The sequence below is a fragment of the Kitasatospora sp. NPDC059795 genome (assembly GCF_042732175.1).
GTDB lineage: Bacteria > Actinomycetota > Actinomycetes > Streptomycetales > Streptomycetaceae > Kitasatospora.
Genome location: NZ_JBHWID010000002.1, coordinates 586,175 through 642,527 on the forward strand (window position 1 = coordinate 586,175; position 56,353 = coordinate 642,527).

The 56,353-nt window shown below is 72.6% G+C and carries 51 protein-coding genes (2 of these 51 cut by a window edge); 29 read left to right on the forward strand and 22 right to left on the reverse strand.

The window, feature by feature from the left end; genetic code table 11:
- From atpA to ACFV4P_RS06610, 6 genes are all read left to right on the forward strand, one after another.
- Positions 1-37, forward strand: the 3' portion of a protein-coding gene (atpA, locus tag ACFV4P_RS06585; RefSeq protein WP_073814230.1) for a F0F1 ATP synthase subunit alpha. It extends 1,538 nt beyond the left edge of the window; 37 of the gene's 1,575 nt are visible here — the last part of the coding sequence; its start codon lies beyond the left edge, outside the window; the stop codon is at positions 35-37.
- A gap of 32 nt (positions 38-69) precedes the next feature.
- Positions 70-984 (forward strand): F0F1 ATP synthase subunit gamma, encoded by a 915-nt coding sequence (locus tag ACFV4P_RS06590; RefSeq protein ID WP_380467973.1) that lies wholly within the window; start codon positions 70-72, stop codon positions 982-984.
- Positions 985-986: 2 nt separating this feature from the next.
- A complete protein-coding gene (gene atpD, locus ACFV4P_RS06595) occupies positions 987-2,432 on the forward strand; it encodes a F0F1 ATP synthase subunit beta (RefSeq protein WP_380467975.1) in 1,446 nt (481 codons plus the stop codon).
- A 220-nt stretch (positions 2,433-2,652) separates the two neighbouring features.
- On the forward strand, positions 2,653-3,036 hold the full coding sequence (locus ACFV4P_RS06600; protein ID WP_380467977.1) for a F0F1 ATP synthase subunit epsilon: 384 nt from the start codon (positions 2,653-2,655) through the stop codon (positions 3,034-3,036).
- Positions 3,037-3,163: 127 nt separating this feature from the next.
- Positions 3,164-3,664, forward strand: coding sequence for a DUF2550 domain-containing protein (locus tag ACFV4P_RS06605; RefSeq protein WP_073814222.1), 501 nt, complete (start codon positions 3,164-3,166; stop codon positions 3,662-3,664).
- A 67-nt stretch (positions 3,665-3,731) separates the two neighbouring features.
- Positions 3,732-4,304 carry a cob(I)yrinic acid a,c-diamide adenosyltransferase gene (locus tag ACFV4P_RS06610; RefSeq protein ID WP_380467980.1) on the forward strand — a complete coding sequence of 191 codons (573 nt, stop codon included), beginning with the start codon at positions 3,732-3,734 and terminating at the stop codon, positions 4,302-4,304.
- A 7-nt stretch (positions 4,305-4,311) separates the two neighbouring features.
- Here the strand turns inward: ACFV4P_RS06610 and ACFV4P_RS06615 are convergent, their stop codons facing one another.
- Positions 4,312-4,842 (reverse strand): hypothetical protein, encoded by a 531-nt coding sequence (locus ACFV4P_RS06615; protein ID WP_380467982.1) that lies wholly within the window; start codon positions 4,840-4,842, stop codon positions 4,312-4,314.
- Positions 4,843-4,965: 123 nt separating this feature from the next.
- Between ACFV4P_RS06615 and ACFV4P_RS06620 the strand changes: the two genes are divergently transcribed.
- From ACFV4P_RS06620 to ACFV4P_RS06635, 4 genes are all read left to right on the forward strand, one after another.
- On the forward strand, positions 4,966-6,159 hold the full coding sequence (locus ACFV4P_RS06620) for a sensor histidine kinase (protein WP_380467984.1): 1,194 nt from the start codon (positions 4,966-4,968) through the stop codon (positions 6,157-6,159).
- Positions 6,156-6,806, forward strand: coding sequence for a response regulator (locus ACFV4P_RS06625; RefSeq protein WP_380467986.1), 651 nt, complete (start codon positions 6,156-6,158; stop codon positions 6,804-6,806). The genes ACFV4P_RS06620 and ACFV4P_RS06625 overlap by 4 nt, the downstream gene beginning before the upstream one ends.
- 496 nt (positions 6,807-7,302) lie before the next feature.
- Positions 7,303-7,638, forward strand: a complete 336-nt coding sequence (locus ACFV4P_RS06630) for an STAS domain-containing protein (protein WP_073814212.1) — start codon at positions 7,303-7,305, stop codon at positions 7,636-7,638.
- A gap of 110 nt (positions 7,639-7,748) precedes the next feature.
- Positions 7,749-9,986 carry an ATP-binding protein gene (locus tag ACFV4P_RS06635; protein WP_380467988.1) on the forward strand — a complete coding sequence of 746 codons (2,238 nt, stop codon included), beginning with the start codon at positions 7,749-7,751 and terminating at the stop codon, positions 9,984-9,986.
- Between the two features lie 281 nt (positions 9,987-10,267).
- Here the strand turns inward: ACFV4P_RS06635 and ACFV4P_RS06640 are convergent, their stop codons facing one another.
- From ACFV4P_RS06640 to nucS, 3 genes are all read right to left on the reverse strand, one after another.
- A complete protein-coding gene (locus ACFV4P_RS06640) occupies positions 10,268-11,458 on the reverse strand; it encodes a nucleotidyl transferase AbiEii/AbiGii toxin family protein (RefSeq protein ID WP_380467990.1) in 1,191 nt (396 codons plus the stop codon).
- Between the two features lie 13 nt (positions 11,459-11,471).
- Positions 11,472-12,119, reverse strand: a complete 648-nt coding sequence (locus ACFV4P_RS06645) for a hypothetical protein (protein ID WP_380467992.1) — start codon at positions 12,117-12,119, stop codon at positions 11,472-11,474.
- 61 nt (positions 12,120-12,180) lie between these two features.
- A complete protein-coding gene (gene nucS / locus ACFV4P_RS06650) occupies positions 12,181-12,840 on the reverse strand; it encodes an endonuclease NucS (RefSeq protein ID WP_380467994.1) in 660 nt (219 codons plus the stop codon).
- Positions 12,841-13,409: 569 nt separating this feature from the next.
- Between nucS and ACFV4P_RS06655 the strand changes: the two genes are divergently transcribed.
- Positions 13,410-13,802 (forward strand): SCO5389 family protein, encoded by a 393-nt coding sequence (locus ACFV4P_RS06655; RefSeq protein ID WP_380467996.1) that lies wholly within the window; start codon positions 13,410-13,412, stop codon positions 13,800-13,802.
- 158 nt (positions 13,803-13,960) lie between these two features.
- Here ACFV4P_RS06655 and ACFV4P_RS06660 read toward each other — a convergent pair whose 3' ends face one another.
- A complete protein-coding gene (locus tag ACFV4P_RS06660; protein ID WP_380468178.1) occupies positions 13,961-15,085 on the reverse strand; it encodes an LLM class flavin-dependent oxidoreductase in 1,125 nt (374 codons plus the stop codon).
- A gap of 411 nt (positions 15,086-15,496) precedes the next feature.
- Here ACFV4P_RS06660 and ACFV4P_RS06665 point away from each other — a divergent pair, with 411 nt between their 5' ends.
- On the forward strand, positions 15,497-15,811 hold the full coding sequence (locus ACFV4P_RS06665) for an ATP/GTP-binding protein (RefSeq protein WP_073814200.1): 315 nt from the start codon (positions 15,497-15,499) through the stop codon (positions 15,809-15,811).
- A 7-nt stretch (positions 15,812-15,818) separates the two neighbouring features.
- Here the strand turns inward: ACFV4P_RS06665 and ACFV4P_RS06670 are convergent, their stop codons facing one another.
- Together ACFV4P_RS06670 and ACFV4P_RS06675 are read right to left on the reverse strand one after the other, a co-directional pair.
- Complete coding sequence (locus ACFV4P_RS06670) at positions 15,819-16,586, reverse strand: ABC transporter permease subunit (protein ID WP_380467998.1); 768 nt, start codon at positions 16,584-16,586, stop codon at positions 15,819-15,821.
- Position 16,587: 1 nt separating this feature from the next.
- The gene (locus ACFV4P_RS06675; protein WP_380468000.1) at positions 16,588-17,571 is read right to left on the reverse strand and encodes an ABC transporter ATP-binding protein; all 984 of its coding nucleotides are present in this window, start codon (positions 17,569-17,571) and stop codon (positions 16,588-16,590) included.
- Positions 17,572-17,667: 96 nt separating this feature from the next.
- On the opposite strand from ACFV4P_RS06675, the gene ACFV4P_RS06680 reads away from it, so the two are divergent.
- Positions 17,668-18,471, forward strand: coding sequence for an alpha/beta fold hydrolase (locus ACFV4P_RS06680; protein WP_380468002.1), 804 nt, complete (start codon positions 17,668-17,670; stop codon positions 18,469-18,471).
- Positions 18,472-18,553: 82 nt separating this feature from the next.
- On the opposite strand, the gene ACFV4P_RS06685 is transcribed toward ACFV4P_RS06680, so the two are convergent.
- From ACFV4P_RS06685 to mce, 3 genes are all read right to left on the reverse strand, one after another.
- Positions 18,554-19,483 (reverse strand): cellulose-binding protein, encoded by a 930-nt coding sequence (locus tag ACFV4P_RS06685; RefSeq protein WP_014138112.1) that lies wholly within the window; start codon positions 19,481-19,483, stop codon positions 18,554-18,556.
- Between the two features lie 108 nt (positions 19,484-19,591).
- Positions 19,592-24,451, reverse strand: coding sequence for a hypothetical protein (locus ACFV4P_RS06690; RefSeq protein WP_380468004.1), 4,860 nt, complete (start codon positions 24,449-24,451; stop codon positions 19,592-19,594).
- A 388-nt stretch (positions 24,452-24,839) separates the two neighbouring features.
- On the reverse strand, positions 24,840-25,274 hold the full coding sequence (mce, locus tag ACFV4P_RS06695) for a methylmalonyl-CoA epimerase (RefSeq protein ID WP_073814190.1): 435 nt from the start codon (positions 25,272-25,274) through the stop codon (positions 24,840-24,842).
- Positions 25,275-25,539: 265 nt separating this feature from the next.
- On the opposite strand from mce, the gene ACFV4P_RS06700 reads away from it, so the two are divergent.
- Both ACFV4P_RS06700 and meaB read left to right on the forward strand, forming a co-directional pair.
- On the forward strand, positions 25,540-26,730 hold the full coding sequence (locus tag ACFV4P_RS06700; RefSeq protein WP_380468006.1) for an acetyl-CoA C-acetyltransferase: 1,191 nt from the start codon (positions 25,540-25,542) through the stop codon (positions 26,728-26,730).
- A gap of 77 nt (positions 26,731-26,807) precedes the next feature.
- Entirely contained in the window at positions 26,808-27,761 is a 954-nt protein-coding gene (gene meaB, locus ACFV4P_RS06705; RefSeq protein WP_380468008.1) for a methylmalonyl Co-A mutase-associated GTPase MeaB, read from the forward strand.
- A gap of 9 nt (positions 27,762-27,770) precedes the next feature.
- Here meaB and ACFV4P_RS06710 read toward each other — a convergent pair whose 3' ends face one another.
- Entirely contained in the window at positions 27,771-28,286 is a 516-nt protein-coding gene (locus tag ACFV4P_RS06710) for a MarR family winged helix-turn-helix transcriptional regulator (protein ID WP_380468010.1), read from the reverse strand.
- A gap of 192 nt (positions 28,287-28,478) precedes the next feature.
- On the opposite strand from ACFV4P_RS06710, the gene ACFV4P_RS06715 reads away from it, so the two are divergent.
- The 6 genes from ACFV4P_RS06715 to ACFV4P_RS06740 are packed head-to-tail and all read left to right on the forward strand — an operon-like array spanning position 28,479 to position 33,508.
- Positions 28,479-29,471 (forward strand): MBL fold metallo-hydrolase, encoded by a 993-nt coding sequence (locus ACFV4P_RS06715; protein ID WP_380468012.1) that lies wholly within the window; start codon positions 28,479-28,481, stop codon positions 29,469-29,471.
- A 37-nt stretch (positions 29,472-29,508) separates the two neighbouring features.
- Positions 29,509-30,969, forward strand: coding sequence for an ATP-binding protein (locus ACFV4P_RS06720; protein ID WP_380468014.1), 1,461 nt, complete (start codon positions 29,509-29,511; stop codon positions 30,967-30,969).
- Positions 30,966-31,385: a roadblock/LC7 domain-containing protein gene (locus ACFV4P_RS06725; protein WP_073814181.1), complete on the forward strand. Its 420-nt coding sequence runs from the start codon at positions 30,966-30,968 to the stop codon at positions 31,383-31,385. The genes ACFV4P_RS06720 and ACFV4P_RS06725 overlap by 4 nt, the downstream gene beginning before the upstream one ends.
- Positions 31,382-31,741, forward strand: coding sequence for a DUF742 domain-containing protein (locus ACFV4P_RS06730; RefSeq protein ID WP_073814179.1), 360 nt, complete (start codon positions 31,382-31,384; stop codon positions 31,739-31,741). The genes ACFV4P_RS06725 and ACFV4P_RS06730 overlap by 4 nt, the downstream gene beginning before the upstream one ends.
- The gene (locus ACFV4P_RS06735) at positions 31,719-32,336 is read left to right on the forward strand and encodes an ATP/GTP-binding protein (protein ID WP_380468016.1); all 618 of its coding nucleotides are present in this window, start codon (positions 31,719-31,721) and stop codon (positions 32,334-32,336) included. The genes ACFV4P_RS06730 and ACFV4P_RS06735 overlap by 23 nt, the downstream gene beginning before the upstream one ends.
- Positions 32,333-33,508: a cytochrome P450 gene (locus ACFV4P_RS06740; RefSeq protein ID WP_380468018.1), complete on the forward strand. Its 1,176-nt coding sequence runs from the start codon at positions 32,333-32,335 to the stop codon at positions 33,506-33,508. Before ACFV4P_RS06735 ends, ACFV4P_RS06740 begins: the two co-directional genes overlap by 4 nt.
- A 58-nt stretch (positions 33,509-33,566) precedes the next feature.
- Here the strand turns inward: ACFV4P_RS06740 and ACFV4P_RS06745 are convergent, their stop codons facing one another.
- From ACFV4P_RS06745 to ACFV4P_RS06760, 4 genes are all read right to left on the reverse strand, one after another.
- Positions 33,567-34,355 (reverse strand): AIM24 family protein, encoded by a 789-nt coding sequence (locus ACFV4P_RS06745; RefSeq protein WP_073814173.1) that lies wholly within the window; start codon positions 34,353-34,355, stop codon positions 33,567-33,569.
- Positions 34,355-35,005: an AIM24 family protein gene (locus ACFV4P_RS06750; RefSeq protein ID WP_380468020.1), complete on the reverse strand. Its 651-nt coding sequence runs from the start codon at positions 35,003-35,005 to the stop codon at positions 34,355-34,357. The genes ACFV4P_RS06745 and ACFV4P_RS06750 overlap by 1 nt, the downstream gene beginning before the upstream one ends.
- Positions 35,005-35,643, reverse strand: coding sequence for an AIM24 family protein (locus ACFV4P_RS06755; protein ID WP_380468022.1), 639 nt, complete (start codon positions 35,641-35,643; stop codon positions 35,005-35,007). The genes ACFV4P_RS06750 and ACFV4P_RS06755 overlap by 1 nt, the downstream gene beginning before the upstream one ends.
- A gap of 82 nt (positions 35,644-35,725) precedes the next feature.
- Positions 35,726-36,499 carry a DUF2127 domain-containing protein gene (locus ACFV4P_RS06760; RefSeq protein ID WP_380468180.1) on the reverse strand — a complete coding sequence of 258 codons (774 nt, stop codon included), beginning with the start codon at positions 36,497-36,499 and terminating at the stop codon, positions 35,726-35,728.
- Positions 36,500-36,608: 109 nt separating this feature from the next.
- Here ACFV4P_RS06760 and ACFV4P_RS06765 point away from each other — a divergent pair, with 109 nt between their 5' ends.
- A complete protein-coding gene (locus tag ACFV4P_RS06765; RefSeq protein ID WP_380468024.1) occupies positions 36,609-36,986 on the forward strand; it encodes a DUF3817 domain-containing protein in 378 nt (125 codons plus the stop codon).
- An 80-nt stretch (positions 36,987-37,066) separates the two neighbouring features.
- On the opposite strand, the gene ACFV4P_RS06770 is transcribed toward ACFV4P_RS06765, so the two are convergent.
- Positions 37,067-38,731: a M4 family metallopeptidase gene (locus ACFV4P_RS06770; protein ID WP_380468026.1), complete on the reverse strand. Its 1,665-nt coding sequence runs from the start codon at positions 38,729-38,731 to the stop codon at positions 37,067-37,069.
- Between the two features lie 432 nt (positions 38,732-39,163).
- On the opposite strand from ACFV4P_RS06770, the gene ACFV4P_RS06775 reads away from it, so the two are divergent.
- From ACFV4P_RS06775 to ACFV4P_RS06785, 3 genes are all read left to right on the forward strand, one after another.
- The gene (locus ACFV4P_RS06775; protein ID WP_380468028.1) at positions 39,164-39,703 is read left to right on the forward strand and encodes a MarR family winged helix-turn-helix transcriptional regulator; all 540 of its coding nucleotides are present in this window, start codon (positions 39,164-39,166) and stop codon (positions 39,701-39,703) included.
- 20 nt (positions 39,704-39,723) lie between these two features.
- A complete protein-coding gene (locus ACFV4P_RS06780; protein ID WP_380468031.1) occupies positions 39,724-40,056 on the forward strand; it encodes a DUF3817 domain-containing protein in 333 nt (110 codons plus the stop codon).
- 174 nt (positions 40,057-40,230) lie between these two features.
- Positions 40,231-41,916, forward strand: a complete 1,686-nt coding sequence (locus tag ACFV4P_RS06785; protein WP_380468033.1) for a methylmalonyl-CoA mutase — start codon at positions 40,231-40,233, stop codon at positions 41,914-41,916.
- Between the two features lie 178 nt (positions 41,917-42,094).
- Here the strand turns inward: ACFV4P_RS06785 and ACFV4P_RS06790 are convergent, their stop codons facing one another.
- Positions 42,095-42,760 (reverse strand): TetR/AcrR family transcriptional regulator, encoded by a 666-nt coding sequence (locus ACFV4P_RS06790; RefSeq protein WP_380468035.1) that lies wholly within the window; start codon positions 42,758-42,760, stop codon positions 42,095-42,097.
- A gap of 340 nt (positions 42,761-43,100) precedes the next feature.
- Here ACFV4P_RS06790 and ACFV4P_RS06795 point away from each other — a divergent pair, with 340 nt between their 5' ends.
- The 4 genes from ACFV4P_RS06795 to ACFV4P_RS06810 all read left to right on the forward strand — a co-directional run bounded on the left by ACFV4P_RS06795 (position 43,101) and on the right by ACFV4P_RS06810 (position 47,240).
- Positions 43,101-44,078: a tetratricopeptide repeat protein gene (locus ACFV4P_RS06795; protein WP_380468037.1), complete on the forward strand. Its 978-nt coding sequence runs from the start codon at positions 43,101-43,103 to the stop codon at positions 44,076-44,078.
- A 565-nt stretch (positions 44,079-44,643) separates the two neighbouring features.
- Positions 44,644-45,276 (forward strand): DUF6230 family protein, encoded by a 633-nt coding sequence (locus tag ACFV4P_RS06800; RefSeq protein ID WP_380468039.1) that lies wholly within the window; start codon positions 44,644-44,646, stop codon positions 45,274-45,276.
- Positions 45,277-45,420: 144 nt separating this feature from the next.
- Positions 45,421-46,002: a DUF6114 domain-containing protein gene (locus ACFV4P_RS06805; protein ID WP_380468041.1), complete on the forward strand. Its 582-nt coding sequence runs from the start codon at positions 45,421-45,423 to the stop codon at positions 46,000-46,002.
- Positions 45,999-47,240 (forward strand): hypothetical protein, encoded by a 1,242-nt coding sequence (locus ACFV4P_RS06810; RefSeq protein WP_380468043.1) that lies wholly within the window; start codon positions 45,999-46,001, stop codon positions 47,238-47,240. The genes ACFV4P_RS06805 and ACFV4P_RS06810 overlap by 4 nt, the downstream gene beginning before the upstream one ends.
- Before the next feature lie 84 nt (positions 47,241-47,324).
- Here the strand turns inward: ACFV4P_RS06810 and pyk are convergent, their stop codons facing one another.
- The 5 genes from pyk to ACFV4P_RS06835 all read right to left on the reverse strand — a co-directional run.
- The gene (gene pyk, locus ACFV4P_RS06815) at positions 47,325-48,755 is read right to left on the reverse strand and encodes a pyruvate kinase (protein ID WP_380468045.1); all 1,431 of its coding nucleotides are present in this window, start codon (positions 48,753-48,755) and stop codon (positions 47,325-47,327) included.
- Between the two features lie 112 nt (positions 48,756-48,867).
- A complete protein-coding gene (locus ACFV4P_RS06820) occupies positions 48,868-50,076 on the reverse strand; it encodes an acetate kinase (RefSeq protein ID WP_380468047.1) in 1,209 nt (402 codons plus the stop codon).
- Positions 50,073-52,202 (reverse strand): phosphate acetyltransferase, encoded by a 2,130-nt coding sequence (pta, locus tag ACFV4P_RS06825; protein WP_380468049.1) that lies wholly within the window; start codon positions 52,200-52,202, stop codon positions 50,073-50,075. The genes ACFV4P_RS06820 and pta overlap by 4 nt, the downstream gene beginning before the upstream one ends.
- Positions 52,203-52,327: 125 nt before the next feature.
- Positions 52,328-54,781: a 1,4-alpha-glucan branching protein GlgB gene (gene glgB / locus ACFV4P_RS06830; RefSeq protein ID WP_380468051.1), complete on the reverse strand. Its 2,454-nt coding sequence runs from the start codon at positions 54,779-54,781 to the stop codon at positions 52,328-52,330.
- Between the two features lie 93 nt (positions 54,782-54,874).
- Positions 54,875-56,353, reverse strand: partial view of a maltokinase gene (locus tag ACFV4P_RS06835; protein ID WP_380468053.1) — the 3' portion only. It continues 9 nt past the right edge of the window; 1,479 of the gene's 1,488 nt are visible here — the last part of the coding sequence; its start codon lies beyond the right edge, outside the window; its stop codon occupies positions 54,875-54,877.

Here is a 56,353-nt window from a genome sequence, read left to right on the forward strand (position 1 = left end):
CACCGCGGACGGCAAGCTGCTGTCTGAGCAGGCCTGAGTCCGGTAGCGAGGGAAAGGACGTAACGACCCATGGGAGCACAGCTTCGGGTCTACAAGCGCCGCATCCGCTCCGTCACCGCGACGAAGAAGATCACCAAGGCGATGGAGATGATCTCCGCGTCGCGCATCGTCAAGGCGCAGCGCGCGGTGGCCGCCTCCACTCCGTACGCCGATGAGCTCACCCGTGCGGTGACCGCGGTGGCCACCCGGTCCAACGCGAAGCACCCGCTGACCACCGAGAACCCGAACGCCACCCGTGCCGCCGTGCTGTTGATCACGGCGGACCGCGGTCTGGCGGGCGGCTACTCGACCAACGCCATCAAGCAGTCCCTGGCGCTCAGCGCCAGGCTCCGCGAAGAGGGCAAGGACGTGGTCACGTACATCGTCGGCCGCAAGGGCGTCGGGTACTACGGGTTCCGCAACCTGACGGTCGCCAACTCGTGGACGGGCTTCTCGGACAAGCCGACCTACGGGGACGCGAAGGCCGTCGCGGCGGACCTCATCGAGGCCTTCACCGCGGAGACCGGTGGCGTGGACGAGCTGCACCTGGTGTCGACCGAGTTCGTGTCGATGCTGACGCAGACCGCCGTGGACAAGCGCCTGCTGCCGCTGAAGCTCGACGAGGTCGAGCTCAGCGACAAGTCGGCGGCGAAGAACGAGATCTTCCCGCTCTACGACTTCGAGCCGTCGGCGGAGGGCGTCCTCGACGCCCTGCTGCCGCGGTACGTCGAGAGCCGGATCTACAACGCGCTGCTGCAGTCGGCCGCTTCCGAGCACGCCGCCCGCCGCCGCGCGATGAAGAGCGCGACGGACAATGCCGGCGAGCTCATCAAGTCGCTCACGCGGCTTGCCAACTCGGCCCGTCAGGCCGAGATCACCCAGGAAATCAGCGAGATCGTCGGCGGCGCCAACGCCCTCGCCGACGCTAGCCGCGGGAGCGAATGAGTATGACCACCACTGTTGAGCCGACCACGGCGACGGGCCGCGTCGCGCGGGTCATCGGCCCGGTCGTCGACGTGGAGTTCCCCGTCGACGCGATTCCGGACATGTTCAACGCCCTTCGCGTCGAGGTGGACAACCCCGACGGCACGGGCAAGAAGACCCTGACCCTTGAGGTCGCCCAGCACCTCGGCGACGGCGTGATCCGCGGCATCTCGATGCAGCCGACCGACGGCCTGGTCCGTGGCGCGCAGGTCACCGACACCGGTGCGGCGATCTCCGTCCCGGTCGGCCAGATCACCAAGGGCAAGGTCTTCAACGCCCTCGGTGAGGTGCTGAACGTCGACAAGGCCGAGTTCGAGGCCTCCGTCGAGGTCAAGTGGCCGATCCACCGCAAGGCCCCGAACTTCTCCGAGCTCGAGTCGAAGACCGAGATGTTCGAGACCGGCATCAAGGTCATCGACCTGCTCACCCCGTACGTGCAGGGTGGCAAGATCGGTCTGTTCGGTGGCGCCGGTGTCGGCAAGACCGTTCTGATCCAGGAGATGATCTACCGCGTCGCCGAGAACTTCGGTGGTGTGTCGGTGTTCGCCGGTGTCGGTGAGCGCACCCGTGAGGGCAACGACCTCATCGACGAGATGGTCGACTCGGGCGTTCTGGACAAGACCGCGCTGGTTTTCGGCCAGATGGACGAGCCGCCGGGCACCCGTCTGCGCGTCGCGCTCTCCGCGCTGACCATGGCGGAGTACTTCCGCGACGTCGAGAAGCAGGACGTGCTCCTCTTCATCGACAACATCTTCCGGTTCACCCAGGCCGGTTCCGAGGTGTCGACCCTGCTCGGCCGTATGCCCTCCGCGGTGGGCTACCAGCCGAACCTGGCCGACGAGATGGGCCTCCTGCAGGAGCGCATCACCTCGACCCGCGGTCACTCGATCACCTCGATGCAGGCGATCTACGTCCCCGCGGACGACCTGACCGACCCGGCGCCGGCCACCACCTTCGCCCACCTGGACGCGACCACCGTTCTGTCGCGTCCGATCTCGGAGAAGGGCATCTACCCGGCCGTCGACCCGCTGGACTCCACGTCCCGCATCCTCGACCCGCGGTACATCGCGCAGACCCACTACGACACGGCCATCCGTATCAAGGGGATCCTGCAGAAGTACAAGGACCTGCAGGACATCATCGCGATCCTCGGTATCGACGAGCTGTCCGAGGAAGACAAGATCACGGTGCAGCGTGCCCGCCGCATCGAGCGCTTCCTCTCGCAGAACACCTACGTGGCGAAGCAGTTCACCGGTGTCGACGGTTCGACCGTGCCGCTGTCGGAGACCATCGAGGCCTTCAACTCCATCGCGGACGGCAAGTACGACCACATCCCGGAGCAGGCCTTCTTCATGTGCGGTGGCATCGACGACCTCGAGCGCAACGCCGCCGAGCTGCTGAAGAAGTAACCGCAGACCGGTCGCACGGCAGACCCAACCGTTGAGGGGTGGTTCCCGGCTCTCGTCGGGGGCCACCCCTCAACGCTGGATCTGCTGTGATCCCGGTCATTTACGGGCCCTTGGTTTCGTTCCGGGGGCGCGAGACCGTTATTCTTACCGAAACTGCCGAGATCGACGCCCGCCCGTTCGCCCGGGTGGCCGAGGCCCGGCAAGAGCCAAGGAGCCCACGTTGGCTGAGCTGCACGTCGAGCTGGTCGCAGCCGACCGCAAGGTGTGGTCCGGTGCGGCCACCATCGTTGTTGCCCGTACGGCCTCCGGCGACACCGGCATCATGCCGGGTCACACCCCGGTGCTGAGCGTGCTGGAGACCGGTCCGGTCACCATCCGCACCGCCTCCGAGGGCACGATCATCGCCGCGGTGCACGGTGGCTTCATCTCGTTCGCCGACAACAAGCTGTCGATCCTCGCCGAGATCGCCGAGCTGGCCGACGAGATCGACGTCGCCCGCGCCGAGCGCGCGCTGGAGAACGCCAAGGCCGACGCCGACTCGCACGCCGAGCGTCGCGCCGAGGTCCGACTGGTCGCCGCCGGCGGCCTGAAGGCGCATCACTGAGCCTGGTTTCAGCGACGGTCCCGGGGACGCCTGGTGCGTGTCCTCGGGACTGTCGTATCAGTTGGTAGGAATGGGCGGCCGCGCAAGGCCGTCAACGGGGATGAAGGCAGCGAGGAGGTAGGTGAGCGTGGTCCTCGCCCTTGTGGTGTGCGCGTCGGTGGTGGTCCTCGCCATCGCGGGCCTGGTCGGATTCGCGGTACGCCGCCGCCTCATCCAGCGGGTGGGCGGCACCTTCGACTGCTCCTACCGCTTGAAAATGCCTGTGGACGCCTCCACGCAGCCGGATCTCGACGAGAACGGCCAGCCCACCTCGGCCCCGGTCCCCCAGACCGATGGCAAGGGGTGGGTTTTTGGTATCGGCCGCTACAGCGGGGACTCCATCGAGTGGTTCCGGGTGTTCTCGTACGCGCCCCGGCCGCGACGGGTCCTGCCGCGCACCGAGATCGAGGTGCTGGGCCGCCGCTACCCGCAGGGGCAGGAGGAACTCGCGCTGCTCTCCGGCTCGGTGGTGCTGCGCTGCCTGCACCGGGGCGCGCCGCTGGAGCTCGCGATGAGCGACGACGCGCTGACCGGTTTCCTGGCCTGGCTGGAGGCCGCCCCGCCCGGGCAGAGGGTCAACGTCGCCTGATTTCCCGCCAGTCGGGCGTGACGCGGCTCGCGTCCACCGGCTGCGACGTGCGCGCTAGGCTGCGGGCATGGTGAACCTGACGCGCATCTACACCCGGACCGGGGACGACGGCACGACCGCGCTCGGCGACATGAGCCGGACCACCAAGACCGACCCGCGGCTGATCGCGTACGCCGACACCAACGAGGCCAACGCGGCGATCGGTGTGGCGCTGGCCGCCGGGGCGCTGGACGGCGAGCTGGTGCCGGTGCTGACCCGGATCCAGAACGACCTGTTCGACGTGGGCGCGGACCTGGCGACGCCGATCGTGGAGAACCCCCAGTACCCGCCGCTGCGGGTCGAGCAGACCTACATCGACCGGCTGGAGGGGGACTGCGACCGGTTCCTGGAGCAGCTGGAGAAGCTCCGCAGCTTCATCCTGCCCGGCGGCACCCCCGGCGCCGCGTACCTGCACCTGGCGTGCACCGTGGTGCGGCGGGCCGAGCGGGCCACCTGGGCGGCGATCGAGACGCACGGCGACGACATCAACCCGCTGACCGCGAAGTACCTGAACCGGCTGTCCGACCTGCTGTTCATCCTGGCGCGGGTGGCGAACAAGGAGCGCGGCGACGTGCTCTGGGTGCCCGGCGAGAACCGCTGACCCGCCGTCACTTCTGCCGTTTCGGGAAGAGCGTGTAACTGGCGGCCACCACCAGGTTGATGCCGACCACCAGGGCCATGCGCGGGTACCAGTCGTCGAGCGCCGCGGTGCGCGCGGCGTCGCCGACCAGCCACTGGACGGCGGCGACCAGCGCCACCGTGACGGCCGAGGCCAGCAGCGTCAGCAGGAACACGCCCCACTCGTAACGGGCCCGCGGCGCACCGTACTTGGGCGCGCCGGCGGGCTTGGGGCCGCCCGCCAGCCGGTGCGCGGCGTGGGCGTCGGCCCAGCGGACCATGCGGTGGCCGTAGGCGATCGAGAAGCCGACGTACGCGGCGGCCAGGCCGTGCGACCAGTCGGCAGTGGCGCCGCCGCGCAGATCGGCGACGGTGGCGCCGAGGATCACCAGATCGACCACCGGCAGCAGCGCCAGCAGCGCCAGACCGGTGCGGCGCAGGCGCAGCGCGTAGCGGGCCAGCAGCCCCGCCGCCAGCACCACCCAGAAGCCGGCCTCGCCGGCCACGATCAGGGAAACCATGCTTCGATCCTCCCCGCGTACGGGCACGGCGTCATCGTCCGCCCAGCGGACAGGGACGTCAGCCGTTCGTCGGACGGCGGGTCGTCCGACCGGTCGTTCCGGCGGGGCGGAAGGAGTGCTGGGATGGGCCGGGTGAGACTCTCCGAGCACCGACAGGACCAGGCCATCGCCGCGGCCGGGCTGCTCGGCGGGCTGCTGCTGATCGTGGTCGGCGCGTACGACCGGCGGCCCGGGCTGTCGGCGTGGGTGTCGGTGCTGCCGCTGGTCGCGATGGCCGGGCTCACGCTGCTGCGCCGCCGGCGCACCGTGCTGGCGGTCAGCGTCGGCGGGGTGGTGTTCGGCCTCGGCCTGTACCTCGGTTCGGTGCTGGCGACGCTGCTGCTGTACACCGACCTGCTGTACGCGGCCGTGCTGTACGGCCCGCCGCGGATGAGCCGGGTCCTGCAGCTGTCGGGCGCCGCCACCACCGTGGTGCTGACCGGCCTGGCCTGGCAGTTCGCCTCGCTGCCGGAGGCCTTGCTGGTCGCCGTGTTCTGCGGGCTGATCTTCCTCTCCCCGGTGTGGACGGCCGACCTGCTGCGCCGGCACCGGGACGCCGCGGAGGCGGAGCGGCTGCGGGCCGAACAGACCACGCTGCTCGCCGAGATGGACCGGCGCGGCGCGGTGGTCGCCGAACGGTCGCGGATGGCCCGCGAACTGCACGACGTGATCGCCAACCACCTGTCGGCGATCGCGATCCACGCCACCGGCGCGCAGTCGGTGGCCCGCCGGCAGGAGCGCGCGGCGGACGAGCCGCTGGTGGAGGCGCTCGCGGTGATCCGGGAGAACAGCGTGCAGGGCCTCGCCGAGATGCGCCGGATGATCGGGCTGCTGCGCGAGGCCACCCCCGAAGAGCCCTACGCCGCACCGCGGTTGGCGGCCGTCGACGTGCTGCTGGAACAGGCCGTCGCGGCCGGGCGGTCGGCCGGGCTGCGGTTCGGGGCGGAACAGCTCGGCGAGCCGGGCGAGTTGCCCGCGCCGGTCGAACTCGCCGCGTACCGGATCGTCCAGGAGTCGCTGACCAACGCCGTCAAGCACGCCGCGCCCGGTCCGGTCCGGCTGCGCATCCGGTACGGCGAGCGGGAGTTGGAGATCACCGTGGAGTCCCCGTACCGGGAGGGCGAGGGCCGGGCGGTGCCCGGCGCGAAGGCCGGGCTGGTCGGCATGGGGGAGCGGGCCCAGCTGCTCGGCGGCGAGTTCGACGCCGGGCCGACGGACGGACACACGTGGCGGGTGCGGGCAGTGCTGCCGCGGACGACGAGCGGGGAGCGGGAATGATCCGGGTAGTGGTGGCGGAGGACCAGGCGGCCGTCCGGGCCGCGCTGGTGATGATCCTGCGGGCCGAGGACGACCTGACGGTCGTCGGCGAGGCCGCGGACGGCGAGGAAGCCGTCCGGATGGCGCTGGAGCTGCGGCCCGACGTCGTGCTGATGGACGTGCAGATGCCCCGGCTGGACGGCGTCGCCGCGACCCGGCGGGTGGTGGAGGCCGGGGCCGCGCAGGTTCTCGTCCTGACCACCTTCGACCTGGACGCGTACGTGTGGGGCGCGCTGCGGGCCGGCGCGGCCGGGTTCCTGCTGAAGGACCTGGAGGCCGAGACGCTGGTCGAGGGCATCCGCACGGTCGCCCGCGGCGACGGGATGCTCGCGCCGTCCGTCACCCGGCGGCTGATCTCCTCCTTCGCCCGGTCCGAGGCATCGGCGGTGGAGCCGGACGCGCTGGACGCGCTGACGCCCAAGGAGCGCGAGGTGTTCGGCTGCCTCGGCGCGGGCCTGTCCAACGCGGAGATCGCGCACCGGCTCGGAACGGCGGAGGCCACCACCAAGACGCACGTCAGCCGGATCCTCGCGAAGCTCGGACTGCGCAGCCGGGTGCAGGCGGCGATCCTCGCGCAGGAATGGGGAGTGACCGTTCCCGGGCAGTAGTGACGGTTCCTGCCGTTTCGGGGGGAGGGGCGCAGATCACACCGGTTCCGGTGCAGATCACACTGCCGGAACGCACCACGGGGCGCGTGCTCCTACTAGAGTCCGGCGCAGAGCGATGTGGCTCCCGTCGGGCGGTCCGTGCTGCCCCGGCACGGCGAGCTGCTCGGCGTGCCCACGGGAGGACCAGATGACCGCACGATGAAGCCCCGCACCCTCCGGGTGAGTTTGCTCACGGAGCACCGCGCAGACGGGTGATTTGGGCGGTAATCGAGCGTAGGTACCAGGTGTACCTGCGTATATTCCCTCGGACGGGTGAAGTTGAGGGACAGTCCGCCGGGTGACAGCAACCTGCGGAACTGGTTGGCCGTCAGATTCAGGAAAGGACCGGTGCACAACCGGACCTGAAACGCAGCGCGATCGGTCCCTGGGGTACGGGACGGGCGGCAGGCGCAACGCGGCGGGCGAACAACGGCACACGGCCGAGGAGGAGGACAGCGTGCGCATCACCGGCGACCACACCGGACTGGCCATCGAAGGGCGGCTCGACGTGCGCAGCGCCGCCGACGCCAGGGCGTTGCTGCACGCGGCGGTCGACGGCGGCGAGGGCGACCTCGTCCTCGACCTCGGGCGGCTCGAATTCTGGGACGCGACCGGGCTCGGCGTCATCATGGGCACCCACCGGCGGGCCGGGCGGGTCGGACGACGGCTGGTCCTGCGGAACGTGCCGGTGCAGCTGCAGCGGCTGCTGGTGGCGACCCGGCTGCACCGCATCCTGGCGGTCGAGGGAGCGGTTCAGGACCCGGTGGGGACGACGCTCCCCATGCTGGGCTAGGTTCTGCACTCCCCGTCCTCCCGCCCGCCCTTGTCCACCCGGTGTGTTGACCCGGTTCGGTCATGTGGGACAGTCTCCGGTCAGGTGTCCGAATGGCGGGGAGCAGTGACGTGGGACAGCCGAGTGGGATACGTCCGCGGGGCGGCGAACTGGTCAGCGGTGAGCGGCTGGTGGTGGTCGGGGGACCGGAGGGGTCGGAGGCTCGGCACTGCCCGGACGAGTGGCTGCCCGAGCCGCGGCGGATCCGCGGACTGGTGCAGGCGCGGCCGGAGTTGGGGCCGACGGCCGCGGTGGGACCGCTCGCGTTGGGGGCCGGGCCCGGGGACCTGCCGCTGCTGGACCGGGACGGCGACATCGCGGCGGTGCTCGGGCAGCTCCGCGAGGGCCGCTCGGTGCGGCTGGTCGGGCAGGCCGGTTCGGGCCGCTCCGCGTTGCTCGCGGCCGTCGCCGAGGTGGCGGGGGAGCTGGCGCCCGACGGCGTGGTGCGGCTGAGCGGCTACCGCCGGACGCCCGCCGACCTGTTGCAGGACCTGTTCGCGGCGACGCACCAGGCGCCGGACTTCCGTCCCGATCGGGAGCAGCTGGTCGAGCTGCTGGCCGGGGTCGCCGCGGTGGTGGTGATCGACGACGTGGAGCTGTCCGGCGACGAGCTGGAGGGCCTGCTGGCGTTGGCGCCCGAGTGCGCGTTCCTGGTCTCCACCGCGCCGGACGCGCCGCTGTCGGCCCCCGGTTCGCGGCTGCGGGACCACCTGGTGGCGGGCCTGTCCCGGCCGGCGTCCCTGACGCTCGCGGCGCGACTGGCGGGACGTCAGCTGGACGAGGGCGAGCGGGCCTGGGCGGTGGACCTGTGGTTCGAGTCGGAGGGCCTGCCGCTGCGCTTCGTCCGGGCGGCGGCGCTGCTGCGGCAGCGGGACGTCACAGTGGACGCGCTGGTCGCCGCGCAGGAGGACCGGCGGAGCGTCTTCGGTTTCGCTCAGGAGTACGAACTCCCGGGCGATCCGGCCGAGTTGGAGGCCGAGCTGCGGGCCGGGGTGCCGCTGCCGTCGGTGGGCGAGAGCGCCTCGCCGGCCCGGCTGCTGATGCAGGGACTGAGCGAGCCGGCCCGGCGGGTGCTGCGGCTGGCGCTGGCGCTGGACGGCGAGTGCCCGACCGCGCCGCACCTGCCCGCGCTGATCGACGTCGGCCTCGGAGAGAGCGCGCTGCAGGAACTGGTGGACAACGGCCTGGCGGTGTCAGTGGGCGGCCACCACCGGCTCACCGAGGGCGTGCTGGTCGCGCTGCTCCCCGAACTGGAGTCCGACACGCAGGGCGAACCCGCGCCGTTCGCCCCCGGCGGGGTCGCGCACGGTGCGGCCGAGCACCTGTCCTGGTGGGTCGGGCACGCGTCGGTGACGACCCGGCAGGTCGCCGCCGAGGCCGGGGTGATCCTCGCGGTGCTGCGCGCCGAACGGGACGCCGACCGACCCGAGCAGGTGCTGCGGCTGGCCCGGGCCGCCGCACCCGCGCTGGCCCTCTCGCTGCGCTGGGGCGCCTGGGAGCAGGCCCTGCAACTCGGCCTGGAGGCCGCCCGGATGCTCGGGGCGACCGCCGAACAGGCCTGGTTCCACCACGAGTTGGGCGTTCTCGCGCTGTGCGTCGGCAGCTCCCGGCGGGCCGTCGGCGAGTTGGAGGCGGCGCTCGCGCTGCGGGCCGCCGGCGGCGACCAGCGCGGCGGGACGGCGGCGCGGCGGATGCTCGACCTGATCCGGCTGGAGGAGACCGCGGCGCTCACCGCCGGGGCCGACGACACCCAGCCGATGCGCGGGCGGCGCACCATCCGGGCGATCGCCCAGGTGCCGGCCCGGCTGCGCAAGCGGGCGCCCGCCGGGGCGCGGAAGACCGTGCTGGCGGCGAGCGCGGCGGTGATGGCGCTCGGCGTGCTCGGCACCGCGATCGGCGTGGCCGTCAGCAGCGAGGACACCCCCGCGGGCAAGCAGCCCGGGATGTCCGCCGACGACACCGTGCCGGAGCCGGACGCCACCACCAGCCCCCGGCCGAGCACCAGCCCGCGACCGTCGACGAGCGACAGCGCGACGCCGTCCGACAGCCCGTCGGAGTCGGCGAGCGACAGCCCGTCCAGCACCCACCGGCCGAGCGGCAGCCCGAGCAGCACGAAGCCGGGCACGACGCCCAGCTCCACCAAGTCCACGCCGGCACAGTCGAGTTCGGCACCGCAGCCGAGCAAGTCGACCGGTCAGTCGTCGAGCCCCCCGCCGTCCAACAGCCAGACGCCGAGCTCCCCGCCGCCGACCGGCCCGGACCCGTCGACCAGCCCGCCCGTCGCCGGCCAGCCAGGCCCCGGACGTTGAACCGGAGTCGGAGCCGGCAGCCGCCCGGTCGGCTGCCGGTGTCGATGCGGATCGACGGGCCGAAGCGCGGGCCGAGGGCGCGGGCCGAGGGCGAGGCAGGCATCCGGTAGTCGCCCTGGTTTTCGCACTGGCCCGGGCCGGTGCCGGGCGAGGCCGTCCACGCTGACGGCTCCCCTCGGTGGGGGCCGTGCGGCCCTCTGCCGTTCAGGGATTCCGGCAGCGTGGGCACACCTCACCGAATCGGCGCCCCGGGCAGGCGAATCCGCTGGAAGGGTGGCGGGTCAGGAGCGGAGCCAGGCGTCGACGGTCTCCGCGGACAGCCGCCCGCCCGCGGCCCGGTCGGCGTACCAGGACCAGGCCGGGCAGTCGAGCATGGCCGCGCCGAGGTGCTCGGGGGCGGCGGGGCCGAGGGCCTCGGCGGTGAGGCGGTGGGCCAGCTGGAGCGGTGCCTGGCGGGCGGCCAGCCAGGCCTGGGCGGCGGCGAAGCCCTGGTCGGCGTGCAGGCGGCGGACGGGTCCGAGCCAGCCTTCGCGCCACCAGGCGGCGCGATCGGCGTCGGGGACTTCCGCGAAGGTCGGCGCGAGGGCCTCGGCCAGGCGGCGGGCGTGGTCGGACTCCTCACCGGCCAGCTGCGGGTACTCGGCGGCGAAGTTCGACCAGTCGGTCTCGGTGGGGACGCTCTCCGGGCCCACCGGTTCCTCGGCGTAGTGGGCCTCGCCGGTGACGAAGACGTCCCGCAGCACCTGGTAGCGCAGGCCGGTCGAGCGGGCCAGCAGGGCCGCGTCGTACAGGTCCTTGCCCTGCGGGTAGCGGTCGGTGGCGAGCCACAGCAGCTTCCAGGCGAGCGAGAGTTCACGCCCGGCGACGTTCAGCACGGTGCCGGGTGCGAGTTCCAGGGGCTCGGCGGGGACGGGCAGTTCCTCGTTGAAGACGAAGTCGAGCTGCACCGTGCCGCCGGGCAGGCCGTCGGCCTCCCAGCCGAGCAGCAGGCGGCGGCCGGGGGCCCGCTCGTACGTCCAGATGTCCTCGGTGACGCTCCGGCCGGGCGGGAAGCGGACGGGCCCGGTGGTGCGGTTGACGGCGCCCACGATGTCGTCGAACAGGTTCTCGGTGCGTGGGTCGTCGAGCGTCCAGTCGGCGGGGGTGACGACGAAGTCCACGTCGCCGGGTTCGCGGGCGGCGTCGCCGAACCAGGCCTTCAGCACCACGGAGCCGCGCAGCACCAGGTGGTCGGCCCGGCCGGAGGCGGCGACGGCGGCCAGGGCGGCGTCCATCGCGGTGCGGCGGGCCGCGTACCAGGCGGCGGAGAGGCCGGGGTCGGTGAATCGCGGCTCGCCCGCCCGGTAGGCGTCGTCGAACTGCTTCAGGGCCGGGTCGAAGATCTCGGGCTGGCTGGCCCGCGGGTCGTCGACGGGCCGGAACGTGCGCGGCCGGGCGCGACGGTCCTCGGGCAGCAGGCGGTGGTCGGGCACGGGGCCTCCTCGGTCAGGGGGTGGTCGGGGCGTCGTCGAGCCAGCCGGAGTCCAGGGCGAGCGCCGAGTCGTGGACCACGTACTCGCGGGTGACCTTCAGCGGGGGGAAGCCGGCGGCGGTCAGCGCGGCGGTGAGGTCGTCGAGGCGGGCGCCGGCGGAGGCCAGGCCGAGGCGGTGGCAGCGCTGGGTGACGAAGTACTGGCGGTGGCCGTCGGGTTCGGTGCGGCGGGCGTTCCAGGAGACGTGCGCATGGTGGCCGTCGGCGGCCCGGGCCAGCGCGTCGCGGGGGACGCCGGGGGCCAGGCGGACCTTCACGTGGTGTTCGAAGTAGCAGGCGGCGTCGGCGAGTTCTGCCTCCGCGTCGGTGCCGGGGACGCCCGGCGTCCAGGGCGCCGCCTCGATCTTCACCCGGACCGGGGTGAACCCGGCGGCCCGCAGCCGGGCCGCCTCGGCGGCGGCGCGGCGGTGCTGGGCGGCCAGGGTGCCGTCGCTCTGCCAGGACAGCATCGGCTGCGACGGGTGCCGGCCGCGGGCCAGCAGGATGTGGGTGAACTCCAGGCCGTGCGCGGCCGCCCAGCGGGCCAGCGCGTCGACCTCGGCCGGGGCCAGGGTGAGATGGGTCTCGTACCGGCCGACCGGGTCGGCGCTTCGAACGGGCATGCGGGGGATTGTCGCAGCGCGGTGCGGGCGGCGGCCACCGCAATCGGCCGCCGCGGGGGGCTCAGAACAGCTTGAGCTTGTCGTCGTCGATGCCGCGCAGCTCGTCGTAGTCGAGGACGACGCAGCCGATGCCGCGGTCGGTGGCCAGCACGCGGGCCTGGGGCTTGATCTCCTGGGCGGCGAAGATGCCCTTGACCGGGGCGAGCAGCGGATCGCGGTTGAGCAGGTCGAGGTAGCGGGTGAGCTGCTCGACGCCGTCGATCTCGCCGCGGCGCTTGATCTCGATGGCGACGGTCGCGCCGTCGGAGTCGCGGCAGAGGATGTCGACCGGGCCGATCGCGGTCGGGTACTCGCGGCGGATCAGCGACCAGCCGGCGCCGAGCACCTCCATGCGGTCCGCGAGGAGCTCCTGCAGGTGCGCCTCGACGCCGTCCTTCACCAGGCCGGGGTCGACGCCGAGCTCGTGGCTGGAGTCGTGGTGGACGTCCTCCAGGGTGATGATCAGCTTCTCGCCGGCCTTGTTGGTGACCGTCCACACCCCCTCGGTCTCCTTCAGGGAGCACGGCGGGGACATCCAGTTCAGCGGCTTGTAGGCCCGGTCGTCGGCGTGGATGCTGACGCTCCCGTCGGCCTTCACGATCACCAGGCGCACGGCGGAGGGCAGATGTGCAGCGAGGCGGCCCGCGTAGTCCACGGTGCACTTGGCGATTACAAGACGCATGGGGACAAGCCTACGGCCCGCCGGGAGTGCCGCTGTCCCTGTTCGATTCCGGAGGCGCGGGGAGACGCGGGGAGGGGCGCAGGGAGGGGGCGCGTGGACGGGGCGTGCGGCCGAGGGAGGTGCGCCGGCGTGCAGTGGGTCGAGGGGGCGTGATTCCCGAGACAGGCGGCCGTCGGAAGGCGGGCCCGGGGGCCGTTTGAAGCGAGTGCCCGCAGAGCGGGTGTGGGCGGGCCGGGAGGGGCGAACCATGGTGCTCGCAAGGCCACAGAGGTGGGCCGGGCCGGCTCGGCGCGAAGGGTCGGTGCACAACTGATTCCGGCCAATCTGGGCCCCGGCGGAGCGATTCGGGTGGCAATCCCCGGATTCTCCAGCCGGGCCCGGGAAGGACTGACACGCTGGTCTGAACCCCTGGCCAGGACCTCGACGACGCGACGCGACCCCCCAGACCGTCGCGCCGCCGGCACTCGAACATCGCGCGCGGTTCACCGCACGTCCGTCCAATGCACCCTCAGCACACCGGTACGACCGCCCCGTCGAATCCGCCGGGGCGGACCGTGAGAGGAGAACCCATGTCGCTCGACGTCTCACCGGCCCTGTTGGAGAAGGCCGAACGAGGCGAGGTCGACGAGCGGGAGTTCGTCGACTGTGTCCGCACCTCGCTGCCCTACGCCTGGGACATGATCAGCTCCCTGGTCACCCAACTCGAGGTCGACGGGACCGACTTCGCCGACAACGAAGTCCCCCCGCCGAGCGAGCAGGAACGCGGACAGCTGCTCCGGGCGATGGCCAGTGACGCCATCCGCGGAGCCCTGCAGCGCCACTTCGGCGTCCAGCTGGCCTTCCAGAACTGCCACCGGGTCGCGGTCTTCGCCCCCGGCCCCGACACCGCCGAGCGGCACGCCCGCTTCACCTCGGTCCGTGCCCAACTCCTCAACCAGTCGCCCGAGTTGCGCGACTGCTGAGACCCGACACGCCCGAGCGCGGGTCGCCCCGGGCCCAGGGCCTGTCCGGCCGATCTTGCCGGGCGCGCGAAGCCGGATCATCCCGGCCGGACGCGCGCTGATCCGACAAGATCGACCGGGCGGACCCTGGCCGGACGGGGCGGCCCGCGGGCGCATGCTCAGCGCAGCTGCGGCAGCACCTCGGCGCCGATCCGGTCCAGGTTGTGCAGCGTCGCCGCGGTGTCCCCGGACCCCTCGGCGAGCAGCGCGAAACGCCGGATGCCGGTGCCCTCCGCGGTCGCCAGCAGCCGGTCCGCGCACTGCCGGGGCGTGCCCACCGCGTGCAGGTCGCACAGCAGCTCGGTGTACGCCCGCGGATCGCGCATCGACCGCTCCCGGCCGTCCACCGTGCGGTGCGCTCCCAGCCCGTACGCGAAGAAGTCCGGCATCGTCCGCAGCAGGTCGGCCCGGGCCGCCCCCGCCCGGTCGTCGACCTGCACCACGCCCGCCGCCACGTGCTCCCGCTCCACCCGGGCCAGCTGCTCCTCGCCGCGCCCCGCGGCCCGCCAGGCCGCCCGGTAGGCGGCCAGCATCTCCCGCTTGTCCTCGTCGCCCGAGTGCATGCCCAGTAGCATCGGCAGGCCCCGCTCGGCGGCCGTCCGCACCCCGGCCGGCGAGGTGCACGCCATCACCACCGGCGGGCCCGACTGCGCCTGCTGGGACGGCTCCTGACGCTGTCTCGGAATCACCGCGGCCGCCGCGGGCGGCGTCCCGTCCAGGCCCAGCCAGCCCGTCAGGTCGGCCCGCCGGGGCTCCACGGCCCGCGGCACCACCGCCACCTCCGGGAAGTCGAATTGCGGCCCCGAGCCGCCCACCCGGGCCCCGTGCAGCCAGCTCAGCAGCAGGTCCAGGCGCTCCGGGAAGCCCTGCTCGTACGCCTCCAGGCCGCCGCCGAACACCGCCAGGTCGATCCACGGCCCGCCGCGGCCCACGCCGAGGGTGAACCGGCCGCCGGAGGTCAGGTGCAGCAGCGCCGCCTGCTCGCCCAGCGCCACCGGGTGCCGGGTGCTCAGCACGCTCACCGCGGTGCCCACGCCGATCCGCCGGGTGCGGCCCAGCAGTATCCCGGCCAGCGTCGCCGCGTCCGGGCAGACCCCGTACGGCACGAAATGGTGCTCGGCCAGCCACACCGCGTCCAGGCCCACCCGCTCGGCGGTCAGCGCCGCCGAGACGGTCCGCTCCAGCGCCTCGCCGTGGCTCTGGCCGGGGAACTGTGCGGACAGCAGGAACGCGCCGACCCGGATCGCGTCCGTGTCGGCGCCCGGCGCCGGGGCAGGCTGCGTGGCCGGGGCCACCCCTCGGGCGGTCGTTCGCCGCTCGGCGGAGCGGGCGTGCGGGCGGGCGGTGGTCTTCGTCATGGGGCGTGTCTCCTCGGTGCGCGCGCAGGGTTCGCGGGCCCCGCCGTGTCACCTCGTGAGTAACCCATGTCATGTGCCAATGGCACGCCGAACCCTCAATTTGCCCAAGGGAAGGGTGGATTACCGTCGAATCGCTGGAGCCTGGCGGGGATACATGCTAGTGGCGCGGGAGTGACGGGTGTGACGTGTGTGACTCCCGGGCACAGCGGGCGGGAACCGGTCCGGCCACCGCCGTCCCCCGGCGGCGCGGCGGACCGTACCCTGGAGGGACAACGCGCCGGAACGAGGGGTAGTCACGTGTCACCGCGCCGCAACCGGATCCAGAAGTCCGAGGACCGTGAGAGCGCCGCGCCCATGGGCGGCTCGCTGCGTCGGGTGGAGTCGTACCGGGGCGAGGACTGGGTCGTGCAGACCGTGGCCGGCACCGCCGGGCGGCACTACCGCTGCCCCGGCTGCGACCAGGAGATCCCGCCCGGCGTCGGCCACGTGGTGGCCTGGCCGGACCACGGCAGCGGGGTGGACGACCGGCGGCACTGGCACCGGGCGTGCTGGGGCGCACGCGAGCGCCGCGGCTCCAACCTGCTGCGGGGCCGCGGCGCTCCGAGGTACTGACGGCCGGTCAGGCGTCGCGGTGCTTCAGCACCAGGTAGCCGCCGATCAGCGCGGCCGCCGCCCACGCCGCGCAGATCGCCAGGCCCGTCCACGGCCCGTACGGGTGGTCCCCGGTCGGCACCACCTGGAGCGCCGCCGAGCCGGCCCGGTCCGGGAAGTAGCGGACCACGTTCTTCACCACCGGGACGATCGACAGGATCGGCGAGACCAGGAAGAAGAACGGGATCAGGATGCCCAGCGACAGCACCTGGTTGCGCAGCATCATGGTGACGCCGATCGAGAACAGGCACAGCAGCGTCAGGTAGCAGCCCGCGCCGAACACCGCCCGCAGCACGTTGGGTTGCCCGAGATCGGTGTTGTACCGGCCGAGCGCCACCTGCCCGACGAAGAACGCGACGAACACCGTCACCAGCGAGACCGCCAGCGCCAGCACGCCCAGCACCGCGGTCTTCGCGCCCATCAGGACGCCGCGCTGCGGGACGGCCGCCAGCGACACCCGGATCATGCCGCTGGCGTACTCGTTGCCGACCGCCAGCACGCCGAACACGACGATCGCCAGCTCGCCGAGCGCGATCCCGGAGAGCGAGGTGTTCGTCGCGTCGAACGGGTTCCGGTCGTGCTCGGTGAACTGGGCGAAGTTCAGCCTGGTCAGCAGCGAGATCGCGAAGCCCATCGCGACCACGATCAGGAAGGTGGTCACCAGCGTCCACACGGTGGAGCGGATGCTGCGGACCTTGGTCCACTCGGACTGCAGGACAGCGGGGAACGCGGCCATCTCAGCTCTCCTTTCCGGCCTGGCGGGTGTCCCAGCCGGAGCCCCAGGCGGGCTGCGGGGCCGGGGTCGCGGCGGCGCCGGGGATGTCGGTGCGGTACTCCACGGAGTCCGCGGTCATCTGCATGAACGCGTCCTCCAGCGACGCCTGTTGGGGGCTCAGCTCGTGCAGCGTGACGCCGTGCGCGGCGGCCAGGTCGCCGAGCAGCACCGGGTCCCCGTCGGTCACCTCCCAGGACCCGTCCGGGCCCGGACGGGGGGACAGGCCGGCGCCGCGCAGCGCGTCCAGCAGCTGCTCCGGCTGCGGGGTGCGCAGCCGCACCGAGGAGCGCGAGTTCCGGCGGATGAACTCGGCCATCGGCAGGTCCGCCAGCAGCCGGCCGCGGCCGATCACCACCAGGTGGTCCGCGGTCAGCGCCATCTCGCTCATCAGGTGCGAGGAGACGAACACCGTGCGGCCCTCGGCGGCCAGCGACTTCATCAGCCGCCGGATCCACACGATGCCCTCGGGGTCGAGGCCGTTCACCGGCTCGTCGAACATCAGGATCTTCGGGTCGCCGAGCAGCGCCGCGGCGATGCCCAGACGCTGGCCCATGCCCAGCGAGAACCCCCGGGCGCGCTTCCTCGCGACGGCCGTCAGGCCCACCAGGTCGAGCACCTGGTCCACCCGCTCGCGCGGGATCCGGTTGGACTGCGCCATCCACAGCAGGTGGTCGTAGGCGGTCCGCCCCGGGTGCGCGCCCTTCGCCTCCAGCAGCGCGCCGATCTCCCGCAGCGGGTCCTGGACGTCGGCGTAGCGGCGGCCGTCGATGGTCACCTCGCCGGCGGTCGGCCGGTCCAGGTCGAGGATCATCCGCATGGTCGTGGACTTGCCCGCGCCGTTCGGGCCGAGGAAGCCGGTGACCACGCCCTCCGGGATCCGGAAGCTCAGATCGTCCACGGCCAACTTGTCGCCGTAACGCTTCGTCAGGTGGTGCAACTCGATCATGTGCCACTCCCTTGGTCTGCGGCCAGGGTAGGACAAAAGCCCTGGAATCGGACGAACGCCGTCCGGGGCGCGGCCCCGGGGGCCTACGGTGGAGCCATGACCTCCCCCAGCGCGCCGACCGTCCGCGAGAACGGCACCGGCACCCCGCTCGTCCTCCTGCACGCCTTCCCGCTCTCCGCGCGCATGTGGGAAGGACAACTGGAACGTGTACCCGGCCCGGCCGGGGACGACGCACGGGTGGTCGCACCGGACCAGCGCGGCTTCGGCGCCGCCCCGCTCGGCGACGGGCCGCCCTCGCTGGACGCCGCCGCCGACGACCTGGCCGAGCTGCTGGACCGGCTCGGAATCGAACAGGCTGTGGTGGGCGGCCTGTCCATGGGCGGCTACGTGGCGATGGCCTTCGCCCGCCGCCACCCCGAACGGCTGGCCGGCCTGATCCTCGCCGACACCAAGGCCACCACCGACACCGACACCGCCCGCGCCAACCGCGAACGCATCGCCGCCACCGTCCTCGAACGCCGCAGCACCGACCTGCTGATCGAGGAGAACATCGCCGAGAACCTGCTCGCCCCCGGCACCGACCCCGAACTCACCGACAGCGTCCGGCAGATGATCGCCGAGGCCGACCCGGCCGCGGTCGCCTGGGCGCAGCGCGCGATGGCCGACCGGCCCGACTCGCTGGAGGCGCTGGCCGCACTGGAGGTGCCCGCCGCCGTCATCGTCGGCGAACTCGACACCGTCACCCCGCTCGACGAGGCCCGGATGATGGCCGAGGCGCTGCACGACGCCGAACTGACCGTCATCCCGGCCGTCGGCCACCTCTCCTCGCTGGAGGCCCCCGAGACCTTCAACGCCGCCGTCCGGGCCTTCCTCAAGCGCCTGAAGCAGCACGGCTCCTGACACGCCGGAAGGGCCCGGAGCGGCAAGCTCCGGGCCCTTCCGTGCTGTTCTCAGCGGGCGGCTGCCCCGACCGGGGCCGCCGTCAGCGCGACTGCTGCGCCGGGACGCCCAGCGAGTCGTCGGTCGGCAGCGACGCCGCGGCGACCGCCGCACCCGTCAGGGTGGCCAGCATCTCGCGGACGTTGGTCAGCTGCGCGTTGATCGAGTCGCGGCGGTTGGTGAGCGCCGCCAGCTCGCGCTCCGACTCGCTGCGGACCCGGTCGGCCTTCGCGTTGGCGTCGGCCACGATGTCCTCGGCCTGGCGCTGCGCGGTCTCGATGGTCTGCCGGGAACGGCGCTCCGCGTCGGTGCGCAGCTTCTCCGCCTCCAGGCGCAGCTGCTCGGCACGGTGCTCGATCTCGGCGAGGCGCTTCTCGGCCTTGGCCTGACGGGCCGCCAGGTCGCGCTCGGACTGCTCCCGGCGCTTGGCCAGGTTGGTCTCGAACTCCAGCGCGGCCTGCGCGGCCTTGGTGCGGGTCTCCTCGAAGAGGGCGTCCGCCTCCTCGCGCTTGTTCTGCGCGTCCTTGTTGGCCTCGGCACGCAGCTGCGCCGCGTCCGACTTGGCCTTGTCGACGATCCGCAGGCCCTCGTCCTCCGCCTTGGCCTTGCGGTCCTTGGCGTAGTTCTCGGCCTCGGTGCGGACCTGCTGCGCCGCGGCCTCGGCCAGCTCGCGGTGCTGCTCGGCGGCGCGGTGCGCCTCGTCGCGCAGGTCCTTCGCCTCCTCCTCGGCGAGGCGGAGGATCTTCTCGACGCGGGCGCCGAGACCGGCGTAGGAGGGCTCCGCCTCGGTGACCGCGGCCTGCGCGGTCTGGGTCTCCAGGTGGAGTTCCTCGATGCGCTTCTCCAGCGCGCTGATCCGGGAAAGCGCGCTGTCTCGGTCGGCCACCAGCTTGGCGATCCGCTCGTCGACCTGGGCGCGCTCGTACCCACGGCGTACCAGGTCGAAGCCGTGCGGGGAGTGACTGTCGCTCATGGGATTTCTGGGCTTCCTGTCGTCAAACCGCTGAGATGGTTGAGGGAATCCTGACACGGTACCGGAGTGTCAACGACGAAACGCCGTTGGCTGACGGACAATGTCCGCTCAATCGGGTGGCGCGCCCCCGGAGCGATTGCCGCCCGATCGCGGAGAGCCCACCCCGGCACCGGCCTTGGGTCCTCCGTCCTTCTTACTGCCCCCGTTGCTGTGAGCGGCCGGCGCCGGGGCCTCGAACGCCTCCAACGCCGACAGCACGTCCTGGACCCGAGAAATCTCGGTGTTGATGTCCTTTCGGCGGCGCACCAACTCGTCCAACTCCCGCTGGCCCTCGTCGGTCACGCGCTTCGCCTCGGCCTTTGCCTCCGCGAGCAGCCGCTCCGCCTCCTCGGCGGCCAGCCGCAGCTGCTCCTCGGCGTCCGAACCGGCCCGCCGGATCCGCTTCTCCGACTCCTCGTCGGCGCGCTTGAGCCGGGTCGCGGCCTCGTCGGCCGCCGCTTCGAGCTGCTCCTCGGACTCCATCTCGGCGGCCTTCAGCTTGGCCTCCGACTTGATGATCAGCGCCTCGGCGCGGGTCGTGGAGTCGGCGAGCTTGTTCTCCGCCTCCTTCAGCAGACCCTCGGCCTTGCGCACCGCCGAGATCCGCACCCGGCCGGCCTCCGCCGACGCCTCCGACGTCAGCTCCGCCGCCCGCGACTCGGCCGCGGCGATCAGCTCCGCCGCCCGCTCCTCGGCCTCCGCGACCTGCGCCTGCGCCTGCTCCTCGGCCTCGGTCAGCTGCTCCTGGGCGGCCGTCACCAGCGCGTCCACCCGCTCGCCGGCGGACTTCATCGCCTGCGCGTTCTCCTTGCGGGCCCGCTCGTGCAGCGCCTCGATCTCGGAGTCGGTGCGTTCGCGCAGCTCCTCCGCCCGCTCGCGGATCGCGTTGGAGTCCCGGCGGGCCTCCTTCAGCAGCGCGTCCGCGTCCGAACGGGCCCGCTCCACCTCGGCCCTGCCCTGCGCCTCGGCGGTCGCGGCCAGCCGCTCGGCCTCCTTGCGGGCCGCCGTGACCAGCGCGTCGGCCTGCTCCTCGGCCGCCGCGGCCGCCGCCAGCGCTTCCGACTGGGCCTGCTCGGCGAGCTGCTCGGCGTCCGCGAACGCCTTCTCCAGCACCGACTTGGCCTGCTCGCGGGTCGAACGGTCGTACGCCTCGGCGGCCTCCCGCAGCTCCGCGTCGAAGGACTGCGCGCGGGAACGGATGCCCGCGTCGAACTCCTCCGCCAGGGTGCGGGTCGCCAGCGCGTACTCCTCGGCGTCCGCCCGCAGCGCCGCGGCCCGCTCCTCGGCGTCCGCCAGCGCGGCCGTCGCCAGCTCGTCCGCCTCGGCCAGCACGCGCTGCGCCCCGGCCTCCGCGGCGGACCGCTGCTGCTCGGCGAACTCCGCTGCGGCGGCGTGCAGTTCGGCGGCCTCGCGGTCCGCGAGGGCGCGCAGCTCGGCCACCTCCCGCTCGGTGGCGGCGCGCAGCTCGGCAGTCTCGCGGTCCGCGACGGCGCGCAGCTCCGCGGTCTCCCGGTCGGCGACGGCCCGCAGCTCGGCGGTCTCGCGCTCGGCGACGGCGCGGAGCTCGGCGACCTCCTGCTCGGTGGTCTCGCGGAGTTCGGCGGTCTCCCGTTCGGCGGTGGAGCGGAGTTTGCGGTCGAATGCGGTGGCGGTCGCCCGGGTGTCGTGGTCGAACGCGATGGCGGCGTTGCGGAGCTCGGTGGTCTCCCGCTCGGCGGTGGCGCGCAGCTCCTGGTCGAACACCGTTGCGGCGTCCCGGAGTTCGGCGGTCTCGCGGTCGGCGACGGCCCGCAGCTCGGTGGTCTCGCGGTCCGCGAGGGCGCGCAGCTCGGCTGCGTCCTGCTCGGCGGCCTCGCGCAGGCCGGCGGCCTCCTGCTCGGCGGCGGCCCGCAGGTCGGCGATCTGCCGGGTCGCCGTCTCGTGCAGGCCCGCGACCGACTGCCGGACCTCGGCGGCGTCCTGCTCGGCCGTCTCGACCAGCTCGGCGGCCAGCGCCTCGGCCTGCGCCCGCAGCTCCTCGGCGGTCCGTTCGGTGTTCGCGCGCAGTTCCGCCGTCTCGCGGTCGGCGACCGCGCGGAGCTCGGCCACCTCCTGCTCGGCGGTGGCGCGCAGCTCCCGGTCGAACGCGGCTGCGGCGTCCCGGAGTTCGGCGGTCTCGCGGTCCGCGACGGCGCGGAGCTCGGCGACCTCCTGCTCGGTGGCGTCGCGGAGTTCGACGGTGTCCTGTTCCGCGAGGGCGCGCAGTTCGCGGTCGAACGTGGCTGCGGCGTCGCGGAGTTCGGCGGTCTCGCGGTCCGCAGCGGCCCGCAGTTCGGCGGTCTCGCGGTCCGCGAGGGCGCGCAGTTCGGCGGTCTCGCGGTCGGCGGCGTTGCGGAGCTCGGTGGTCTCCCGCTCGGCAGCGGCCCGCAGTTCGGTGGTCTCCCGCTCCGCGAGGGCGCGCAGTTCGGCCGTCTCCTGCTCGGCGGTGGCGCGCAGTTCGCGGTCGAAGGTCTCGGCGTCCTCGCGCAGCCGCTCGGCCTCGGCGCGGTCGGCGGTGGCCTCGGCGGCCAGCGTTTCGGCGTCGGTGCGGGCGGTGGAGAGCTGTTGGTCGGCCTCGGCGCGGACCCGCTGGGCGTCCTGCGCGGCGGCCTTGCGGACGGCCGCGGCCTCGCCGTCGGCGGCCTCCCGGATCGCGGTGGCCTCGGCGAGCTTCTCGGCGGTCAGCGCCTGGTCGCGCTCCAGGTCGCCACGGGCGGCCTCGCGGGCGGCGACGGCCTCCTCGCGCAGCGCCTGCGCGGCGGCCTCGGCCTGCTCGGCGACCGTACGGGCGGCCTCCTCGGCGGCCTCGCGCACGCCCAGGCCGGCCTCCTCGGCCTGCTCGCGGTGGAGTTCGGCCCACTGGGCGGCGTCGGCGCGGACGGCCTCGGCGGCCGCCTCGGCCTCCGCGTGGACGGTCTCCGCGTCGGCGTCGGCCAGTTCGCGGGTCTCGGCGGCGTCGCGTTCGGCGGCGGCCCGCTGCTCCTCGGCGGCGGTCTTCGCGGCGGCCAGCAGTTCGTCGCGGGCCTGCGCGGCGGAGGAGGTGAGCTTCTCGGCCTCGGTGCGGGCCCGGGTCAGGGTCTGCTCGGCGCGGCCCTGGACGGCGGAGGCCTGCTCGCGGGTCGCGGTGCGCAGCCGTTCGACCTCTTCGGCGGCGCCGGCGCGCAGGGCGTCCGCGTCGGTCTTGGCGCCGGTGAGGAGTTCCTCGGCCTGTTTGGCGGACTCCTCGATCTGCACGGCGGCCTGGCGGCGGGCCTCGGCGCGGACCCGTTCGGCCTCGGCCTCGGCGGCGGAGCGCTGCTCCTCGGCCTGTTCGCGGGCCCGGGCGGCCTCGGCCTGCATCCGCTCCAGCTGCTCGCGGATCGAGGCGGCGTCCTCCATGGCGGCGTTCTGCGCCTGCTCGACGGCCTCGCGGGCCTGCTCCAGCAGCGTGCCGGCCTCGGACTTGGCGTGCTCGATCAGCCGTTCGGCCTCGGCGGCGGCCTCGCCGCGGGTGGCCTCGGCGTCGACGGCGGCGCGGGCGAGGACCTCTTCGGCCTGCTTGGCGCCCCGGGCGAGGCGCAGCGCGGCGTCCTTGGCGCCCTCGGCGCGGCCCTCCTCGGCGGCCTCGGCGCGCAGCCGTTCGGCGTCGGCGGCGGCCTGTTCGCGCAGCTCGGAGGCCTTGCGCTCGGCGGCGGCCCAGTGCTCGGCGATCTCCTTCTCGGCGTCGGAGCGCAGCTCGGTGGCGACCGACTCGGCGGCGCCGCGCAGGCGTTCGCTCTCCTCGGAGGCGGCGGCCTTGGCGGCGTCCGCCTGGGCCTGGGCGGTGGAGGCGGCGGCCTTGATCAGCTCGGCCTCGCGGGTGGCGGCGGCCACCATCTTGGCGATCTCGGCCCGGGCGGTCTGCGAGCGTTGTTCGCTGGCCGCGTCGCCGTCGGCGACCTTGCGCTCGGCCTCGGCGGCGGCCTCGGACTGGAGGCGTTCGGCGGCGGCGAGCGCCTCCTGGTGCATCCGGGCGGCCTCGGTGCGGGCCCGCTCGGCCTCGGCGAGGGCCTCGGCGCGCAGCCGCTCTATTTCGGCCTGGGCGCCGACCAGGGCGGCCTCGGCGCGCTCCTGGTCGGCACGGGCCTGCTGCTTGAGGGCGGTGATCTCGGCCTCGGCGGCGCCGAGCTTCTGCTCGGCGGCGGAGTGCGCCTCGGCCAGCTGCTGCTGGGCGGCGCTGGCGGCGGCGACGCGTTGTTCCTCGGCCTGGGCGCCGGTCTGCTGGGCCTGCTCGGAGGCGGCGCGCAGCAGGCGTTCGGCGTCGGACTGGGCGCGCAGCAGGGCTTCCTCGGCGCGGGCCCGGGCCTCGCCGCGGGCGGCGTCCACGTCGGCGGCGGTCTGCGCGCGGGCCTGGTCGGCGAGGGCGGTGGCCTCCGCGCGGACGGCGGCCATCATCCGGTCGGCCTCGGCGCGGGCCTCCTGGAGCAGGCGCTGCGCCTCCTGCTCGGTCCCGGCGCGGGTCTGCTCCGCCCAGTTGACGTTCTCGTTGACGTGGCGTTCGGCGGCGGCGCGGAACTCGGCGAGTTCCTCCTCCAGCCGGCGGCGCCGGGTGTTGAACTCGGCCTCCAGCTGGGCGGTGCGCTCGGCGGCCTCGGCCATCATCCGCTGGGTCGCGGCCTGGGACTCGCGCACCTGCCGTTCGGCGTCCGCGCGCAGCGCCTCGGCCTGCATCTCGGCGTTGCGCAGGAGCTGTTCGGCCTGGCCGGAGACGGAGTCGAAGGCGCGCGGCTGCGCCAGCTGCCGACGGGCCTCGTGGAGCTTGGCCCGCAGCACCTCCACCTGGTAGGCGAGGTCGTCGGCGTGCTCGATGGTCTTGTCCCGCTCTTTGCGGGCCTTCTCCAGCTCGGCCTCGAACTTGGAGAGGTGATCCTCAACGCGGTCGTAGCCCCGCACTCCGCGGTCCCGCCCATCTCCTGATCGCGTCCTCGACCGGCTCCGTGTGCCGCCCCCGGGCAAGTGCCGGGGCCGGACCGGTCGGTCCTTGCCTTCGCTCCGCCGTCCGGGTGGACTCCTGAGCGATCTGGTGCCTCTGGAGAATGGTGACAGATCCGAACGGCGACCGTTCGGCCGTGCCCGCGTCGTGGACTCCCCTGCGGTGCGCGGACCGGAGGTACCTGCGCACCTGGGCATTGTAGTGGGAGCCGTGCCGGGGGGAATGGGGGCGAGGTCCTTTTCGGAAGTTACCGACCGGTTCGTTACTGCTTGTTCGCCCCCGGCCAGACCCCGTACGGGCCCGGCCGGACCTCGTACCGGCCCCGACCGGGGCCCGTACGGCCTGCGGTCAGTGCTCGCCGGGCTGCGCGGAGGTGACCAGCTCGGTCAGCACGCCGCCGCAGTCCTTCGGGTGCAGGAAGGTGATCCGCGAGCCCATCGAGCCGCGCCGGGGCTCGTCGTACAGCACCCGCACGCCCTTGCCCTTGATCGCCTCGGCGTCGCCGTCGACGTCCGCGGTGCCGAAGGCGATGTGGTGCACCCCCTCGCCGTTCTTGGCCAGCCACTTGGCGACCGTGGAGTCCTCCCGGGTGGGCTCCAGCAGCTGCAGGTAGGACGCCCCGCCGTCCCCGGTGTCGTTGATCTTCAGCATGGCCTCGCGGACGCCCTGCTCCTCGTTGACCTCGGAGTGGAACACCTCGAAGCCGTAGGTGTTCCGGTAGAACTCGACGGTCCGGTCCAGGTCGAAGCAGGCGATGCCGATGTGGTCGATGCGGGTCAGCACAGGAGTCCTCCGGGGGACGAGGGCCAGTACGGGTCGGGAACGGCACCCAGTGCAGCGCATCGCGTGGAGCGGGCGCCAGCGGCGCGGCTTGCGAGTCTGCTCACATCGGTCGTCCACGGGTGGAACTTCCCGGAACTGGCACGGTGTTCACTGGTAGGTGCCAGTAGCGCTGATCACATCCTCGCGGCGGTGACGCGGCGGTGACCGATCAGTACATTGACCGCATCCCCATACCCTCTGGTCCGACGCGCGAAGGGGCTCGTCCATGACTACTTCTGTGATCGTCGCAGGTGCGCGCACACCGATGGGCCGCCTGCTCGGCTCGCTCAAGGGCTTCTCCGCCGCCGAGCTGGGCGGCGTCGCGATCAAGGCGGCGCTGGAACGGGCCGGTGTCTCCGGCGAGCAGGTCCAGTACGTGATCATGGGCCAGGTGCTGCAGGCCGGCGCCGGCCAGATCCCGGCCCGCCAGGCCGCCGTGCAGGCCGGCATCCCGCTGAACGTCCCGGCGCTCACCATCAACAAGGTGTGCCTGTCCGGTCTGGACGCCATCGCGCTGGCCGACCAGCTGATCCGGGCCGGCGAGTTCGAGATCGTGGTGGCCGGCGGCCAGGAGTCGATGACCAACGCCCCGCACCTGCTGCCGAAGTCCCGCGAGGGCTACAAGTACGGCGCGATCGAGATGCTCGACTCGATGGCCCACGACGGCCTGACCGACGCCTACGAGAACATCCCGATGGGCGAGTCCACCGAGAAGCACAACACCCGCCTGGGCATCGTCCGCGAGGTGCAGGACGCCATCGCCGCCGCCTCCCACCAGCGCGCCGCCAAGGCCCAGGCCGACGGAGTGTTCGAGGCCGAGATCGCCCCCGTCGCGATTCCGCAGCGCAAGGGCGACCCGGTGCTGTTCAGCCTGGACGAGGGCATCCGCGCCGACACCACCGTCGAGGGCCTGGCCAAGCTGCGCCCGGCCTTCGCCAAGGACGGCACGATCACGGCCGGCACCTCCTCGCAGATCTCCGACGGCGCCGCCGCGGTCGTGGTGATGAGCAAGGCCAAGGCCGAGGAGCTGGGCCTGACCTGGATCGCCGAGATCGGAGCGCACGGCAACGTCGCGGGCCCGGACAACTCGCTGCAGTCGCAGCCGTCCAACGCGATCAAGCACGCCCTCGCCAAGGAGAGCCTGGAGGTCGCCGACCTCGACCTGATCGAGATCAACGAGGCGTTCGCCGCCGTCGCCCACCAGTCGATGAAGGACCTGGGCGTCAGCGACGAGATCGTCAACGTCAACGGCGGCGCGATCGCGCTCGGCCACCCGATCGGCATGTCCGGCGCCCGCGTGGTGCTGCACCTGGCGCTGGAGCTGCAGCGCCGCGGCGGCGGCGTCGGCGCGGCCGCGCTGTGCGGCGGCGGCGGCCAGGGCGACGCCCTGATCGTCAAGGTCCCCGCGCAGGGCTGACCGAACGTCAAGTCCCCGTGAAGCGGAAGGCGCCGCTTCACGGGGATCCCGTCTTTTGTGCTGCGAGGAGCAACCCGATGGCCGATGTGGCGACGCTGGTCGAGCAGGCCCGGCAGGGCCGCCCCCGGGCGGTGGCCCGGCTGATCACCCTGGTGGAGAACGCCGCCCCCGAGCTGCGCGAGGTGATGGCCGCGCTGGCCCCGTACAGCGGGCGGGCGTACACGGTGGGCCTGACCGGCTCGCCCGGGGTGGGCAAGTCCACCTCCACCTCCGCGCTGGTGACCGCCTACCGCAAGCTCGGCAAGCGGGTCGGGGTGCTCGCCGTCGACCCGTCCTCGCCGTTCTCCGGCGGGGCGCTGCTCGGCGACCGGGTGCGGATGCAGGAGCACGCCACCGACCCGGAGGTGTTCATCCGCTCGATGGCCACCCGCGGCCACCTCGGCGGCCTGTCCTGGGCCGCCCCGCAGGCGCTGCGGGTGCTGGACGGGGCGGGCTGCGACGTGATCCTGGTGGAGACCGTCGGCGTCGGCCAGTCCGAGGTGGAGATCGCCGCGCAGGCGGACACCTCGGTGGTGCTGCTCGCCCCCGGCATGGGCGACGGCATCCAGGCCGCCAAGGCGGGCATCCTGGAGATCGGCGACGTGTTCGTCGTCAACAAGGCCGACCGGGACGGCGCGGACGCCACCGCCCGCGAGCTCAACCACATGCTCGGCCTGGGCGAGTCCCGGCAGCCCGGCGACTGGCGGCCGCCGATCGTGAAGACCGTCGCCGCCCGCGGCGAGGGCGTGGACGAACTGGTCGACGCGCTGGAGAAGCACCACGGCTGGCTGGCCGAGACCGGCGAACTCGCCGTCCGCCGCCGGCGCCGGGCCGCCCAGGAGGTCGAGGCGATCACGCTCGCGGCGCTGCGGGCCCGGATCGGCGACCTGCGCGGCGACCGCCACCTGGACGCGCTGGCCGGCCAGGTCGCCGAGGGCGCCCTCGACCCGTACACCGCCGCCGACCGGCTGGTCGCCGAACTCACCGGCTGAGCGAGGGCCTCAGCTCCGGCCGCGCAGCGCCCGCAGGTGCTCGGCGATCGGCGCGAGGGCGGCGTACATCGCGTCCAGTTGCTCGTCGGTGAGGCGGTCGACGAAGTGCTCGCGGACGCTGCGCACATGGTCGGGCGCGACCTTGCGCAGCGTCTCCCAGCCGCGTTCGGTCAGGTGCGCGTAGAGGCCCCGGCGGTCGCCGGGGCACTCCTGGCGCAGCACCAGGCCGGCCGTCTCCATCCGGGTGATCTGGTGGGAGAGACGGCTCTTGGACTGCATGGTGGAGGTGGCCAGGTCGGTCATCCGCATCCGGTGTTCGGGGGACTCGGAGAGCACCACGAGGATCTCGTAGTCGTTGATGGCGAGGTTGTGCGCCTGCAGTTCCCGGCTCAGCTGGTGTTCGAGCAGCTTCCCGACCTCCAGGTGGGCGCGCCAGAACCGCTGCTCACGCGCGTCGAGCCAGGGCGCGTCCTCCTCCGCGGGGGAGTGGGGGACCGCCGGCGCTTCGGTCACAGGAGTATCCATGCGTCCAGTGTAGCGGATGTTGTTCAATGTTGTACAAATTCACAACTGCCGCCGACGTAAGCACGGATGCCGGCGGCGTCGACTTGATTCGCATCCGCACCACCGCCTCCCTGCCCGGCCGGATTGAAAAGGGCATGCCCAATTTCCGGCCCGCAGTCGGACGGTGACGGCATGTTAGGCATAATCGCGCCCATGACGACGCGGAGCGCGAACTTCCATTCGATAGCCGACGGCGTGTACGCCTGGCAGCCCCAGCAACGCGGATGGGGCCTGGCCAACTGCGGCCTGGTCGCGTCCGACAGCACCGCGCTGTGGATCGACACCCCGTACGACCGCACGCTGGCCGGCCAGTTCCTCGATCGCACCCGCGCCGTCCTGCCCAAGGGTGTCACCGTCGACCGCATCGTCGTCACCCACGCCAACGGCGACCACATGTGGGGCGCCGGCGTCCTGCCCGACGCCGAACTCATCACCACCCACGAGGCGCTGCACCACATCGCCTACGAGCCGACCCCCGAGCAGCAGCACGCCCTGCTCCAGCAGCTCGACCGGGCCACCGACACCGGCTCCTACCTGCACGAGCACTTCGGCTGCTTCGACTGGGCCGACACCCCGGCGATCACGCCCGACACCGTCTTCACCGGCGAACTCGAAGTCCGCGTCGGCGACATCCCGGTGCAGATCAGCAGCCTCCCGCCGGCCCACACCAGCGGCGACCTGATGGTCCACCTGCCCACCCGCTCCACCGTGTTCACCGGCGACATCGTCTTCGGCTCCACCGCCGACCGCCCCGGCGACCACCCCGTGCACTGGGCCGGCCCGCTCGGCAACGTCATCGACGCCGTCGAACGCATCCTCGCCACCGGCGCCGAGACCGTCGTCCCCGGCCACGGCCCGCTGCTCACCCGCTACGACCTGCGCGCCCACGCCGAATACCTCGGCCACGTCCGCGACCGCGCGCACGCCCTGCACGCCGCCGGCGTCCCGGCCGCCGAGGCCGCGCGCACCGTCATCGACGAACGCCGCTACCCCGAACTCGGCCTGCCCGAGCGGCTGCTGATCACCATCGGCACCGAGTACCGGCACCTCGACGGCAGCGAACCGCCCGCCATGATGGAGGTCTTCGGCCGGATGGCCGGCCTCGCCCGGCAGCGCGGCGCCGAAACCGCCGCCAGCACCGCCTGACCCCCGACCCGCGACGACGACACCCCCCGAGGACCCCATGGTCGTGATCGTGCTCGCCCTGCTGGCCGGCGCCGCCCTGACCGCAGGACCCCTGCTGTGGGCGCTGCGCCGCGCCGCCCGCACCACCCGGGCCGCCGAACAGCGCGCCGCCGACGCCGACCTCTCGGCCCGCGCCGCCGCCGCCCGCGGCGACGCGGCCGAGCAGCGCGGCCGCGCCGCCGACGCCGCCGCCCGCACCGCGCAGGACCGCGCGGACGCCGCCGACGCCCGGGCCGAGGCCGCCGAGGAACGCGTGGACGCCGCCGACACCTCGGCCCGCACCGCGGACGCCCACCGCACCGTCGCCGACGCCCGCTACGCCGCCGCCGTGCGCGAACTCGTCCACCTCGCGCACGAGCGGCTGCCCGCCGCCACCACCGCGCTCACCCACCCCCGGACGCCCGTCCCCGGGCCGCTGGAGACCACCGGCGGCACCGAGGAACTCCACCACGCCCTGGACAGCACGCTCACCGCCGCCGTCCGGGCCGTGCTCGCCGAACGCGAACGCACCGACGCCGCCGCCCGGGCCGCGCTGCGCGGCGCCGCGTCCAAGATCCAGGCACTGCTGATCCAGGTCCGCTCGCTGCTGGAGGAGATCCAGCTCAGCGTCGACGACCCGCGCCTGCTCGCGCTCGACTTCCGCAACGAACTCACGCTGCGCCGGGTCCAGGCCCTCGCGGTGCTCTCCGGCTCCTGGCCCGGCATGACCCGCGAGGACTCGCCGCTCGCCGAACTCTGCGTCGGCGCGCAGTCCCGGGTGGCCGGCTACGCCCGCATCGAGATCACCAACCACCTGCGCGAACCCCGCCTCGCCGTCGCCGCCCGGGCCGCCGAACCCGTCGCCATCGCGCTCGCCGAGATCCTCGGCAACGCCACCGCCTACTCGCACCCCGAGACCCGGGTCGTGGTCTCCATCGAACAGGGCAGCTCCGGCGCCCTGGTGGTGGTCGACGACATGGGCGTCGGCATGGAACCCGACCAGCTGGAACGGACCGGCGACCTGCTCGACGGCCAGGCCGAGGTCCTGCTCACCGAACTCGGCGACCCGCCGCAGGCCGGCTTCGCCGTCATCGGCCTGCTCTGCCGCCAGTTCGGCTTCGGCTGCCGCGTCGAGCCGTCCCCGTACGGCGGCGTCCGGGCCATCCTGCGGCTCCCCGCCGACCTGCTCACCCTGACCGACCCGGCCGCCCCGCTCTCCGCGCTCGCCCCCCGCCCGATCACCCAGACCACACCGGTGTTCGACGCGGGCGACGCGCTGCCCACCCGCAAGCGCCGCAGCCCCCGCGTCCCGCAGCAGGACGCGCCGTCCACCCTCCCGTCCCCGGCGGGCAGCACCCCCGACCGGGCCCGCTCGGCGTGGTCCGCCCTGCAGTCCGGCACTCTCGCCGGCCGCAGCGCCGCCCACCGGAGCCCGGGCCCCGAAGGATCCGCCGCACCCGAAGGAGTCGAAATCCCGTGACCACCCAGCTCCGCCGCCACACCGAGGACCTCTCCTGGGTCCTCACCCCGCTGCTCGACCTGCCGGGCGTGCAGAACGCCGTCATCGCCACCGGCGACGGCCTGGTCACCGGCCACTCCGCCGACCTCGGCCGGGACAACGCCGACCGGGTCGCCGCGATGACCGCCTCGCTGCACGCCGCCGCCCGCGCCTTCACCGTCGCCTTCACCGAGGCCGAGCAGGTCCGGCTCACCCAGACCGTCGTCGAGTCCGACCTCGGCTACGCCGTCGTCACCCCGGCCGGCGCCAACTCCTCGCTCGCGGTGTTCGCCGCCCCCGGCGCCGACCTCGGCACCATCGCCTACCAGATGCAGGTCCAGGTCGCCGCGCTCGCCAGAGCCCTCGCCAGCCCCGCCCGGGAGGCGAGCGGGACATGACCACACCCAGCGGGCCCCGCCGCCGCCTGGTCCCCGCCTACCTCGCCACCCAGGGCCGCGAGCTGGCCCCGGGCAGGCACAGCCTGGACCGGCTCAGCATCCTGCACGCCGCCGCCGACCTCCCCGCCGGACTCGGCGGCGAACACCGCCAGTTATGGGAACTCGTCCGCCCCGGCGCACTGACCGTCGCCGAGGCGGCCGCCCACCTCCGGCTCCCGGTCAGCGCGACCGTCTTCATCGCCGCCGACCTGGCCGAACGCGGCGCCCTCAAGGTGCGCGCGCCGATCCCCTCCGCCCAGCCGGTCAACCGGGACCTCGCCGAAAGGCTCCTCAGTGGACTTCGCGCCCTCAAGTAACACGGGCAGCAGCCCCATCTACCTCCCCGCCACCGACCCGATCCTGATGAAACTCATGATCACCGGGCCGTTCGGGGTAGGGAAGACCACCTTCGTGCGCTCGCTGTCGGAGATCCCGACGCTGCACACCGAGGAGACCATGACCGCCCAGGGCATCCCGGTCGACGACACCGCCCGGATCCCCGGCAAGACCGCCACCACCGTCGCCGTCGACTTCGGACGGCTCACCCTGCCCGGCGGCGACCTCGTCCTCTACCTCTTCGGCACCCCCGGCCAACGCCGCTTCCTCCCGCTCTGGGAGGACCTCGCCCGCGGCGCCCTCGGCGCACTGATCCTCGCCGACACCCGCCGCCTCGCCGACGCCTTCGACGCCATGGACCTCATCGAGGAAGCCGGCCTGCCCTACGCGGTCGCCGTCAACCGCTTCCCCGACACCCCGCCGATCGAACTCGACACGATCCGCGCCGCGCTCGACCTCGACCCCGCGACGCCGCTGATCGAATGCGACGCCCGGGAACGCCAAGGCTGCCTGGACGCCCTGATCTCGCTCACCGAACACGTCCTGGACCGCCTCCCGCAGGAGACCGCCCCATGACCCGCACCGCCCTCTACGGCCCCCAGTTCGCCGCGCACCCGCACGCCCACTACGCCCGGCTGCGCGACCGCGGACCGCTCGCCCCCGTCGAACTCGCCCCCGGCATCGACGCCTGGCTGGTCACCGACTACCACGTCGCCCTGGAGATCCTCCGCGACACCGACACCTGGACCCGCGACCCGCGCGTCTGGCAGGCCACCCAGCCCGCCGACTCCCCGATCATGCCGATGCTCGGCTGGCGCCCCACCGCGCTCTTCTCCGACGGCGCCACCCACGCCCGCTACCGGCAGGTCATCACCGACAGCGTCGGCATCATCGAACCCCACCTGCTGCAACGCGACACCACCGCCGTCGCCGAACAGCTCATCGCCGAATTCGCGCACACCGGCAAGGCCGACATCCTCGCCCAGTACGCCTACCGGCTGCCGCTGCTCATCCTCTGCTCCTGGTACGGCATCCCCGACCAGGACCTCGACCGGATCAGCGCCGCGATGAACCGCGCCTTCGAATCCTCCACCGGCGCCATCGCCGCGTACGCCGACCTGGTCGCCGTCATCACCGGCCTGGTCGCCGAACGCCGCACCGCACCCCGGCACGACCTGATCTCCGCCTTCGCCAACCACCCCGCGCGGCTCGCCGACGACGAGGTCGTCCGGCACATCACCCTGACCCTGATGGCCGGCCACGAACCCACCGCCAACCTCACCGCGAACGCGCTGCTGCGCATGCTCTCCGACGAGCGCTACGCCGGCTCCCTGCACAGCGGCGCGCTCAGCGCGCACGACGCGGTCAACGAAGTGCTCTGGACGGACCCGCCGCTGTCCAACTTCGCCCCGCACTACACCCGGCGGAACATCGTCTTCCACGGCACCCCGATCGCGCCCGACCAGCCGGTGCTGATCTCCTACGCCTCCGCGAACGCGCAGGCCGCCCTCCCCGCGAGCGAGAGCGAGTCCCTCGGCGGCTCCTACGCCCACCTCGCGTGGGGCGCCGGGCCCCACCGCTGCCCCGCCCGCCAACCCGCCGTCCTGATGGCCGTCACCGCCATCGAATACCTCATCAGCCGGCTCACCGACCTCCGCCTGGCCGTCCCCGCGGACCGGATCCTCTGGCGCCAGGGCCCGGTCCACCGCGCACTCGTCTCCCTCCCGGTGACGTTCACAGCCCTGTAGGAGGGGTGCACCGCCAGGGCCCGGTCCATCGCGCCCCTGGTGGTGCTCTCCCTCGCCCTTACAGCCCGAACTGCCGGCCGAGGTCCCGCAGGTTCCCCAACCCCGGTGCGGCCTGCGTCGGTTGCTGGTGCGGGACCGCCGACTGTTCGCCGACGACGCCCACCGACTTCTCGGCCATGACGGTCTCCGACGACTGCATCAGCACCTGCCCCGCCCCGATGAACTCGAACTGGTGCTCCTCCCCGCTCGCGCCGCCGATGCCCGTCAGATGCCGGATACCGCCGATGACGCCGTGCAGGTAGCTGTGGTCGTAGTGGTGGCAGGGCGCGGGGCAGTCGGCCCAGCCGACCAGCGCCTCGGGGTCGACGCGGACCGGGGGTTCGACGAAGTGCACGGGCCCGTTGGAGGCGGCGACGAACTTGCCGGTGCCGAGCAGCGTCAGGAACCCGGGGATGATCGACTGCTTGAGGCGGAGCGAGGGTTCGAAGGCCAGCAGGTTGCCGGAGCGGACGGTCAGGTTGCCGTCCTCCAGGTCGTACGAGTTGAGGTCGTACGCGCGGTCGGCGAGCAGCAGCTTGCCGCGTCCCTCGGCGACGACCCAGTCGGAGGCGTGCAGCGGGGAGTTGAAGTTCTGTTCGAGGACCCGGTCGAGCACGCCGCGGCCGATGCCGGAGAAGCGCATGTCGCCGTAGTAGGCGACCATCTTGCCCTTCTGCAGGTAGTACGCGCCGTTCAGGTCCACCGAGAAGCAGTACGGGTTGACGTTGTCGTTGACGGGCAGCGTGTACGGGTCCCAGATCTGCGGGCCGTCGCCGCCGGGGTTCTGCAACAGGGGCGGGTAGGACATCAGAGCTTCACCTCGCTGGCCTGCACGTACACCATGCCGTGCCCGGAGAGTTCGAGTTGGAAGGCCTCGCCGGAGCCGCGGCCGATCATGTCGCGCCAACCGAGTGCGCTGGAGAGCTTGTTGGTGACCTGGCCGCGGTGGGCGACGTAGGCCTGCGGGTCGACGTGGACGGGGAGGCCGGGGGAGACGGGGAGTTCGACGACGCCGCCGTGCGCCATCACGGCGACCGCGCCCTTGCCGCTGAGCTGGGTGGTGAAGAGCCCCTGTCCGGTGACCTGGCCGCGGACCACGCCCATCAGGCCGCCCTGCCGGCCCATGAACATCGTGGACTGCTGGAGGCTGCCCTCGAAGGCGAGCAGGCGGTCGGCCTCGACGTAGAGGGTGTCGCCGGCCAGGTCGATGAGGTGGACGTGGTGGCCGCCGTGGCCGAACATCACGATGCCGTGGCCCTCGACGGTCATCAGCGGGGTGTCCTCGTTGGCGACCCGGCGGCCGATCATCGACATCACGCCGCCCTGGCCGCCCATCAGGTTGGGCTTGAAGGTGACCTCGCCGGTGTAGCCGAGCATCGCGCCGCGCTGCGACAGGATGCGCTGACCGGGGAAGACCTGGGCGGAGACCATCTTGTGGTTGATCCGGGTGAAGGCCATCAGGCGTCGCCTCCGAAGGTCAGGCGCTCGGAGGGCTGGACGTAGACCAGGCCCTCGCCGGTGAACTCGACCTGCATGGCCTCGCCGCCGCCCTCGCCGATCAGCGTGGTCCAGCCGGCGCCGGACTTGAGGGCGCGGTTCAGGTTGCCGGTGTGCGCGATGTACGCGCCGGGGTCGACCCGCAGCGGCAGGCCCTGGGCGACCCGCAGGATCACCGCCGGGCCGTTGGAGGTGACGGCGGCCCAGCCCTGGCCCTCGACCTTGGTGGTGAACAGGCCGTTGCCGCTCGCCATCCCGTTCAGGCCGGTGAAGGAGGTGCCGGTGCGCAGCGTCGCCTCGGTGCAGAGGAGGTTGTCGGACTCGACGAACAGCGTCTCGCCGTTCAGCCGGACCAGATTGATTTCGGTGGCCTTGTCGGCGAAGTAGCAGGTGCCCTGCCCCTTCACCTCCATGACCTCCATGCGTTCGCCGGTGAGCCGGCGGGTGACCATGCCGCGCAGGCCGTCGCCGCCGCCGGTGAGCTTCTTGAAGCCCACCTGCCCGGTGTAGGCGACCATTGAGCCGTTGCGTGCCTTGACGGTGTCCCCGGCGAGATCGACGGCGAGGACCCTGGACCCCTGGAGTCGGAACTGTGCCACGTTCCGGAATGTAGCGGCCCCCGCCCCGATCTGGGGAGAGGGCCGGGCGAGCCGGTACGGAACCCGTACATCGGACGCGTCGTCAGGCGGTCTGCGGCAGCGCTCCCGCGGAGGTCTCCACCTCCAGCAGCGAGGCGGAGTGCCGCTCGGCCTCGAACGCGGCCACGCCGCCGCGCAGGCCGAACAGCCGCTTGGAGAGCATGATCCAGAGCACCGCGGCGATGTTCAGCAGCAGCGTGCAGATCTTCAACGCGCTGACGTGCTCGCTGAGTTCGTAGCCCTCCAGGGGCAGGAACGCGGCGGTGGCGACCACGGTCAGGTACTCGGCCCAGCGCTGCCCCCACCACAGGCCGAACGCTTCGACGATCTCGATCAGCGCGTAGACCACCAGGGCGACGGCGACGTAGATCAGGGTGTTGTGCCGGTAGTCGAAGGTCTTGCGGATGGTGTCGACGATCGGCGAGTGGTCGAGGTCGTAGTGGAAGTGGTCGGTGACGGGCTTGAAGACGGTCAGGTTCTCGTCGAAGATCCGGCGCACCGCGTCCTGGCTGTTGGAGAACTTCCACACCGCCCAGGCGGCGATCACGATCAGCAGGCCGCGCAGCAGTCGTTCGACGGCCAGGAAGCGCAGGATGAACAGGTCGCGCAGGGCCTTGCCGCGGGGCACCAGCGGCGCGTCCTCGGCCGGGCCGGAGCCGTGCGGCTCACCGAGTGCGAAGTCGCCGCAGCGCAGGCAGCGCCAGGCGGTGCCGAGGGCGGTGGCGGCGTGCAGCCGTTCGCGCAGGTCGGTCTCGTCGGGTGCGTAGGTGATGTGGCCGCGCCGGGCACAGGTGTGCCGGTCCCAGTCTCGCCTCAGCATGTCGTGCGTCCCCCCGTGGGTCCGCGGGCCTGGCGGTCAGGCCGCGCGCAGCACGCAGGATAGGGGGTCCGGGGTCGGCGCCGATGACGGGTCGGTGATAATAGGCATGGTTTGTGCATCCGTTCACAAAGCCCGCCGCCCGTGCCCTGTGAGGAATCCCGTGAAGAGCATCGCCGCCGTCCACCGCCTGCGCCTGGTCTCCGGCCCTGAGGGCCTGTCGTTCATCCTGCTGCTGATCTGCTCGGTGCTGAAGCGCACCACCAGCTTCGACGCCGTGCCGGTGATGGGCATGGTGCACGGCGTGCTGTTCATCCTGTACGTGGTGTTCCTGGCGCTGGCGGCCAAGGAGCGTCGCTGGGAGCCGAAGCGCACGGCGGTGCTGTTCCTGCTGTCGGTGCTGCCCACCGGCGGCTTCTTCGCCGAGCGGATGCTGGCCAAGGAGGAGCGCGGCGAGCTGGGCGCGGCGAAGCCGGCCACCGCCTGACGGCAGAACGTGGTGCGCGGCGGTCGGGCCCCCTCGTGGGAGGCCCGGCCGCCGCGAGCTTTTTCGCTACCCGGTGAGGGTCAGTTCACGTTGACGCCGGTCCAGGCCGCCGCCACCGCGTTGTACTGGGTCGAGCCGGAGCCGTACAGGTCCTTCGCCGCGTTCAGGGTCGCGGTGCGCGCGGCCTTGTAGTTCGTGGTGGAGGTCATGTAGACGGTCAGCGCCCGGTACCAGATCTGCTGGGCCTGGGCCCGGCCGATGCCGGTGAGGGCCGCGCCGTTGTAGGTGGGCGAGTTGTAGCTGACGCCGTTGATGGTCTTGGCGCCGCTGCCCTCGGCCAGCAGGTAGAAGAAGTGGTTGGCGACGCCCGAGGAGTAGTGGACGTCCTTGTTGCCGACCGTGGAGGACCAGTAGTCGGCGGACGCGCCGTCCTTGGAGGGCTTGTCCATGTAGCGCAGCGGCGTGCCGTTGCCGTTGATGTTGATCAGCTCGCCGATCAGGTAGTCCGGCACGTCCTTCGACAGGTTGGCGTAGAACTCCACCATCGAGCCGAAGATGTCGGAGGTCGCCTCGTTCAGGCCGCCGGACTCGCCCGAGTAGTTCAGGCCGGCGGTGTTGGAGGTGACGCCGTGGCTCATCTCGTGGCCCGAGACGTCCAGTTCGGTCAGCGGGTGGGTGTTGCCCGAGCCGTCGCCGTAGGTCATGCAGAAGCAGCTGTCGTCCCAGAAGGCGTTGACGTAGTTGCTGCCGTAGTGGACCCGGCTGAACGCGCCGACACCGTCGTTGCGGATGCCGTTGCGGCCGAAGGTGTTCTTGTAGAAGTCCCAGGTGACGGCCGCGCCGTACTGGGCGTCCACGGCGGCGGACTCGCCGTTGGAGGCGGCGCCGGAGCCCCAGCTGTTGGTGGTCTTCGAGTACAGGGTGCCGTTGCCGGAGGTCTTGCCCGCCAGCGTGGTCGTGTACTGGTTGCCGCGGGTGGCGTCCTTCAGCGTGTAGGTGCTGCCGGTCAGCGTGGTGGTCAGCGAGACGTTGCCGACGAAGACGCCGTTGCCGGTGCCGGTCGCGTTGGCGGTCTCGATCTCCTCGTGGGTGGAGAGGACCTCGCCGGTGTTCGCGTCGGTGACCAGCTTCTGGCGGCTCGGGGTGCCGTCGGCCCGCACGCCCTCGACGGTGGTGCGGTAGGCGAGGCGCGGGGCGCCGTCGGCGGCCCAGACCACCAGCTCGGCGTTGCCGGTGGCGCCGGAGACCGAGGTGAGGGCGGCCTCGGAGTCCTTGCTGATGCCGACGGTGGACTGCACGGCGCCGGTCGCCTTGCCGGCGGCCTGGCCGGCCGTCAGCTTCGGGCTCAGCGAGGCGGGGGCCAGGCTGCCGGAGACGGCCTTGTCGGAGGAGCGGACCTGGCCCTTGGCGTCCTGGTGCACGACCAGGTCGCCGCCCAGCACGGGCAGGCCGTCGTAGGTGCGCTCGTAGCGGAAGTGGCGGGTACCGTCGGCGTCGACGATGGCGTCCTTGACCACCAGCTTCTCCTGGGCGCCCAGGCCCAGGGCCTTGGCGGCGGAGGGGGCCTGCCCGGCGGCCAGCGCCAGCAGGTCGCCGCGGCTGTGGCCCGCGGCGGCCGGGTTGGGGGCGGCCTGCGCGATCCCGGCGCTCACCTGGATCGCGCCGGCCAGCAGGGCAGAGGCAGAGAGAACGGCTCCGACAGCGAGCTTTCGCTTCACGTACGGTTCCTTCCGAATCAACCGCATGCGCGGTCGCACCACGTTCCGGGGCACCGGGGTCAGTGCCTGCTGGGGCGGATACGGGTGCTGACGTGCAGCTCCGTGCGGTCAGAACGACGGTCGCCGGTGGGGTGGGGCCGGCGTGTCGAACGGGGCTGGGCAGAAGCATGACAATCGTTCAAATCCGGGAACAGCACCCGGGCAACTATTGGCAAACACTCGCCAGCCCTGCGGCAATAGAACGGTAGGAAAATCGGAGGTTTCACTGCGAACCATGCGGCGCTGGCTGGGCCTCGGCCCAACTCCCGTGTTTTCAGTGAATAGTGACGGAATATCCGGTTATTACGGCCCCTTCGGGGTGGCGGTTGTCTGTTTGGCGTGATCCCGCCAATCGGCTGGCCTTGTCCACCATCGTGGACAGCTGCTACCCCCGTCCCGCCCCGCGGGTACGGTGGGGTCGTGCCCAAGCCCCTCGCCCTCGACTTCGACCCGATCGCCCGCGCCGACGAGCTCTGGACCCGCCGCTGGGGCAACGTGCCGTCCATGGCGGCGATCACCTCGGTGATGCGCGCCCACCAGATCCTGCTGGCCCGGGTGGACGCCGTGGTCAAGCCCTACGGCCTGACCTTCGCCCGCTACGAGGCGCTGGTGCTGCTCACCTTCAGCCGCTCCGGCGAACTCCCGCTGTCCAAGATCGGCGAGCGGCTGATGGTGCACCCCACCAGCGTCACCAACACCGTCGACCGCCTGGAGCGGGCCGGCCTGGTCGCCCGCCGCCCCAACCCGCTCGACGGGCGCGGCGTCCTCGCCGCCATCACCGAGCGCGGCCGCCAGGTCGTCGAGCAGGCCACCCGCGAGCTGATGGCCGTCGAATTCGGCCTGGAGGGCTACGACGAGGCCGCCTGCCGTGAGGTGTTCGACCTGCTCCGCCCGCTGCGGGTGGCGGCCGGCGACTTCGACCTGCCGCGCCAGGAGGGCCCCGGCCGGGAGCAGTCGTAGGGCCGGTTACTCTCGATGGCATGAAGCAGAGTGTGCTGACCCGCTACCGCGCCATGGCCTACATCACCGGCGTCCTCCTGATCCTGCTCACCGCCGGGGTGATCGCCAAGTACGCCCTCGACATCTCGGGGGCCGCGGGCTTCACCACCGCCGTCGGCATCGCGCACGGCTGGCTGTACGTGATCTACCTGGTGCTCGCCTTCGACCTCGGCACCAAGGCCAAGTGGCCGATCGGCAAGCTCGCCTGGGTCCTGCTGGCCGGCACCGTCCCCACCGCCGTGTTCTTCGTCGAGCGCAAGGTCAGCCGCGAGGTCGCCCCGCTGATCGTCGCCGCGGAGCCGACCGCGGCCTGACCTGCCGCGCACCTGCTCCGCCGGGCGCCCCTCCCCCTCGGGAGGGGCGCCCTTCGCGTGTCCGGGGGCGACAGCCATCGACAGGTACTAGGACGTCCGAGTAAATTAGTAGGACATCCAAGTACTTGTGTCGCCCACCCACCGGGGCGGCCGCACGGAGCGGAGTCGGAGCCGATGGACGCCGAGCAGATCGAAGCCGGCCGGCAGCGCTGGCAGCAGCGGTACGACAAGGCGCGCAAGCGCGACGCCGACTTCACCACGCTGAGCGGCGAGACCGTCGAACCCGTCTACGGCCCGCCCGCCGGGCAGGACGTCGAGGGCTTCGAACGCATCGGCTGGCCCGGCGAGTACCCCTACACCCGCGGCCTGCACCCCACCGGCTACCGCGGCCGCGCCTGGACCATCCGCCAGTTCGCCGGCTTCGGCAACGCGCAGCAGACCAACGAGCGCTACCGGATGATCCTCGACGCCGGCGGCGGCGGCCTCTCCGTCGCCTTCGACATGCCGACCCTGATGGGCTACGACTCCGACGACGCCAAGGCGCTCGGCGAGGTCGGCCACTGCGGCGTCGCCATCGACTCCGCCGCCGACATGGAGGTGCTGTTCGCCGGCATCCCGCTCGGCGAGGTCACCACCTCGATGACCATCTCCGGCCCCGCCGTCCCGATCTTCTGCATGTACCTGGTCGCCGCCGAACGCCAGGGCGTCGACCCCGCCGTCCTCAACGGCACCCTGCAGACCGACATCTTCAAGGAGTACATCGCGCAGAAGGAGTGGCTCTTCGCCCCCGAGCCCCACCTGCGCCTGATCGGCGACCTGATGGAGCACTGCGCCAAGGGCATCCCCGCCTACAAGCCGCTCTCCGTCTCCGGCTACCACATCCGCGAAGCCGGAGCCACCGCCGCCCAGGAACTCGCCTACACCCTCGCCGACGGCCTCGCCTACGTCGAACTCGGCCTCTCCCGCGGCCTCGACGTCGACGTCTTCGCCCCCGGCCTGTCCTTCTTCTTCGACGCCCACCTCGACTTCTTCGAGGAGATCGCCAAGTTCCGCGCCGCCCGCCGCATTTGGGCCCGCTGGATGCGCGACCACTTCGGCGCGAAGACCGAGAAGGCGCAGTGGCTGCGCTTCCACACCCAGACCGCCGGCGTCTCCCTCACCGCCCAGCAGCCCTACAACAACGTGGTCCGCACCGCCGTCGAGGCGCTCTCCGCCGTCCTCGGCGGCACCAACTCGCTGCACACCAACGCCCTCGACGAGACCCTCGCCCTCCCCAGCGAGCAGGCCGCCGAGATCGCGCTGCGCACCCAGCAGGTGATCATGGAGGAGACCGGCGTCACCAACGTCGCCGACCCGCTCGGCGGCTCCTGGTACGTCGAGGCGCTCACCGACAAGATCGAGGCGCAGGTCGAGGAGATCTTCCAGCGGATCCTGGACAAGGGCAGCGCCGAGCACCCGATCGGCCCGATGACCGCCGGAATCCTGCGCGGCATCGAGGAGGGCTGGTTCACCGGCGAGATCGCCGAGGCCGCGTTCCGCTACCAGCAGGGCGTGGAGAAGGGCGACAAGCGCGTGGTCGGCGTCAACTGCCACCCCCGCAGCGTCACCCCCGAACTCGAAATCCTCCGGGTCAGCCACGAGGTCGAACGCGAGCAGGTCCGGGTCCTCGCCCACCGCAAGTCGCTCCGCGACGAGACGGCCGTCCGGGCCGGCCTCGACGCGATGCTCGACGCTGCCCGCTCCGGCGCCAACATGATCGAGCCGATGCTCCGGGCGATCCGTGCCGAAGCCACTCTCGGCGAGATCTGCCACGCGCTGCGTGGCGAGTGGGGCACGTACCAGGAGAACGCGAGCTTCTAGCTAGGAGCGAGCACAACCAGGGGCGCGGGGAACTGCGCGACAAGCGCCGGCCTGTCCGCAAGGTCGCGATCAATGGCAAGTCATTGCCCGCGTCGCGACCTTGCGGTTGGGGCCTTCCGCTTCGCGCAGTTCCCCGCGCCCCTGGTTGTGCTCTCCCTGGTTTCGCGCCCGCAGGGGGTCAGCGCAGGAGGCCCGGGAAGGGGTTGAGGAGCAGGGTGGTGAAACGGCGGATCCAGTCCGGGGTGACGGGTTCGCCGCTGACCAGGAGCCGGTGTTCGACGGTGCCGGCGATGGTGTCGAAGATGATGTCGATCTCCTCGTCGGCGGTGGCCGCGTCCCGGTCGGGGTCCATCTCGCCGCGGGCCTGGGCGTTGGCCCGGCCGAGCTGGACGAGGACCTTCTGCGGTTGGACGATCCGTTCCCGGATGCGCCGCCGCAGGTGGACGTCGCGGGTGCCCTCGGCGAACAGCGCGAGCAGCGCGGCCTGGGTCTCGGGGCGGGTGAGGAGTTCGGCGAAGCGGGCGACGACGGCCTCGATGTCGGCCTGCAGGCTGCCGCGGTCGGAGCATTCGAGCTGGTCGAAGAGGCTGGCGATGGCGTCGACCACGAGTTCGCTCTTGGACGGCCAGCGGCGGTAGAGGGTGGTCTTGGCGACGCCGGCGCGCTGGGCGACGTCGCCCATGGTGAGCCCGCCCCAGCCGAGTTCGGCGAGCGCCTCGCGGGTGGCGTCCAGGATGGCCTGGTCGGCGGCGGCGCTGCGGGGGCGGCCCTTGCCGCGGGGTGGCGGCGGGGTGGCGGCGGCCGGGTCGGGGTGCTCGGCGGGCTGCCGGGTGGTGGGGGCCACCGCGCCTCCTCAGCGAATTTACTCAGAAGTAACTTGGAGGCCCCACGGTAGCGACCTGCGGCGCTGCCCGACACCCGCCCCGGGTCGGAAAGTGGGACAGCTCACGCTCACGGAGGGCGGTTGGGGCTTGCGGGGGGAGCCCGGGGGGCAGATACGCTACGACCAGTAGCGAAAGAGCGACAACCACTGCGCCCCGCCCTCCGGGATCGGGCGGGCGCGGGGCACGGATGGGGATCCGCGCCCGAACGGTCGGGCTCCGCCTGGGGAGGCGGAGGGCCTGCTTTCGGCATTTCCGGGCGGATGGCGTCCGGTACCGGCTCCGGCGGGGGAGGATAGAGCCATGCAGTCACGGAATTCGCGTCTCAACAGCTCCGCCCTGCGCGGTGCGGTGGACCTCGCCGCGGTGAAGGCGGCCGGAGAGGCCGCCCAGAAGGCGGAGCAGACCCGGGCCGAGCGGGCCCGGCAGGCGGCGGCGGGCGAGGCCCCGACGCTCGCGGACTACCCCCTGGTACTGGACGTCACCGAGGACACCTTCGAGTCGGAGGTCGTCCAGCGTTCGGCAGAGGTCCCCGTGGTGGTGGACTTCTGGGCCGAGTGGTGCGGCCCGTGCAAGCAGCTCAGCCCGATCCTGGAGCGCCTCGCCGAGGAGTACGCGGGCCGGATCGTGCTCGCCAAGATCGACGTGGACGCCAACCCGCTGATCGCGCAGCAGTTCGGCATCCAGGGCATCCCGGCCGTGATGGCCGTGGTCGCGGGCCAGCTGGTGCCGCTGTTCCAGGGCGCCGAGAACGAGTCGAACGTCCGCAAGGTGCTCGACCAGCTGATCGCGGTCGCCGAGCAGCGTTTCGGCATCGTCGGCGGCGCCGCGGGCGGCGCCCCCGCCGAGGCGGGTCCGCGGGTGTCGGCCGACCCGGCGCTGGAGGCCGCGCACGAGGCGCTGGACCGGGGCGACCTGGGCGGCGCGGTGCAGGCGTACCAGAACGTGCTGAGCGACCGGCCCGGCCACGTCGAGGCGAAGCTCGGCCTGGCCCAGGCGCAGTTGCTGCAGCGGGTGGAGCAGCTCGACCCGCAGCAGGTCCGCACGGACGCGGCGGCCGACCCGAAGGACGTGCCGGCCCAGCTGCGGGCGGCCGACCTGGACCTGGTCGGCGGTCACGTCGAGGACGCCTTCGCCCGCCTGGTCGACACCGTGGCGAAGACCTTCGGCGACGACCGGGACGCGGCGCGACTGCGCCTGCTGGAGCTGTTCGAGGTGATCGGCCCGGAGGACCCGCGCACCATGGCAGCCCGTCAGGCGCTGGCCCGGGTGCTGTTCTGACAGCCGCTCCGAAGGCACTGGGTGACAGGTTCGGTGACCTGCGGTGTCGTCGGCGATTTGGCGACTTTCGAGGCTAAACCGGGTGGGTTTACCAAATCTTGATAACACCCCTTCTCCGTCACGACGAGTGATGGAGGAGGGGTGTTTTTCCTGTGTTTGCCAGGGTCACGGCTCTGGCGGCCTGCGTCTTCCGTCACGCTGCGCAGTCACACCTTCGATCCTCTGAACGAACGCGTTCACTGTTGGATTACCCGTCAGTAACGCACCCCTTGTGCTCCGCCCGGTATTCGAGCACGATCGGCGACGCCCGGTCCCTCCACCGCGAGGGTCCCCACCGGGTGAGGGCAGGGGGGTAACCGCAGATCCCACGCGGCGGTTCCTGGCCTCGGCGGTCGCGCAGCCCGCGCGCCCGCACGGTTGTCGCTCGGGGGTGATCGCCGACGCCGTCCCCACGGCAGCAGGCGCTCTCCGCTACCGAGGACGTAGCTCTCTCCCATTTCGGGCCGGACCGTGTGCGGGACGCACCGGAACGGCCGGAGATGTACGTCCTAGAAGGAGGACTCGCATGTCCACGTCTTACGGCAAGACCCGCTGGAAGCGCTTCGCCCTGGTGATGGTGCCCAGCCTCGCGGCCACCGCCGCGATCGGCGTCTCCCTGGCCAACTCCGCGCTGGCGGCCTCGTTCTCGGTCTCCGGCCAGCAGTTCAAGGTCACCGTCGACCAGCTGCACGGCGAGAACTTCTCGCAGTTCGGCGGCGTCGACATGGAGGCCAACAAGACCCCGCACCCGGTCGCCATCTCGGCGTTCGACCACGCGACCCTGCAGAACCTGTGCCAGTCGGTCGTCACCGACCTCGGCCCGCTCGGCAAGTGGACCCTGGTCCTCAAGGCCGGCCAGGACAAGAACAACCCGGTCGACGCCCAGCAGCTGCTGATCGACATGAACCAGCTGAACGCCGACGCCGAGTTCCACAGCATCAACATCGGCCAGGACGCCAGCACCCTGCACGGCTCGGCCATCGACAAGCTGAAGAGCGACGGCGGCTCGCTGCCGTCCGGCGCGCAGGGCTTCGCGCAGTCCGCCAAGTCCGCGGACCTGGCCCACGTGCAGCAGACCGCCTGGGCCACCTCGGCGGGCACCTTCACCCTCCCGGGCCTGAAGCTGAACATCACCCAGGGCGCCAACGAGTGCTACTAGTCCATAATTGACGGCCCGTCAGTCGGGCCCGATCGTGGACCACCGGTCCGGGGGAGCGGCAGTACGCCGTTCCCCCGGGCCGCACCCCGGCGTACCCGGGGCCATCCGTCTTTCCCCTCGGACCCACCATCGAGGAGTCGCACCATGTCCAGCGCAACCGTCGAAGCCTGGCCCGAGGGCCCGGCCGGTCTGGCCGGCCGAGGTCGCCAGGGGTTCCGCGCCTGGCGGCGGACCCGGCCGTTCTGGGGCGGCCTGCTGGCCGTGATCGCCGGCATCCCGATCCTGTACTTCCCGTACGCCCACCTCAGCCTGGGCGGCCTGACCGTGGCGATGGCGACCACCGCCGGGGCCGGCTCGCTGCTGATCGGCATCCTGATGATGGTGCTCGGCATCACCGTCTGGTTCCAGCCGATGGTGCGGATCTTCTGCGGGGTGGCGACCACCATCCTGGCGCTGATCTCCGTCCCGGTCTCCAACCTCGGCGGCTTCGGCTTCGGCCTGGTCCCCGGTCTGATCGCCGGCGGCCTGCTGGTCTCCTGGGCGCCGCTGCCGGCCCCGGTCGACGGGCCGGAGATCGACGGGACGGCCGCCGCCACGGGCGCCGCGCCGGCCGCACAGCTGCCCGCGCAGGCCGTCTCCGCTCAGCCGCCCGCGCAGGCCGCCGTCCAGCAGCCGCTGGAGTACGGCGCCGCACCGACACCGGGTCCGGAGGGGGAGCTGCGGTGACCGACTCGGAGAAGCCCGCCGTTCCCGGACCGCGGCACGCGGTGCCGCGTGAGGGCGTGCGGTCCCGGCTGCGCGGGCGGGCGCTGGCGATCGCCGCCGTGCCGACCGCGCTGCTGATGGGCGCCGCCTACACGCCGACCATGGCGGCCGCGGCCGACCCGCTGTCCGGCAGCTGCGCGAGCAGCCCGGACACCGTGCTCAAGGAGACGCCCGTCCCGAAGAGCGAGATCAAGGTGCAGCCGGACTCCTCGGCGGGCCAGGCCGCGGCCGGGCAGTCCGGGCAGTCCGGGCAGGCGCCGGCGGGCAGTGCCGCCGCGGTGCCGGCGGTGTTCACCGGTTCGACGGGCGTGCAGTCCGCCGCCTACGTGACGCCGAACGACGCCCCCGCGGGCGGCGGGGTGCAGCAGGCCGGGATCATCGACGACTGGTGGGACAATCTGACCCACCCGGGTTCGAGCCCGTCGGCGACGCCGAACGCCGGGACCCCGGCGCCCGCCGGCACCCCGAGCCCGTCCGCGAGCTCGAAGCCGTCCGACTCCCCGAGCCCCTCGGCGACCGGACGGCCGACCACCGGGGCGTCCGCCACGCCGGAGGCCCCGGCCGCCGACGGGACGGAGGCGCCGACGACCAAGGCGCCGACCACGAAGTCGCCGACCACCAAGGCCCCGGCGCCGTCCGCCTCGGCGTCCGACGACCCGAACTGCCTGGTGAGCACCAAGGGCCTGGCGGCGAAGGCCGCGCCCAAGGGCCACGTGGTGCCGGACCAGAACTGGGTGCTGCACTCGACCCGGCTGGCGCTGCACGGCTCGGTGTTCAACGGCGTCTACGACGTCACCACCGAGAGCGGCACCAAGCGGGTGCTGAAGTTCACCACCGACAGCGTCGACATCGAGAACCTGGACATGTCGACCATCCAGATCCCGGGCCTGACCTTCCACGTGAAGAGCCGCCAGGGATCGACCTCCACCATGCGCAACGGCCCGATCACCATGTACGTGGAGAGCCTGTCCGGGCACCTGGCGGCGATCTACGGCCTGCCGATACCGATCGACCTGGGCGAGATCACGCTCACCCCCGACACTCTGCCGAAGTGGCTGTGGGACCTGCTGGGCGCGGTGCCGATCCCGCTGGACCTGACCCTCACCGGCGCCAAGGCGGTGCAGGCCGGCCAGTTCGGCGGCGACCTGAACATTCCCGGCATGCGGCTCTTCAACGACAAGGAGCCGTACGACGGTTGAGTCGTCGTCGCAGCTGTCGCGCGGACGCCCGCAGGGGCGGGACCCGGTCTCCCGGGTCCCGCCCCTGCGGGTTTTGGCGAGGGCTCAGTGGCCGCCGCGGGTGCCCAGGTGGTGGACCTGGACCATGTTGGTGGTGCCGGGGATGCCGACCGGCACACCGGCGGTGACGATCACGGTGTCGCCCTCGGAGAGGCGGCCCATCTTCAGCAGCTCGCGGTCGACCTGCTCGACCATCGCGTCCGTGGTGGCCACCTGCTCGGTGACGTACGCCTCGACGCCCCAGCTCAGCGAGAGCTGGTTGCGGGTGGCGACGTCCGGGGTGAAGGCGATCACCGGGATCGGCGAGCGGTAGCGGGACAGCCGGCGGGCGGTGTCACCGGACTTGGTGAAGGCGATCAGCGCCTTGCCGTCGAGGAAGTCGCCCAGCTCGGTCGCGGCGCGGGCGACCGAGCCGCCCTGGGTGCGCGGCTTGCGGCCCGGGTTGAGCGGCTGGAGGCCCTGTGAGAGCAGCTCCTCCTCGGCCTTCTCGGCGATCCTGCTCATGGTCTTGACGGTCTCGACCGGGTACTTGCCGACGCTGGACTCGGCGGACAGCATCACCGCGTCCGCGCCGTCCAGGATCGCGTTGGCGACGTCGGAGACCTCGGCGCGGGTCGGACGCGAGGCGTGGATCATCGACTCCATCATCTGGGTCGCGACGATCACCGGCTTGGCGTTCCGGCGGGCCAGGGTGACCAGGCGCTTCTGCACCAGCGGCACCTTCTCCAGCGGGTACTCGACCGCCAGGTCGCCGCGGGCCACCATGATCGCGTCGAAGGCGAGGACGATCTCCTCCATCGCCTCGACGGCCTGCGGCTTCTCGATCTTGGCGATGACCGGCACACGAATGCCGACCTCGTCCATGACCTTGTGGACGTCGTCGATGTCCGCGGCGTTGCGGACGAAGGACAGCGCGACCATGTCGACGCCCAGCCGGAGGGCGAAGCGCAGGTCGTCCTTGTCCTTCTCGGACAGCGCGGGCACGTTGACCGCCGCGCCGGGCAGGTTGATGCCCTTGTTGTTGGAGAGCACACCGCCCTCGACCACCACGGTGCGCACCCGCGGGCCGTCGACGCTGACGACCTCCAGGGCGATGACGCCGTCGTTGATCAGGATCGGGTCGCCGGGCTTCACGTCGCCGGGCAGGCCCTTGTAGGTGGTGCCGCAGATGTACTGGTCACCGGGGACGTCCTCGGTGGTGATGGTGAACGTGTCGCCGTTGTCAACGGTCACCGGGCCGTTGGCGAAAGTCGCCAGACGGATCTTGGGGCCCTGCAGGTCGGCCAGCACGCCGATGGTGCGGCCGGTGTCCTCCGACACCTGACGGACGCGGCGGTACCGGTCCTCGTGCTCGGCGTGGGAGCCGTGGCTCATGTTCAGTCGGGCGACGTTCATGCCCGCTTCGACGATGGCCTTCAGCTGTTCGTAGGAGTCCGTGGCGGGACCCAGGGTGCAGACAATTTTCGCTCGGCGCATATCCGTCAGTCTATCCGTTCGTGTTATCGGTACATTCGGCTCGAATCGTCAGATATCGCCAACGAACATTCCGAGGGGTGGGATACTGACGGGTAGTCATCCCGCGCCGGTCCTACACCTCATGGACCAGCGCGAACGTCTGCTGGGCGATCTCCAGTTCCTCGTCGGTGGGCACGACGGCGACGGTCACCCGGCCGTAGGTCGGCGAGATCACCCGGGCCTGTCGTGAACGCATCGCGTTCAGCTCCGGCTCCACCGAAATGCCGAGTTCCTCAAGATTGGCACAGACCGCCGCCCGGACCTCCGCGGAGTTCTCCCCGACACCCGCGGTGAACGCCACCGCGTCCACCCGGCCGAGCACCGCGTAGTAGCCGCCCAGGTACCGGCGGATCCGGTGCACGTACGAGTCGAAGGCCAGCTTGGCATCCTCGTCGCTGCCCTGCGCGCGCCGCACCACCTCGCGCATGTCGTTGTCGCCGCACAGGCCGAGCAGGCCGCTGCGGCGGTTCAGCAGGTCGTCGATCTGGTCGATGCTCAGACCGCCCACCCGGTGCAGGTGGAACACCAGGCCCGGGTCCACGTCACCGGAACGGGTGCCCATCACCAGGCCCTCCAGCGGGGTCAGGCCCATCGAGGTCTCCACGCAGACCCCGCCGGCCACCGCCGAGGCGGACGCGCCGTTGCCCAGGTGCAGCACGATCACGTTCAGCTCGGCCGGGTCGCGGCCCAGCAGCCGGGCGGTGGCCCGGGAGACGTACTGGTGGGAGGTGCCGTGGAAGCCGTAGCGGCGCACCCGGTGCTCGTCGGCGGTCTTCCGGTCGATCGCGTACCGGGCCGCGTACTCCGGCAGGGTGGCGTGGAAGGCGGTGTCGAAGACCGCGACCTGCGGCAGGTCCGGGCGCATCGAGCGGGCCACCTCGATGCCGGTGATGTTCGCCGGGTTGTGCAGCGGCGCCACCGGGATCAGCCGGCGGATCTCCGCCACCACCGCGTCGTTGATCAGCGTCGGCCGGGTGAAGCGCATCCCGCCGTGCACCACCCGGTGGCCGATCGCCGCCAGCTCCGGCGAGTCCAGGCCCATCAGGTCCGCGGCCAGCTCGTCGGCGACGGCCCGCAGCGCCCCGTCGTGGTCGGCGAAGCGGCGCACCGACTCGCGCGGCTCCCCGGTCAGCGGCAGGTGCAGCAGTCGGCCGCTGACCTCGCCGATCCGCTCCACCAGGCCGGACGCCAGCCGGGAGCCGTCCAGCATGTCGATCAGCTGGTACTTCACCGAGGACGACCCGGCGTTCAGCACCAGGACGCGGGTACCGGTGGTGGTCACTGCGCGTCTCCCTCGGCGGGCTGGGTCTGGGACTGGATCGCGGTGATCGCCACGGTGTTGACGATGTCCTCGATCAGGGCGCCCCGGGACAGGTCGTTCACCGGCTTGTTCAGGCCCTGCAGCACCGGGCCCACCGCGATCGCGCCGGCCGAGCGCTGCACCGCCTTGTAGGTGTTGTTGCCGGTGTTCAGGTCCGGGAAGATCAGCACGGTGGCCCGGCCCGCCACCGGCGAGCCCGGCAGCTTGGTCGCCGCGACGTGCGCGTCGACCGCCGCGTCGTACTGGATCGGCCCCTCCACCAGCAGGTCCGGGCGCAGCTCGCGGACCAGCTCGGTCGCCTTGCGGACCTTGTCCACGTCCGCGCCCGAGCCCGAGGTGCCGGTCGAGTACGACAGCATCGCCACCCGCGGCTCCACCCCGAACTGGGCGGCGGTCTCCGCGGACTGGATCGCGATGTCGGCGAGCTGCTGGGCGTCCGGGTCAGGGTTGACCGCGCAGTCGCCGTACACCAGCACCTTGTCGGCCAGGCACATGAAGAACACCGAGGAGACGATCGACGCGCCCGGCGAGGTCTTGATCACCTCGAACGCCGGACGGATGGTCGCCGCCGTCGAGTGCACCGCGCCCGACACCATGCCGTCCGCGATGCCCTCCTGCACCATCAGGGTGCCGAAGTACGAGACGTCGGTGACCACGTCGAGCGCCCGCTCCACCGTCATGCCCTTGTGCGCCCGGGCCTTGGCGTACAGCTCGGCGAAGCGCTGGCGCAGCGGGCTGGCCGCCGGGTCGACGACCCGCAGCCGGGAGCCGGTGTCGCCGGCCTGCGGGAACTCGATGCCGAGGGCGGCGGCCCGGCGGTGCACCGCCTCCGGCTCGCCCAGCAGGGTCAGGTCGCAGATGTTGCGGCGCAGCAGCACCTCGGCGGCGCGCAGCACCCGGTCCTCCGCGCCCTCCGGGAGGACGATGTGGCGGCGCTCGGCGCGGGCCCGCTCCAGCAGCGCGTGCTCGAACATCATCGGGGTCACCCGCTCGGTGCGGGTCAGCTCGATCCGGCTGGTCAACTCGGCGGTGTCGACGTGCAGTTCGAACAGGCCGAGGGCGATCTCCGCCTTCCGCGGGTTGCCCGGGCCGATCCGGCCCTCCAGGTGGGTGAGCTGCGCGGCGGTCAGCCAGGAGCCCTCCGTCACCTCCGCCACCGGGGTGCCCGGGGCCAGCCGGGAGGCCAACGCCATCACGTCCGGGCCGGGGTGCTGACCGAGCGTCAGCAGGACGCCGGCGATCGGCGGGGAGCCCGCCGCGTGCGCCGCCAGCGAGCCGATCAGCAGGTCCGCCCGGTCGCCGGGGGTCACCACCATCGCGCCCTCGGTCAGCGCGTTCAGGAAGGTCGGCAGCATCGCGCCGCCGAAGACGAAGCCCCGCACGTCCCGGGACAGGCCCGCCGCGTCGCCCAGCAGCACCTTGGCGCCGGTCGCCTCGACCAGCTGCGCCACGGTCGGCGCGGCCAGCGCCGGCTCCTCCGGGATCACGTACACGGGGACGGGGAGCTTCTCGGTCAGCGCCCGCTGCACCTGCTGCTTGGCGCCCGGCGCCACCCGGTTGGCGACCATCGCCAGGATCGAGCAGCCGAGGTCGCGGTAGGCCCGGTGGGCGTTGCGGACCTCGGCGATCACCGTCTGCGGGTCGTCGTGCTGGCCACCGACCACCCCGAGCACGGCCGCCCCGAACTCGTTCGCCAGCCGGGCGTTGAAGGCCAGCTCGTCCGGGATGTTCGTGCCCGAGAAGTCGGTGCCCAGCACCAGGACCGCCTGGCAGCGCCGCTCCAGCTGGTGGAAGCGGTCGACCAGGACGGAGACCAGCTCGTCCTGGCCGCGGGCGGCCTGCAGGGCCGCCGCCTCGTCGTAGCTGAGGCCGTACAGCTCGGTGGTCGGCAGGTCCAGCCGGTACCTGGTGCGCAGCAGCTCGACCACGTGGTCGGCGGCCTGCCCGCCGCCGTCCGCGCTGTGCACCAGCGGGCGGAACACCCCGACCCGGTCCACCTGGCGGGTCAGCAGTTCCATGACCCCGAGTTCCACGACCTGTCGGCCGTCCCCCCGGTCGATCCCGGTCACGTACACGCTGCTCGCCACGGTGGAACTCTCCGTCCGTCTGTCTCGGGCCAGTCGCCTCGACCATACCTTCGTACGACATTCGGACCGGAGTGCGGCACTGCCGTTCGGGCTGCTCCGGGGTGCCGGAGGTCCTGAACGGACCGTCAGCCGTTCGGGCGAACCGGGCGCAGCCAGACGGTGGCCAGCGGCGGCAGCACCAGTTCCGCCGAGCGCGGCTGGCCGTTCCACTGCGTGCCCTCGGCCTTCACCGGACGGGAGTTGGCGATCCCGCCGCCGCCGTACCGCTCGGCGTCGGTGTTCAGCGCCTCCTCCCACAGCTGGTCGTGGCCCTCCAGTCGGGGCAGGCCGACCCGGAAGCCGTGCCGGACCACGGGGGAGAAGTTGCAGACCGCGACCAGCGGGGAGCCGTCGGCGGCGAACCGGACGAAGGAGAACACGTTGTCGTCGGCCGCGCCGCCGTCCAGCCAGCGGAAACCGGCCGGGACGGTGTCCTGCTCCCACAGCGCGGGAGTGCCGCGGTAGACCCGGTTGAGGTCGCCGACCAGGCGCTGCACCCCGCGGTGGTCGGCGTGCGCCTCCCACCCCTCGTCGAGCACCCACCACTGCGGGCCGCTCTCGTGCTCCCACTCCGCTCCCTGCGCGAACTCCTGCCCCATGAACAGGAGTTGCTTGCCGGGGTGGGCCCACATGAAGCCGAGGTAGGCGCGGTGGTTGGCGCGCTGCTGCCACCAGTCGCCGGGCATCTTGGAGACCAGCGCCTGCTTGCCGTGCACCACCTCGTCGTGGGAGATCGGCAGGATGTAGTTCTCCGAGTACGCGTACACCATCGAGAAGGTCATCTCGTGGTGGTGGTACTTGCGGTGCACCGGTTCCTTGGACATGTAGACCAGCGAGTCGTGCATCCAGCCCATGTTCCACTTCAGGCCGAAGCCCAGGCCGCCGGCGTCGGTGGGCCGGGTGACGCCGTTCCAGGCGGTGGACTCCTCGGCGACCGTCAGCACGCCCGGGCAGCGCCGGTACACGGTCGCGTTCATCTCCTGCAGGAAGGACGCCGCGTCCAGGTTCTCCCGGCCGCCGAACTGATTGGGCGACCAGTCGCCGCCCTCGCGGGAGTAGTCGAGGTAGAGCATCGAGGCGACGGCGTCGACCCGCAGGCCGTCGACGTGGAACTCCTCGCACCAGTACACCGCGTTGGCGACCAGGAAGTTGCGGACCTCGGTGCGGCCGTAGTCGAACTCCAGCGTGCCCCAGTCCGGGTGCTCGGCGCGCTGCGGGTCGGCCGGTTCGTACAGCGGCTCGCCGTCGAAGCGGGCCAGCGCGAAGTCGTCCTTCGGGAAGTGCGCGGGCACCCAGTCGACCAGCACGCCGATGTTGTGCCGGTGCAGCGTGTCGACCAGGTGCCGGAAGTCGTCGGGGGTGCCGAGCCGGGCCGTCGGGGCGTAGAAGCCGGACACCTGGTAGCCCCAGGAGCCGCCGAACGGGTGCTCCATCACCGGCATGAACTCGACGTGGGTGAAGCCGAGTTCGGTCAGGTAGCCGGGCAGCACCTCGGCGATCTGCCGGTAGCTGGTGAGGTCCGGCCGCCAGGAGGCGAGGTGCAGCTCGTACACCGACATCGGCGAGCGGTGGTGCACCGTCCGGGCGCGCGCGTCCATCCACCCGGCGTCCCCCCACGCGTAGGTCGAGGTGTGGACGACGGAGGCGGTGTCCGGCGGGCACTGGGCGGCGCGGGCCAGCGGGTCGGCCTTCTCCGCGATCGCGCCGCCGCGGGTCAGGATCTGGTACTTGTACCGCTCGCCCTCGCCGAGGCCCGGCACGAACAGCTCCCACACGCCGGACGAGCCCAGCGAGCGCATCGGATGACCGGTGCCGTCCCAGTGGTTGAACGAGCCGATCAGCCGCACCCCGACGGCGTTCGGCGCCCACACCGCGAACGAGGTGCCCGCCACCCCGTCCACCGTGCGCACGTGCGAGCCGAGCACCGTCCACAACTGCTCGTGCCGGCCCTCCGAGATCAGATGCAGGTCCAACTCGCCGAGCGTCGGGGCGAACCGGTAGCCGTCCTCCTGCTCCAGCGGCTGCCCGCCCGGGTACGTCACCGTCAACGTGTAGTCCGGGAACCGTTGGCCGGTCAGCAGGCCGGTGAACAGGCCGGCCTGCTGGTGCGTCAACTCGGCCGGGCCGAGCGCCGTCTCCACCACCACCCGCTCGGCGAACGGGCGCAGCACCCGGATCGCGGTGCCCGTCGGCAGCGCGTGCGCGCCCAGCAGGGCGTGCGGGTCGTGGTGCGCGCCGGAGACCAGGCGGTCCACCTCGCCGGGCGGCAGCGGCGCCTCCGGCAGGCGCAGCGCCCCGCCCGGGACCGGCCGGGCGGGTGCCGGGCGGGACTTCGCCGGACGCTCGACGGCCGGCTTCCTCCCCGCCGGGCTCTTCGCCGTCGGGCTCTGCGGCGCCGGGCTCTTCGCCGCCGCCCCGGACGGCCGCGCGGGCTTCGCCGGGGGCTGCCAGCCGGCCCCTCTGACGCGCTCGCCGTTCCGGAAGGTGGCCGGGACGGCCGGTTGGCGGTCGGACGGGTCGAGCGGACCGAGCGGGGTCACGGCGGAGGCCTCCTGGATTCCTGCGAACGGGTCGGGGTTACTGCCGGGAGAGCGGGCCGCCCGGCCCAGGAGGCCGGGCGGGCGAACGGACGGTCAGACGGAGTGGGCCAGGCGGTTGATCGCGGCCAGCGGGATCGGCAGCCAGCTCGGCCGGTGCCGCGCCTCGTACACCACCTCGTACACGGCCTTGTCGATCTCCAGGGCACGCATCAGCTCCGGGGACGCCGACGGGTCGGCGCCGCCGCCCGCCGTATACCCGGCGCAGTACGCGGCCCGGTTGCGGGCCGCCCAGGCCGAGGCCAGGTGGGCCAGCTGCGGGTCCGGGGCGGGGGCGCCGGCCAGCAGGTGCGCGGCCGCGTAGTCGAAGGAGCGGAGCATCGCGGCGACGTCCCGCAGCGCGGGCTGCGGCAGGCGGCGCTCGGCCAGTGGCTTGGCCGGCTCGCCCTCGAAGTCCAGCAGCACCCAGCCCTGCGGGGTGCGCATCGCCTGGCCCAGGTGCAGGTCGCCGTGGATGCGCTGGACCGGCAGCCCGTCCAGGTGGGCGGAGGTCAGCTGCTGGAACGCCGAGCGCAGCGCGGAGCGGTAGCGCAGCAGGCCGGGCACCGCGGTGACCGCGGCGTCCAGCCGGTCGGCCATCGCGCCGGCCAGTTCGGCGATCCGCGGCGCGTCGAGCCGGGTGGTGGGCATCGAACGGGCCAGCACCCGGTGCACCTCGGCGGTGGCCCGGCCCAGCCGGTGCGCCTCGATCGCGAAGTTGCCCGGCGACGGGTCGCCCTTCAGCCGGGCGACCTGGTCGAGCGCCAGCTCCCAGCCGTCCTCGGCGTCCGGCAGGTAGCGCTGCAACAGGCCCAGGGTGGCGGGCTCGGAGCGCTCCAACCGGCATTCGAACCAGGCGGCGACCCGGGGGATGCGGGTCGAGCCGGCCCGGGACAGCGCCAGCGACAGTTCCAGGTCGGGGTTGGTCCCGGGACTGATCCGGCGGAACAGCTTCAGGATGAACGCGGTGTCGTAGATCACCGAGGAGTTGGACTGCTCCGCGGTGGACGCCCGGCCCGGGATGTTGCCCGGCAGGCCCGGGCCCGGGGTGCGGCGGAAACAGAGCGAACCGAACCGGTCGCCGGTGGCCAGGTGCTCCAGCAGGCGGCCCGTCAGCTCCGGGTCGTGCACCGCGTCGTACAGCACCGCGCCGTCGTAGGTGCCGCCCGCCAGTCGGCCCAGCACCGCCCGCTGCCCGACCGCCGCGGGCCGCTCCGAGCGGATGCCCAGCAGCAGCTGGTACACGTCTCCGGGGCCGGCGGCCGCCCCGCCGTGCTCCACCCGCAGCAGCAGGTGCAGCAGTGCCGGATCGCCCACCTGGAGGGGGGTGCCGATCACCGGCACGAGCGCGGCGATCGGCCGGCCCTTGCCGGCGTACCAGCGCTGGGTGGGAAGCCATTCGGCGATCAGCGGCAGGGCCGCCTGGACCAGCTCGCTGACTCCCGCGGCGGTTCTCCGGGCCCCCGGCGCCCGCGTCCCGACCGGCCCGGGGGCGGTGGACGGATCACGGTGCAGGTGGGCTTGAGAACGGGAGGT

Excerpts from the sequence above, each read along its gene's own strand:
- ACFV4P_RS06715 (WP_380468012.1), top strand. The coding sequence starts at position 28,479 with ATGACGACGCGGAGCGCGAACTTCCATTCGATAGCCGACGGCGTGTAC.
- ACFV4P_RS06655 (WP_380467996.1), top strand. The coding sequence starts at position 13,410 with ATGTCGCTCGACGTCTCACCGGCCCTGTTGGAGAAGGCCGAACGAGGC.
- ACFV4P_RS06785 (WP_380468033.1), top strand. The coding sequence starts at position 40,231 with ATGGACGCCGAGCAGATCGAAGCCGGCCGGCAGCGCTGGCAGCAGCGG.
- nucS (WP_380467994.1), bottom strand. The coding sequence starts at position 12,840 with ATGCGTCTTGTAATCGCCAAGTGCACCGTGGACTACGCGGGCCGCCTC.
- ACFV4P_RS06740 (WP_380468018.1), top strand. The coding sequence starts at position 32,333 with ATGACCCGCACCGCCCTCTACGGCCCCCAGTTCGCCGCGCACCCGCAC.
- ACFV4P_RS06680 (WP_380468002.1), top strand. The coding sequence starts at position 17,668 with ATGACCTCCCCCAGCGCGCCGACCGTCCGCGAGAACGGCACCGGCACC.
- ACFV4P_RS06780 (WP_380468031.1), top strand. The coding sequence starts at position 39,724 with ATGAAGCAGAGTGTGCTGACCCGCTACCGCGCCATGGCCTACATCACC.
- ACFV4P_RS06645 (WP_380467992.1), bottom strand. The coding sequence starts at position 12,119 with ATGCCCGTTCGAAGCGCCGACCCGGTCGGCCGGTACGAGACCCATCTC.
- ACFV4P_RS06685 (WP_014138112.1), bottom strand. The coding sequence starts at position 19,483 with ATGAGCGACAGTCACTCCCCGCACGGCTTCGACCTGGTACGCCGTGGG.
- ACFV4P_RS06770 (WP_380468026.1), bottom strand. The coding sequence starts at position 38,731 with ATGCGGTTGATTCGGAAGGAACCGTACGTGAAGCGAAAGCTCGCTGTC.
- atpD (WP_380467975.1), top strand. The coding sequence starts at position 987 with ATGACCACCACTGTTGAGCCGACCACGGCGACGGGCCGCGTCGCGCGG.
- ACFV4P_RS06670 (WP_380467998.1), bottom strand. The coding sequence starts at position 16,586 with ATGGCCGCGTTCCCCGCTGTCCTGCAGTCCGAGTGGACCAAGGTCCGC.
- ACFV4P_RS06720 (WP_380468014.1), top strand. The coding sequence starts at position 29,509 with ATGGTCGTGATCGTGCTCGCCCTGCTGGCCGGCGCCGCCCTGACCGCA.
- ACFV4P_RS06765 (WP_380468024.1), top strand. The coding sequence starts at position 36,609 with ATGGTTTGTGCATCCGTTCACAAAGCCCGCCGCCCGTGCCCTGTGAGG.
- ACFV4P_RS06805 (WP_380468041.1), top strand. The coding sequence starts at position 45,421 with ATGTCCAGCGCAACCGTCGAAGCCTGGCCCGAGGGCCCGGCCGGTCTG.
- ACFV4P_RS06610 (WP_380467980.1), top strand. The coding sequence starts at position 3,732 with ATGGTGAACCTGACGCGCATCTACACCCGGACCGGGGACGACGGCACG.
- ACFV4P_RS06795 (WP_380468037.1), top strand. The coding sequence starts at position 43,101 with ATGCAGTCACGGAATTCGCGTCTCAACAGCTCCGCCCTGCGCGGTGCG.
- pyk (WP_380468045.1), bottom strand. The coding sequence starts at position 48,755 with ATGCGCCGAGCGAAAATTGTCTGCACCCTGGGTCCCGCCACGGACTCC.
- meaB (WP_380468008.1), top strand. The coding sequence starts at position 26,808 with ATGGCCGATGTGGCGACGCTGGTCGAGCAGGCCCGGCAGGGCCGCCCC.
- ACFV4P_RS06620 (WP_380467984.1), top strand. The coding sequence starts at position 4,966 with ATGGGCCGGGTGAGACTCTCCGAGCACCGACAGGACCAGGCCATCGCC.
- ACFV4P_RS06675 (WP_380468000.1), bottom strand. The coding sequence starts at position 17,571 with ATGATCGAGTTGCACCACCTGACGAAGCGTTACGGCGACAAGTTGGCC.
- ACFV4P_RS06800 (WP_380468039.1), top strand. The coding sequence starts at position 44,644 with ATGTCCACGTCTTACGGCAAGACCCGCTGGAAGCGCTTCGCCCTGGTG.
- ACFV4P_RS06745 (WP_073814173.1), bottom strand. The coding sequence starts at position 34,355 with ATGTCCTACCCGCCCCTGTTGCAGAACCCCGGCGGCGACGGCCCGCAG.
- ACFV4P_RS06700 (WP_380468006.1), top strand. The coding sequence starts at position 25,540 with ATGACTACTTCTGTGATCGTCGCAGGTGCGCGCACACCGATGGGCCGC.
- ACFV4P_RS06710 (WP_380468010.1), bottom strand. The coding sequence starts at position 28,286 with ATGGATACTCCTGTGACCGAAGCGCCGGCGGTCCCCCACTCCCCCGCG.
- ACFV4P_RS06750 (WP_380468020.1), bottom strand. The coding sequence starts at position 35,005 with ATGGCCTTCACCCGGATCAACCACAAGATGGTCTCCGCCCAGGTCTTC.
- ACFV4P_RS06590 (WP_380467973.1), top strand. The coding sequence starts at position 70 with ATGGGAGCACAGCTTCGGGTCTACAAGCGCCGCATCCGCTCCGTCACC.
- ACFV4P_RS06625 (WP_380467986.1), top strand. The coding sequence starts at position 6,156 with ATGATCCGGGTAGTGGTGGCGGAGGACCAGGCGGCCGTCCGGGCCGCG.
- ACFV4P_RS06730 (WP_073814179.1), top strand. The coding sequence starts at position 31,382 with ATGACCACACCCAGCGGGCCCCGCCGCCGCCTGGTCCCCGCCTACCTC.
- ACFV4P_RS06615 (WP_380467982.1), bottom strand. The coding sequence starts at position 4,842 with ATGGTTTCCCTGATCGTGGCCGGCGAGGCCGGCTTCTGGGTGGTGCTG.